The sequence below is a fragment of the Bifidobacterium sp. LH_413 genome, assembly GCF_056357015.1.
Map to the genome: position 1 here is coordinate 115,343 of NZ_JBKEVK010000001.1, position 57,671 is coordinate 173,013.

At 66.9% G+C, this 57,671-nt stretch carries 42 protein-coding genes and 2 tRNA genes (2 of these 44 running past the window's edge); 38 read left to right on the top strand and 6 right to left on the bottom strand.

All coding sequences use genetic code 11. From position 1 onward, the window contains the following. Nucleotides 1-890, top strand: partial view of a galactokinase gene (gene galK / locus AC1AYN_RS00385; RefSeq protein ID WP_476531396.1) — the 3' portion only. It extends 361 nt beyond the left edge of the window; only the last 890 of its 1,251 coding nucleotides appear in the window; its start codon lies off the left edge, out of view; it ends in the stop codon at nt 888-890. Between the two features lie 222 nt (nt 891-1,112). Here galK and AC1AYN_RS00390 read toward each other — a convergent pair whose 3' ends face one another. Continuing rightward, complete coding sequence (locus tag AC1AYN_RS00390; RefSeq protein ID WP_476503125.1) at nt 1,113-2,015, bottom strand: acyl-CoA thioesterase; 903 nt, start codon at nt 2,013-2,015, stop codon at nt 1,113-1,115. Between the two features lie 305 nt (nt 2,016-2,320). Continuing rightward, nucleotides 2,321-4,000, bottom strand: a complete 1,680-nt coding sequence (ettA, locus tag AC1AYN_RS00395) for an energy-dependent translational throttle protein EttA (protein WP_476531398.1) — start codon at nt 3,998-4,000, stop codon at nt 2,321-2,323. A gap of 271 nt (nt 4,001-4,271) precedes the next feature. On the opposite strand from ettA, the gene AC1AYN_RS00400 reads away from it, so the two are divergent. The 5 genes from AC1AYN_RS00400 (at nt 4,272) to AC1AYN_RS00420 (ending at nt 9,341) form a co-directional block, all read left to right on the top strand. After that, nucleotides 4,272-5,120, top strand: a complete 849-nt coding sequence (locus tag AC1AYN_RS00400) for an HAD family hydrolase (protein WP_476502534.1) — start codon at nt 4,272-4,274, stop codon at nt 5,118-5,120. Beyond that, nucleotides 5,117-6,406: an MFS transporter gene (locus AC1AYN_RS00405; RefSeq protein ID WP_476531400.1), complete on the top strand. Its 1,290-nt coding sequence runs from the start codon at nt 5,117-5,119 to the stop codon at nt 6,404-6,406. The genes AC1AYN_RS00400 and AC1AYN_RS00405 overlap by 4 nt, the downstream gene beginning before the upstream one ends. A gap of 71 nt (nt 6,407-6,477) precedes the next feature. Then, entirely contained in the window at nt 6,478-7,995 is a 1,518-nt protein-coding gene (locus tag AC1AYN_RS00410) for a DHA2 family efflux MFS transporter permease subunit (RefSeq protein ID WP_476531402.1), read from the top strand. Nucleotides 7,996-8,113: 118 nt separating this feature from the next. After that, nucleotides 8,114-9,094, top strand: a complete 981-nt coding sequence (locus AC1AYN_RS00415) for a hypothetical protein (RefSeq protein ID WP_476531404.1) — start codon at nt 8,114-8,116, stop codon at nt 9,092-9,094. Nucleotides 9,095-9,264: 170 nt separating this feature from the next. After that, a tRNA-Asp gene (locus tag AC1AYN_RS00420) sits at nt 9,265-9,341 on the top strand. Between the two features lie 156 nt (nt 9,342-9,497). On the opposite strand, the gene AC1AYN_RS00425 is transcribed toward AC1AYN_RS00420, so the two are convergent. Beyond that, nucleotides 9,498-10,448, bottom strand: a complete 951-nt coding sequence (locus AC1AYN_RS00425; RefSeq protein WP_476531406.1) for an ROK family glucokinase — start codon at nt 10,446-10,448, stop codon at nt 9,498-9,500. Between the two features lie 511 nt (nt 10,449-10,959). Between AC1AYN_RS00425 and AC1AYN_RS00430 the strand changes: the two genes are divergently transcribed. The 19 genes from AC1AYN_RS00430 to AC1AYN_RS00520 all read left to right on the top strand — a co-directional run bounded on the left by AC1AYN_RS00430 (nt 10,960) and on the right by AC1AYN_RS00520 (nt 41,194). Continuing rightward, on the top strand, nt 10,960-11,970 hold the full coding sequence (locus AC1AYN_RS00430) for a sugar kinase (RefSeq protein WP_476531407.1): 1,011 nt from the start codon (nt 10,960-10,962) through the stop codon (nt 11,968-11,970). A gap of 101 nt (nt 11,971-12,071) precedes the next feature. Further along, nucleotides 12,072-12,755 carry a bifunctional 4-hydroxy-2-oxoglutarate aldolase/2-dehydro-3-deoxy-phosphogluconate aldolase gene (eda, locus tag AC1AYN_RS00435; RefSeq protein ID WP_476531409.1) on the top strand — a complete coding sequence of 228 codons (684 nt, stop codon included), beginning with the start codon at nt 12,072-12,074 and terminating at the stop codon, nt 12,753-12,755. A 20-nt stretch (nt 12,756-12,775) separates the two neighbouring features. Continuing rightward, complete coding sequence (locus AC1AYN_RS00440) at nt 12,776-13,615, top strand: sugar phosphate isomerase/epimerase family protein (RefSeq protein ID WP_476531411.1); 840 nt, start codon at nt 12,776-12,778, stop codon at nt 13,613-13,615. A gap of 157 nt (nt 13,616-13,772) precedes the next feature. Next, on the top strand, nt 13,773-14,876 hold the full coding sequence (bglB, locus tag AC1AYN_RS00445; protein WP_476531413.1) for a beta-galactosidase BglB: 1,104 nt from the start codon (nt 13,773-13,775) through the stop codon (nt 14,874-14,876). Between the two features lie 88 nt (nt 14,877-14,964). Beyond that, nucleotides 14,965-15,771 (top strand): gluconate 5-dehydrogenase, encoded by an 807-nt coding sequence (locus tag AC1AYN_RS00450; RefSeq protein ID WP_476531415.1) that lies wholly within the window; start codon nt 14,965-14,967, stop codon nt 15,769-15,771. Nucleotides 15,772-15,786: 15 nt separating this feature from the next. Beyond that, nucleotides 15,787-16,425, top strand: a complete 639-nt coding sequence (locus AC1AYN_RS00455) for an RpiB/LacA/LacB family sugar-phosphate isomerase (RefSeq protein WP_476531417.1) — start codon at nt 15,787-15,789, stop codon at nt 16,423-16,425. Nucleotides 16,426-16,667: 242 nt separating this feature from the next. After that, a complete protein-coding gene (locus AC1AYN_RS00460; protein ID WP_476502523.1) occupies nt 16,668-17,741 on the top strand; it encodes a LacI family DNA-binding transcriptional regulator in 1,074 nt (357 codons plus the stop codon). 358 nt (nt 17,742-18,099) lie between these two features. After that, nucleotides 18,100-19,404 carry an ABC transporter substrate-binding protein gene (locus tag AC1AYN_RS00465; protein WP_476531419.1) on the top strand — a complete coding sequence of 435 codons (1,305 nt, stop codon included), beginning with the start codon at nt 18,100-18,102 and terminating at the stop codon, nt 19,402-19,404. Between the two features lie 193 nt (nt 19,405-19,597). Then, entirely contained in the window at nt 19,598-20,578 is a 981-nt protein-coding gene (locus AC1AYN_RS00470) for a carbohydrate ABC transporter permease (RefSeq protein WP_476502521.1), read from the top strand. Nucleotides 20,579-20,584: 6 nt separating this feature from the next. Then, complete coding sequence (locus AC1AYN_RS00475) at nt 20,585-21,490, top strand: carbohydrate ABC transporter permease (RefSeq protein ID WP_476531421.1); 906 nt, start codon at nt 20,585-20,587, stop codon at nt 21,488-21,490. A 155-nt stretch (nt 21,491-21,645) separates the two neighbouring features. Further along, a complete protein-coding gene (locus tag AC1AYN_RS00480; RefSeq protein ID WP_476532287.1) occupies nt 21,646-22,389 on the top strand; it encodes a DUF624 domain-containing protein in 744 nt (247 codons plus the stop codon). Beyond that, nucleotides 22,386-23,375, top strand: a complete 990-nt coding sequence (locus AC1AYN_RS00485) for a LacI family DNA-binding transcriptional regulator (RefSeq protein ID WP_476502519.1) — start codon at nt 22,386-22,388, stop codon at nt 23,373-23,375. The genes AC1AYN_RS00480 and AC1AYN_RS00485 overlap by 4 nt, the downstream gene beginning before the upstream one ends. A 200-nt stretch (nt 23,376-23,575) precedes the next feature. Further along, nucleotides 23,576-24,448, top strand: coding sequence for a rhamnogalacturonan lyase family protein (locus tag AC1AYN_RS00490; RefSeq protein WP_476531423.1), 873 nt, complete (start codon nt 23,576-23,578; stop codon nt 24,446-24,448). Nucleotides 24,449-24,892: 444 nt separating this feature from the next. Next, complete coding sequence (locus AC1AYN_RS00495) at nt 24,893-29,572, top strand: carboxypeptidase regulatory-like domain-containing protein (RefSeq protein WP_476531424.1); 4,680 nt, start codon at nt 24,893-24,895, stop codon at nt 29,570-29,572. 102 nt (nt 29,573-29,674) lie between these two features. Beyond that, nucleotides 29,675-33,082 (top strand): rhamnogalacturonan lyase family protein, encoded by a 3,408-nt coding sequence (locus tag AC1AYN_RS00500; protein WP_476531425.1) that lies wholly within the window; start codon nt 29,675-29,677, stop codon nt 33,080-33,082. A 102-nt stretch (nt 33,083-33,184) separates the two neighbouring features. Next, the gene (locus AC1AYN_RS00505; protein ID WP_476531427.1) at nt 33,185-34,867 is read left to right on the top strand and encodes an InlB B-repeat-containing protein; all 1,683 of its coding nucleotides are present in this window, start codon (nt 33,185-33,187) and stop codon (nt 34,865-34,867) included. 30 nt (nt 34,868-34,897) lie between these two features. Then, nucleotides 34,898-39,853 carry an Ig-like domain-containing protein gene (locus AC1AYN_RS00510; protein WP_476531429.1) on the top strand — a complete coding sequence of 1,652 codons (4,956 nt, stop codon included), beginning with the start codon at nt 34,898-34,900 and terminating at the stop codon, nt 39,851-39,853. Between the two features lie 79 nt (nt 39,854-39,932). Then, nucleotides 39,933-40,313, top strand: coding sequence for a glycerophosphodiester phosphodiesterase (locus AC1AYN_RS00515; protein WP_476502512.1), 381 nt, complete (start codon nt 39,933-39,935; stop codon nt 40,311-40,313). 161 nt (nt 40,314-40,474) lie between these two features. Continuing rightward, the gene (locus tag AC1AYN_RS00520; protein WP_476502511.1) at nt 40,475-41,194 is read left to right on the top strand and encodes a hypothetical protein; all 720 of its coding nucleotides are present in this window, start codon (nt 40,475-40,477) and stop codon (nt 41,192-41,194) included. 126 nt (nt 41,195-41,320) lie between these two features. Here AC1AYN_RS00520 and AC1AYN_RS00525 read toward each other — a convergent pair whose 3' ends face one another. After that, nucleotides 41,321-41,743 (bottom strand): glycerophosphodiester phosphodiesterase, encoded by a 423-nt coding sequence (locus AC1AYN_RS00525; protein WP_476502510.1) that lies wholly within the window; start codon nt 41,741-41,743, stop codon nt 41,321-41,323. Between the two features lie 373 nt (nt 41,744-42,116). Here AC1AYN_RS00525 and AC1AYN_RS00530 point away from each other — a divergent pair. From AC1AYN_RS00530 to AC1AYN_RS00570, 9 genes are all read left to right on the top strand, one after another. Next, nucleotides 42,117-42,190, top strand: a tRNA-Ile gene (locus tag AC1AYN_RS00530). Between the two features lie 148 nt (nt 42,191-42,338). After that, nucleotides 42,339-42,551: a 50S ribosomal protein L31 gene (rpmE, locus tag AC1AYN_RS00535; protein WP_151917191.1), complete on the top strand. Its 213-nt coding sequence runs from the start codon at nt 42,339-42,341 to the stop codon at nt 42,549-42,551. A gap of 138 nt (nt 42,552-42,689) precedes the next feature. Next, nucleotides 42,690-43,778 carry a peptide chain release factor 1 gene (gene prfA, locus AC1AYN_RS00540; protein WP_476531431.1) on the top strand — a complete coding sequence of 363 codons (1,089 nt, stop codon included), beginning with the start codon at nt 42,690-42,692 and terminating at the stop codon, nt 43,776-43,778. A 2-nt stretch (nt 43,779-43,780) separates the two neighbouring features. Then, nucleotides 43,781-44,698, top strand: coding sequence for a peptide chain release factor N(5)-glutamine methyltransferase (gene prmC, locus AC1AYN_RS00545; protein ID WP_476532288.1), 918 nt, complete (start codon nt 43,781-43,783; stop codon nt 44,696-44,698). A 430-nt stretch (nt 44,699-45,128) separates the two neighbouring features. Further along, nucleotides 45,129-46,307, top strand: a complete 1,179-nt coding sequence (locus tag AC1AYN_RS00550; protein ID WP_476502508.1) for an ABC transporter substrate-binding protein — start codon at nt 45,129-45,131, stop codon at nt 46,305-46,307. A 236-nt stretch (nt 46,308-46,543) separates the two neighbouring features. Continuing rightward, nucleotides 46,544-47,470 carry a branched-chain amino acid ABC transporter permease gene (locus tag AC1AYN_RS00555; RefSeq protein ID WP_476502507.1) on the top strand — a complete coding sequence of 309 codons (927 nt, stop codon included), beginning with the start codon at nt 46,544-46,546 and terminating at the stop codon, nt 47,468-47,470. Nucleotide 47,471: 1 nt separating this feature from the next. After that, nucleotides 47,472-48,572, top strand: coding sequence for a branched-chain amino acid ABC transporter permease (locus AC1AYN_RS00560; protein WP_476502506.1), 1,101 nt, complete (start codon nt 47,472-47,474; stop codon nt 48,570-48,572). 1 nt (nt 48,573) lies between these two features. Next, nucleotides 48,574-49,443: an ABC transporter ATP-binding protein gene (locus AC1AYN_RS00565; RefSeq protein ID WP_476531433.1), complete on the top strand. Its 870-nt coding sequence runs from the start codon at nt 48,574-48,576 to the stop codon at nt 49,441-49,443. Continuing rightward, nucleotides 49,443-50,147: an ABC transporter ATP-binding protein gene (locus tag AC1AYN_RS00570; protein ID WP_476502504.1), complete on the top strand. Its 705-nt coding sequence runs from the start codon at nt 49,443-49,445 to the stop codon at nt 50,145-50,147. Before AC1AYN_RS00565 ends, AC1AYN_RS00570 begins: the two co-directional genes overlap by 1 nt. 216 nt (nt 50,148-50,363) lie before the next feature. On the opposite strand, the gene AC1AYN_RS00575 is transcribed toward AC1AYN_RS00570, so the two are convergent. Further along, complete coding sequence (locus AC1AYN_RS00575) at nt 50,364-50,966, bottom strand: sugar O-acetyltransferase (RefSeq protein WP_476502538.1); 603 nt, start codon at nt 50,964-50,966, stop codon at nt 50,364-50,366. 264 nt (nt 50,967-51,230) lie between these two features. Between AC1AYN_RS00575 and AC1AYN_RS00580 the strand changes: the two genes are divergently transcribed. The 3 genes from AC1AYN_RS00580 to guaB all read left to right on the top strand — a co-directional run bounded on the left by AC1AYN_RS00580 (nt 51,231) and on the right by guaB (nt 54,726). Beyond that, nucleotides 51,231-51,878 carry an L-threonylcarbamoyladenylate synthase gene (locus AC1AYN_RS00580; RefSeq protein WP_476502503.1) on the top strand — a complete coding sequence of 216 codons (648 nt, stop codon included), beginning with the start codon at nt 51,231-51,233 and terminating at the stop codon, nt 51,876-51,878. Continuing rightward, nucleotides 51,875-53,065 (top strand): MraY family glycosyltransferase, encoded by a 1,191-nt coding sequence (locus AC1AYN_RS00585; protein ID WP_476531434.1) that lies wholly within the window; start codon nt 51,875-51,877, stop codon nt 53,063-53,065. Before AC1AYN_RS00580 ends, AC1AYN_RS00585 begins: the two co-directional genes overlap by 4 nt. A 110-nt stretch (nt 53,066-53,175) precedes the next feature. After that, a complete protein-coding gene (guaB, locus tag AC1AYN_RS00590; RefSeq protein ID WP_476502501.1) occupies nt 53,176-54,726 on the top strand; it encodes an IMP dehydrogenase in 1,551 nt (516 codons plus the stop codon). Between the two features lie 140 nt (nt 54,727-54,866). Here guaB and AC1AYN_RS00595 read toward each other — a convergent pair whose 3' ends face one another. Continuing rightward, a complete protein-coding gene (locus tag AC1AYN_RS00595; protein ID WP_476531435.1) occupies nt 54,867-55,949 on the bottom strand; it encodes a LacI family DNA-binding transcriptional regulator in 1,083 nt (360 codons plus the stop codon). Nucleotides 55,950-56,326: 377 nt separating this feature from the next. On the opposite strand from AC1AYN_RS00595, the gene AC1AYN_RS00600 reads away from it, so the two are divergent. After that, a protein-coding gene (locus AC1AYN_RS00600) for a glycoside hydrolase family 13 protein (RefSeq protein ID WP_476502499.1) crosses the window boundary here: on the top strand, nt 56,327-57,671 show its 5' portion. The gene runs 386 nt beyond the window's last position; only the first 1,345 of its 1,731 coding nucleotides appear in the window; it begins with the start codon at nt 56,327-56,329; its stop codon lies beyond the right edge, outside the window.

The window sequence follows — 57,671 nt, forward strand, 5'->3', positions numbered from 1 at the left end:
AGGTGAAGGGCTTTGACGCCGCGTTCGTCTCCTGCGTGCCGCTGGGCTCCGGTCTGAGCTCCTCCGCCGCGATGACCTGCTCGACTGCGCTCGCCCTCGACGACGTGTACGGTCTCGGCTACGGCGACTCCGACGCCGGCCGCGTCACCCTCATCAACGCCGCCATCAAGTCCGAGAACGAGATGGCCGGCGCCTCCACCGGCGGCCTCGACCAGAACGCCTCGATGCGCTGCACGCCCGGCCATGCGTTGCTGCTCGACTGCCGCCCGGAGCTCACCCCGCTGGAGAACGTCTCCCAGCAGGAGTTCGATCTCGACAAGTACGGCCTCGAGCTGCTCGTCGTCGACACCCAGGCCCCGCACCAGCTCAACGACGGCCAGTACGCCCAGCGCCGCGCCACCTGCGAGGAGGCCGCGAAGATCCTCGGCGTCGCCAACCTGCGCGTCGCCGCCGACGGCATCTCCAAGGCCGACGACCAGCTCCAGGCTCTCAAGGAAACGCTCGACGCGCTGCCCGACGAGACGATGAAGAAGCGCGTGCGCCACGTCGTCACCGAGATCGAACGCGTGCGCTCCTTCGTGCGCGCCTTCGCCCAGGGCGACATCGAATCCGCCGGACGCCTGTTCAACGCGTCCCACGATTCGCTCGCCGCGGACTACGAGGTCACCGTGCCGGAGCTCGACGTGGCCGTGGACGTGGCCCGCCACAACGGCGCCTACGGCGCCCGCATGACCGGCGGCGGCTTCGGCGGCTCCATCATCGCGCTCGTCGACAAGGGCCGCTCCCAGGAGGTCGCCCAGAAGATCGCCGACGAGTTCGAGAAGCAGGGCTTCCACGCCCCGCGCGCCCTCGCCGCCTACGCCGCGGCGAGCGCCTCTCGCGAAGCGTAAGCCTCACTTCAGCTCCCTCTGACGAGGGAGCTGTCGCGGCATAGCCGCGACTGAGGGAGAGACAGGAGCGGCCGCAGGCCGCGGGAGATACGGCATCGGCCGAAAGCCGATTCGATTTCCCCGCGGCCTACGGCCGCTCTTCTTCTCTCTTCTCTCCCTCCGTCATCGCTTCGCGATGACACCTCCCTCGTCAGAGGGAGGCAACGCCACGGCACCGAGTCATCACCCGCGCGGCACGCGAATCATCGCCTCCTGGGCGATGGCGGCGACCAGCTCGCCGTCCTGCGAATACACCTTCGCCGTGCCGAGTCCGCGGCCGTGCGCGGCGGTCGGCGTGTCCTGCACGTACAGGTGCCACTGGCAGATGTCCACGTCGCGGTACCACCACATCGAATGGTCGATCGACGCATAGGCGATGCCCGGCGTGGAGATCGACAGTCCGGCGCGACGCAGCACCGGCTCCATCATCACCTGGTCGCAGCCGAGCGCCAGCATCGCACGATGCATGAGCTGCGGCGCCTCGACCTCGCCGTCGGCCCTCATCCACACCATCTGCCTGCCGGAGTCGGCGGCCGCGGACTCCTTGTCCGGTCCGAGCATGATCGTCGGCGTGATATGGCGGATGTCGAACGGCGACTTCTCCGCGTAGTAGTTCGCGAACGGCGACCTGCCGGCGTACGGCGCCATCAGCTCCTTCGCGCTGGTGAGCGATTCCGGGTCGGGCAGGTCGGCCGGCATCGGGTCGGCGAACTCCACGCCCTCCTGTCCGGTCACCTGGAACGAGGCGATCGCGGTGAGGATCGATCCCTCGGCCTGCGTGACGTTCACGCGCCGCGCCGAGAACGAACGTCCGTCGCGCAGCTTCTCCACGTCGAACAGCAGATCCTGGCGGATGTCGCCGGGCGCGATGAAATAGCCGTGAATCGAATGCGGCAGACGGTTCGGCGCCACGGTCTTCGCGGCCGCCATCAGCGACTGGGCGATTACCTGGCCGCCGTACACGCGGCCGGTGGGGAAGTAGAGGCTTTCGCCGTTCACGTACGTGTGGTTGCGGTAGTCGGAGGGCTTGCCCAGTTTGAGCACCTTCACCAGATGTTCCAGCGGTGTGATGGTGTCGTCGGTCATGCTCGTCTCCCTAGATTGTCGTGTTCGATGTTCGATTATGTGATGCCTCGACTGTAACGGTCGGTCGTTACTGGCACCAGAGACGATTGTAACGAGCATGTGAGCCGTGTGAACGGCGGGTTATGGCCCGCATACGAATAAGGCACCCTCGCCCGCTACGACTTGGCCCCCTCTGACGAGGGGGCTGTCCGCGGTAGCGGACTGGGGGAGAGATAGCGGGAACCGTTACGTTCCAGCTATCTCTCCCCCAGTCTCACTGCGTTCGACAGCCCCCTCGTCAGAGGGGGCCGAATGAGGACTGATGCTCAGACGCGCGTCAGCTTGCGGTGCAGGCGGTGCGGGCGGGCCGCGTCCTCGCCGAGGCGGGCGACGCGGTTCTCCTGGTAGGCCTGGAAGTTGCCTTCGAACCAGTACCACTTGGCCGGGTTCTCGTCATCGCCCTCCCACGCGAGGATGTGCGTGGCGACGCGGTCGAGGAACCAACGGTCGTGGGAGATCACGACGGCGCAGCCCGGGAAGCCGAGCAGCGCGTTCTCGAGCGATTCCAGCGTCTCGACGTCGAGGTCGTTCGTGGGCTCGTCGAGCAGCAGCAGGTTGCCGCCCTGCTTCAGGGTCAGCGCCAGGTTGAGTCGGTTGCGCTCGCCGCCGGAGAGCACGCCGGTCAGCTTCTGCTGGTCGGAGCCCTTGAAGCCGAAGCTCGCCACGTAGGCGCGGGTCGGCACCTCGACGCCCGCCACCTCGATGAAGTCGAGGCCGCCGGAGACCGCCTCCCACAGGTTCTTGTTCGGATCGAGGCCGGCGCGGTTCTGGTCGACGTAGCTGATCTTCACCGTGTCGCCGATCTTGAGCTCGCCGCTGGTCAGCGGCTCGAGGCCGACGATCGTCTTGAACAGCGTGGACTTGCCGACGCCGTTCGGGCCGATCACGCCGACGATGCCGTTGCGCGGCAGCGTGAAGGACAGGTCGTCGATGAGCACGCGGTCGCCGAACGCCTTGTGGATGTGCTTCGCCTCGAGCACCGTGGAGCCCAGGCGCGGGCCGGCCGGGATCTGGATCTCGGAGAAGTCGAGCTTCTTGTTGTTGCGCGCCTCCTGCTCCATCTGGTCGTAACGCTCCAGACGGGCCTTGTTCTTGGCCTGACGGGCCTTCGGCGAGGAGCGCACCCAGTCGAGCTCGTTCTTCAGGCGCTTGGCGAGCTTCGCGTCCTTCGCGCCCTGGATCTCCATACGCTTCGCCTTGGTCTCAAGGTACGTGGAGTAGTTGCCCTTGTACGGGTACAGGTGGCCGCGGTCCACCTCGCAGATCCACTCGGCCACGTTGTCCATGAAGTAACGGTCGTGGGTGACGGCGATGACGGCGCCCTTGTACTGGTGCAGGAACTGCTCCAGCCACAGGATCGACTCGGCGTCGAGGTGGTTGGTGGGCTCGTCGAGCAGCAGCAGGTCGGGGGCTTCGAGCAGAAGCTTGCACAGGGCCACGCGGCGGCGCTCGCCACCGGAGCACACGTTCACCGGGGTGTCCGGGTCGGGGCACTGCAGGGCGTCCATCGCCTGGTCGAGCTGCGAGTCGAGGTCCCAGCCGTTCGCGGCGTCGATCTCGGTCTGGAGCTTGCCCATCTCCTCCATGAGGGCGTCGAAGTCGGCGTCCGGATCGGCCATCTCCTCGCCGATCTTGTTGAAACGGTCGACCTTCTGCGCGATGTCGCCGAACGCCATCTTGATGTTCTCGCCCACGGTCTTCGTGTCGTCCAGCGGCGGCTCCTGCTGCAGGATGCCGACCGTGAAGCCGGGGGTGAGCGTGGCCTCGCCGTTGGACACGGTCTCAAGGCCGGCCATGATCTTGAGCAGCGTGGACTTGCCCATGCCGTTCGGGCCCACCACGCCGATCTTCGCGCCCGGCAGGAAGCTCAGGGTCACGTCGTCGAGGATGACGCGGTCGCCGAACGCCTTGCGCGCCTTGATCATCTGATACACGAATTCTGCCATTGGTTGCAGCTTCTCCTTAAGTAAGGTCGAATTCCAGCCGTTTCCAGTCTGTCTGGCCCGCCCGCATGATATCCGCGTATGATGCGGACGCAGGATGTCCGCATGCTGGTCGGATACGGGCCGAACCACCGCCCACCATGCTATCGGAAGGGCTGGAATGCCGGCGTTTATCATGGCCGCCCTGCGCTACAGTGGTGCGGGTCGAAACACGGACGTCCGCTCGCGGAACGTCCGGGACGAGCGAGAGACGAGAGACGAAGGAGTGGCGCACATGCCGCAGAATCCGCAGAACCTGCCCGATTTCACCGAAGACGCCGGGCTGAAGGACATCAGGGTCGTCGCCAGCGACATGGACTGCACGCTGCTCGCCGACGACGGCACGATGCCGCCGCGCATGGCCGAGCGCATCCTCGCGCTGGACGCCGCCGGACTCACGTTCTGCGCGGCGAGCGGCCGCCCGAACTACACGCTGGCCGAGATGTTCCCCGATCTCGCGGACCACATGGCGTTGATGTCCGACAACGGCGCCGCGATCTACTGCCGCGGCGAACTCGTCTACGAGAGCCTCATCCCCGTCGAGGAGTACCGCCGGCTGATCGACTTCACGCTCGCCGACGGCCGCGGATGCCCCACCGTCTGCGGTCTCGAGGCGTGCTTCATCCGTTCGTGCGACAGGAAGTACGACGACTACTTCCGCACGTTCTACAAGAAGATCGTGTACATGGACGACATCACGACGCTCGACGCCGACGTCAACAAGTACACGGTGTTCTTCCCCGGCAACGACTCCGAGGAGGTGTACCGCGAGACCTACCGCGACGCCTGGTCCGACCGCTACACGGTGACGAACGCCGGCAAGATGTGGATCGACATGATGAATCCCGGCGTCGACAAGGGCACCGGCCTCGCCCGCCTGTGCGAACACCTCGGCGTGCGGCTCGAGGACGCCTGCGCGCTCGGCGACACCTACAACGACATCCAGATGCTCGAAGCCGCCGGCCACGGCTACGTGGTGGCGAACGCCGAGGAGCACATGCGCGCCCACGCCGGCTGGATCGCCCCGAGCAACAACGACCGCGGCGTCGCCACCGTGATCGACGCCGTGCTCGCCGCCCGATGAGCACCGCGAATCCCGCGCCACCGGCAATCCGCCCGACGGACGCCGCGAAGGCGACCCCCGCCCTGCTGGCGGCCCTCATCTTCCTGGTGGCGCTGAACCTGCGTCCCGCGATCGCCGGCGTCGGGCCGGTGTTGACGCGCATCGGCGACGATCTCGGCTGGGGCGAGAGCGTGCTCGGCGTGCTCGGCGCGATGCCGCTGTGGGCGTTCGCCGCCATCAGCCCGCTGGTCCGGTTCGTGGAACGACGTCTCGGCGCGGATGGCACCGTCCTCGCCGCGCTGCTCGTCCTCGCCGCCGGCGACCTCGTCCGGTCGTTCGGCGGTCCCGCCGGCGTGTGGCTGGGCACGTTCGCCGTCGGCGCGGGCATCGCCGCCGGCAACGTGCTCGTGCCGGTCATCGCGAAACGCGACTACGCCCGTCATATCGCCGTCGCCACGGGCGTGTACTCCGGCTGCATCACCGCCGGCTCCGCCATCGCCGGTCTCACCGCCGCGCCGCTCGCCGCCGCGCTCGGCGGCTGGCGGCCGGCGCTCGCCGTCTGGGCCGTGCCGCCGCTCGTCGTCGCCGCATTGTGGTCGATCCGCGTGGCGCGCGGGTCGCGGGGAAGCGGGAACGGCGGCACCGCCGGTTCCGCCGCGACCGTCACCGCCGGTATCGCCGGTATCGCCGGTACCGCCGGTACCGTCACGGACGCCGCCGTCGCCGTCGCCACGGACGCACGTCCGCTGTGGCGACGCCCGATGACGTGGTGGGTGACGCTGTTCATGGGATTGCAGTCGGCAGCGTTCTACACGATGTCGAACTGGCTGCCCTCGCTCGCCGCGGCCGCCGGATTCTCCGAATCGCAGGCCGGCGTCCAACTGTTCGTCTTCCAATCGCTCGGCATCCTCTCCGGCCTCCTGATCCCCGCGCTGATGCACGTGCGCGGCAACCAGGTATGCGCGGCGCTCGTCGCCAGCGTGCCGATGGTCGTCGCCGGATGCGGCTGGCTGCTGGCACCCGCGGCGTCGATGCTGTGGAGCGTGATCGGCGGCATGGGGCAGGGCGCGTCGCTGGTCGTCGCGCTCACGCTGATCGCCCTGCGCGGCCGCACCCCGGCCGACACGGTCGCATTGTCCGGCATGGCGCAGTCACTCGGCTATCTGGTCGCCTCCGTCGGCCCGCTCGCCTTCGGCACGCTGGCCGAACTATCCGGCGCATGGGTCGCGCCGCTCGTCCTGTTCACCGCGCTCGCCGCCGCGCAGTGCGTGGTCGCGGTGCTGGCCGGCAAGGTGCGTTTCGCGTAACATTCGCCCGTACGATGACATTGTTTGATATGCAACAATCATGGTCATGACGGGAACGGAGGCACGGTCGCATGAACGGACACGACACCCAGAACGCACGGGCGGCACGCGCGGGGGAGTCGGTGGAATCCGCGCGAACCGGCCGTGACGGCGGCGGCGCTACGGACGCCGCCAAACGGCCCGTCGCGCCGAAGCTCGTCGTCACCGTCGTCGCGCTCGCCATCCTCACGTTCCTCGGCATCCTGTCCGAAACGTCGCTCAACATCGCCTATTCGACGCTGATGGCCGAGTTCGCGATCGACGCGTCCACCGTGCAATGGCTCACCACCGGTTACCTGCTGCTGTTGTCCGTCGCGATTCCGAGCTCGCCGTTCATGGTGCGCCGGTTCGCCACGAAGACGCTGTTCGTCGTCGCCGTCGCGATCTTCACGCTCGGCACGCTGATCGGCGCGCTCGCCGCGAGCTTCCCGATGCTGCTCGCCGCGCGTCTCGTCATGGCGCTCGGCACCGGCATCTCCCTGCCGCTCATCACCACCATCATCCTGGAGAAGGCGCCGCTCGAACAGCGTGGCGCGATGCTCGGCATCGTGAGCCTCGTCACCTGCGCCGCGCCCGCCATCGGCCCGGTGTTCGGCGGCGTCGTGATGGAATGGCTCGACTGGCATTGGATCTTCTACGCGATGCTGCCGTTCCTCGTGGTCTCCTTCGCGCTCGGCGTCGCCACCGTGCCGGAGATCCGGCATCCGGGCGACGCGGAGCAGGCGCGCATCAGCGTGCCGTCGCTGCTGCTGGTCGCGCTCGGACTCGCGGGCCTGATTGTCGCGGTCAGCTTCTTCGCCGCATGGAACGGCGACTGGCGGTTCTGGGCGACGCTCGCCGGTGCCGTCGCCGTGCTCGCCGTGTTCGCCGCCGCGCAGCTGAGGATGGGCCGTCCGCTCGTCGAGGTGCGCGTGTTCGGCTACCCCGGGTTCACGCTCGGCATGCTCATCCTGCTCATGGCCTCGGGCGGCGTGCTCGGCCTCAACTTCATGCTGCCGATCCTGCTGCAGCGCGGCTTCGGATTCGGCTCGCTCGTCGCCGCGCTGATCCTCCTGCCCGGCGCGGTGGTCGGCGCGATCGCCGCGCCGATGATCGGCGGCGCGCTGAAGGGCCATTTCCCGCCGAAATTCATCCTGTGCGGGTTCCTCGGCGTCACCGTGATGGACGCGGCGATCATCGTCGCCTACCGCAACGTGGTCGCGGTGGCCGTCGCCTACGCGCTGTTCATGGCATGCTCCGGATTCGTGCTCGTGCCCGACCAGACGCACGCGCTCAACCAGCTGCCCGCGCGGCTCAACGCGGACGGTTCCGCCGTGATGAACACGGTCCAGCAGCTCGCCGGCGCGATCGGCACCGCCGTCGCGAGCGCGCTGATCACCGAGTTCTCGGCCGCCGCCGCACGCTCCGGCGCCCCGGCCGCCGCATCGTATCTGCTCGGCTTCGCGTCGAGCATGTGGCCGCTCGCCGGCATGGCCGTGTGCGGGGCCGTGCTCGCCGCGCTCATGTTCCGTTTCTCCACGCGCCGCCCGCCGGAGCTGGTCGAGGCGTGAGTTTCGCGCGTTTCGTGTGGTCTGGTGCGTGGCGTTTCGTGCGTGGCGTTTCGCGCGTTCATCGACTGTTCATGTCGCGTGACGTCGGGCCCGGCGGAGCCGATGCGATGATGAAGGCATGGATGAAGGATTCGGCGGCGATGGCGCGCGGAACGATGGCGGTGCGGTGACGCCCGCCGACCGTGCGGCGCTGCGACGCATCCGTGTCAAGGCGTCAATCTGGTCGGCGGCGTTCCTCGCGCTGCTGGCGTGCGCGGTCGCGGCGGGCGTGGACCGCGCCGGCTCGGGCGTGACCGTGTTCGGCCGCGTCTATCCATGGCTCGCGTTCGGTGCGTTCGTCGCCGGCGTGGGCGCGTTGACGTATGTGGTCGGTTGGCGGCGTGCGGCCGCCCTGATCCGCGACGCGGAGGACGGCGACCGCGTGGCCGCCGCGTACCTGCGTCGCGGCCCGCGGTTGGGGACGGTCGACTTGTGGTGGACGCAGCCGCCGGTGCGCCCGTCGTTGGAACGTCGGCGCGTGCTCGCGATCGGTGTGATCCAGCTTGTCGCGGCCATGCTGTTCCTTGGCGTCGACGTGGCGTTGAGCGTATCGGGCGTGTTCGCGGACGCCGGCATGGACGGTTTTCCGCTCGCCGTCGCGTTGGCGTGCGTGCCGTTGGTCGCCGTCGGCGCGTGGTGCGTGATGTTCCGGTTTCATCCGACCGAGCGGTGCATCCGCACGCTGCGACGCATGCAATGGGTGTTGTTCGCGTACGGATTGGCCGGGTTGGCGGTCGTGGGGTTGCTTTCGCGCGGCGTCGCGGCCTGTGCGGCGTATACGTCGGTGGTCGTGCTCGCGGGGAGTCTGTCGCGCGCGGTGACGCCGATCGCGCGGATGGCGCTGCCGGACCATGTGGTCGTCGCCGACGCGCGCGCCGCCATCGACGAGGACGTCGCGCGCCGCGCCCGCGCCGAAGCGCAGATCCCTTCCGAAGGATGGGGATTGGATATGGTCCGGGCGAAGCGCGAACGCCGCCTGATGCTGTGGTACACGCTGGTGGTCGTCGGATTCCTGGTGATGTTGGGTGTTGCGGTCGCGGTGAAGATGGTGCTGGGGTAGGGGAGCTCCGGAATGTTTTGGACTGTTTGAAACCGCTTGGAATCACTGGGTTTTTCGGTGATGGGCGCGGGGTGCCGCTGAGGAATCGCAAGCGCGACACGCCGAGAGTTGCATGGGTCGCGGATATCGGTAATATATCTACTCGTGCTTGCACAGCGCAAGTGCGAAACGGCCGCGTAGCTCAGTTGGTTAGAGCGCCGCCCTGTCACGGCGGAGGTCGCCGGTTCAAGTCCGGTCGTGGTCGCCAAAGAAAGCCCCGTCATTGCGACGGGGCTTTCGCGTTTCGTGCGTTTTCGCACGTCCAAACTCCCATGGTGCGGTAAATCCGCCATGGTGCGGTGGCGGAAAATGGCCATTTTCCGCCGATATGGAGATTATGTGTTACCGCACCATGGGAATCTGCTTACCGCAGGGCGAGGTTGGCGGCGCCGATGAGGCCGGCGTCCTGGCCGGCGGTGGCGGCGACGATCTTCGCGTGGCTGCGGTAGGCGCTGCCTTCGAGGAAACGCGCGTAGTTGTAACGGGCCGGTTCAAGCAGGATGTCGCCGACGGCCACCACGCCGCCGCCGATCACGAAGATGTCCGGGTCGAGCACGGCGGCGACGGCGGCCATCGTGCGGCCCAGCCATTCGCCGATCTTGCCGAACGCGTACAGACCGAGCTCGTCGCCCTCCTGCGCGGCCTGGGAGACCATCGGGCCCTCCAGCTTCGTGATGTCGCCGCCGCACAGTTCCATCAGGCGCTTGCCGTCCTGCGGACGGCGGCGCACGGCCGACTTGGCGAAGTTCTCGAGCGAGGTACCGGAGGTGTAGCGCTCGGCGCAGCCGCGCAGGCCGCAGCCGCAGTGGTCGCCGTCCGGGACCATCGGCAGGTGGCCGAGCTCGGCGGCCATGCCGAACGAGCCGCGGTACAGGTCGCCGTTGATGACGATCGCGCCGCCGAGGCCGGTGCCGACGGTGAGCGCCACCATGTTGCGGTGCCCCTGGCCGGCACCGTGCACGTATTCGCCCCAGCCGGCGCAGTTCGCGTCGTTCTCGACGACGACCGGCACGGCGTGGTCGATGAGCGCGCCGACATGCTCGGACAGGTTGTAGTCGATCCACGCGGGGATGTTGGCCGCGAAGGTCAGGGTCTTGCGGTCCGCGGCGACGTTGCCGGCCGCGGAGATGCCGATCGCCTGGATATCGGTGTGTCCGGCGGCGACGGCCTCGTGGTAGATCTCGGCGATGTGCTGGTTGATGGCGTCGGCGTCCATTGGTGTGGGCACGCGCCAACGCTGGATGATGCTATCGTTTTCATCGCAAACGGCACCCGCGATCTTGGTTCCTCCGATATCGATGGCCAGCGTGGTCATGTGCTCTCCTTTGACTGGGTACTAACGTTGTAGACACTGGAAATCATAGCGTTTGTGGGTGACGTTACGGGGATGGGAAACGCATGTTCTGTCCGCATGGTGGCATGTTTTGTTGCCTTGTGATGACTGGGAGCGCTCACACAAAATATGTCCGCACAAGAAAAAATCCGCAAACGATTGCATGCGTGAGCCGCTCCATCGGAGAGAGCGGAGAGCGGAGCGGTTTGCAGGATTTGCGGTGGGGATTGCAGGGCGGGTTGCATCGGGGCGCAATCGTCCTTGATCCCTCGGGAGGCGTTGCGATTGCTGGGCTGGGGCGGGTCGCACGCTCGCGACCTGATGGAACCGACGGCGTGCCGGGTGAAACGGATGGCAACTTATTCCGCGGATCGGCCGAGCGCTCATACCCTGAAACCACAACGACGACGAAGGTCCCGGACGAAGCGGTCGGGACCCGCCAACGACGACGACCATAACCATAACGACGACCAATCAGGAAACGAGGTGTGCGATGGAGAACGGCAATGATTTCCGTGTTCCGGGCATACGACCAGGCGGCGTGCTCCTCGCCGGCGAGGCGATGGGACTGTTCACCGCAGGGCAGGAGGGCCCATGCAGCAGCGTCGGCATGTTCCAGGCCTCCGTGGCCGGTGCCGAGCTCAACGTGGCCATCGGCCTCAAGCGGCTCGGCCAGAACCCGCGCTATCTGACCCGCGTGGGCGACGATCCGCTCGGCACCCGCATCCGTCTGCTCATGGAGGCAGAGAAACTCGACACCTCCCTGCTGGGCGTCGATCCCGACCGTCACACCGGCTTCATGATGAAGACGCGCGAACATGCGGGCGACCCGAAGACCTATTACTACCGCAAGGGATCCGCCGCATCCACGCTCAGCGGCGGCGACGTCAACAAGATCGATCCGACAGGACTCTCCGTGGTCCACCTGACCGGCATCCTGCCGCCGCTCTCCCCGTCGACGATGGACGCCGCCGAAGCGCTCGTCGTCTACGCCAGGCGCCACAACCTGTTCCTGTCCTTCGACCCGAACCTGCGCCCCGCATTGTGGATGAGCGAGACCGTGATGAAGTCCACGCTGCGCCGGCTCGCCGCGCAATCCGACCTCGTCCTGCCCGGCATCGGCGAAGGACGCGAACTGTTCGGCGTCGACGACGTCGAATCGATCGGCAAGGCGTTCATCGACAACGGCGCGCGCTGCGTCGTCGTCAAGGACGGCCCGCGCGGCGCCTACGCGACCGACGGCACGGACGGCGTCTACGTGCCCGGCTTCGTCGTCGACCACGTGGTCGACACGGTCGGCGCAGGCGACGGCTTCGCCGCGGGACTCCTCTCCGCCCTGCTCGAAGGCCACACCATCGCCACCGCGATGGAACGCGCCTGCGCGGTCGGCGCGATGCAGACGCAGGTCGTCTCCGACAACGAGGGGCTGCCCACCATCACCGAGCTCGACGAATTCATGATGCTGCACGACCGCGCGCCGCTGCGCGAGACCGTCCTCGCGTGACGGGCGCGCACGCGCCCGCCCGCCGTCCATCATCCACCCATACGAACCGCAATCATCGAAAACCGATCACCATCCCGCATCTTCCAGCAAAGGAGCCAACCATGAGCACCGCGATCCTCGAACCCACCCTCACCACCCTGTCCGACAAGCAGGCCACCATCGGCACGATGGAACGCCTCGGCGTCGTCCCGCTCGTCACCCTGAACGACGCGGACGAGGCCATCCCGCTCGCCCACGCCCTCGCCGACGGCGGCGTGCCGATCGCCGAGGTCACGTTCCGTTCCGAAGCCGCCCTCGCAGGCATGGCCCGCATCCACGACTACGTGCCCGAAGTCATGCTCATCGCCGGCACCGTGCACAGCGTCGAGCAGGCGCGCCAGGCCGTCGCCGCCGGCTGCATCGGCATCGTCACCCCGTCCTTCGACGAGCGCGTCGTCGACTGGTGCCTCGACAGCGACGTGCTCGTCCTGCCCGGCACCGCCGTCCCCTCCGACATCGAGAAGGTGTACGACCGCGGCCTGCGTTATGCGAAGTTCTTCCCGGCCGAGGCGTACGGCGGCGTGAAGACGCTCAAGGCGCTCGCCGGCCCGTTCGCCGAGATGAAGTTCCTGCCCACCGGCGGCGTGAACCTCACGAACGTGGCCGACTACGCGGCATTGAAGAACGTGTTCGCCGTCGGCGGCAGCTTCCCGGTGCCGTCCGCCGCGCAGAAGGTCGGCGACTGGGCGGCCGTCGCGCAGGCGTGCCGCGCCGCGCGCGAGGCCGTCGCCGCCGCCCGCGCCTAGCAGTGAGAGGAGACGATACGATGATCGATTTCGGAGTCCGCGGCCATGACGTGCCGTTCGACGGCACACCCGAGGACCTGGCGCGCGGCATCGCGGCCACAGGCGCGCACAACGTGCAGTTCGCGCTCAACGCGCTCTTCCCGGACCTGAAGTCCGGGGCGAAGGAGATCAATCCGGGCATGGGCACGTACTTCCGCCGCGTGCTCGCCGGGCAGGGCGTGCAGATCGCCGTGCTCAGCTGCTACATCAACATGATTCACCCGGATCCCGCCACGCGCGAGGCGCTGCTCGAGAAGTTCGAGGCGTACCTGCGCCACGCGAAGTACTTCGGCGCGCCGATGGTCGCCAGCGAAACCGGATCCGTGCTCAAGACGCTCGGCGTATACACCGAACGCAACTTCACCGAGGATGTCTACCTCGACACGGTCGGCGTGATCCGCCGGCTCGTCGCGGCGGGCGAGCGGTACTCGACGCTCGTCGGCATCGAACCGGGACGCAACCACCCGATCCACGACCTCGCCACGATCGAACGGCTGATCCGCGACATCGACTCGCCATGGATGGGCATCGTGCTCGACCCGTCCGTGCTCATCGACGGCGAGACGTACGACAGCCAGATCGACGTGATCGAGGAGGCGTTCTCCCGTTTCGGCGACCACATCGTCGCCATGCACCTCAAGGATTTCCGCCCGGTGCCCGGACGGCTGGAACTCGACATGGTGAACATCGGCGAGGGCGTGATGCGCATCGCCGACGCGCTCGCCGTCGTCGAGCGGTACCGGCCGTATCTGCCGGTCATCACCGAGGAGACCAAGGGCGAGGCGATCACGCGCGCCATCACACGGTATCAGGGCGTGTGATGGAAATTATGCAACACGCTGGAAACTGATTTCCATGTTTGCTGGAAATGTTGTACAGTATTCCATGAAAGCGAAAACCTCCAATCTCCATCGCTTTCCCGCCGGACGGTCACCGCAGATCGGTCCCGGCGCAACCATCCACCAGAAACGAGGATCCATGGAACCACCACAGATGCCGGTCACCAGGGAACGGCTGCTGCGATCGATCGACGCCATGACGGACAACCTCGTCTCCATCGCGTCCGACGATGGCGAGGGGCTGTGGAAGGTCGGCGACGTCGTCATCGACGACAAAAGCTGGAACGTATGGAACTGGCCGCAGGGCATCGGACTGTACGGGCTGTACCGCAACTACGAGGTGACCGGCAGCGCCAAGGCGCTCAAGGCCGTCACCGCATGGTTCGACGACCGGCTCGCCGAAGACAGCCCGGACAAGAACGTCAACACGATGTGCCCGCTGCTCACCATGGCCTACCTGTACGAACGCACCGGCGACAGCCGATTCCGCCCCTACCTCGAGCAATGGGCGCGTTGGGCGTACGAGAGCATGCCCCGCACCGACCTGGACGGCATGCAGCACATCACGCTCGGAGAACCCCACCACAATCAGCTGTGGGCCGACACGCTCGTCATGACCGTGCTCCCGCTCGCCAAGATCGGCCGGCTGCTCGGCGTCGCCCGCTACGTCGAAGAGGCGAAATACCAGTTCCAGATCCACATCAAGTACCTGATGGACGGCGCCACCGGACTGTGGTTCCACGGCTGGACCTTCGACGGGCGGCACAACTTCGTCGGCGCCCACTGGGCGCGCGGCAACTGCTGGGCCACCATCGCGATCCCCGAGATCATCGGCATCCTCGGACTCAAGGAAGGCGACGCGCTCTACCGCTGGCTCGTCGCCGTGCTCCGGGCGCAGGTCGACGCGCTCGCCGCGCACCAGAGCGACGGCGGCCTGTGGCACACGCTCATCGACGACGAGACCTCCTACCTCGAATCCTCCGGCACCGCGGGCATCGCCTACGGCATCCTCAAGGCCGTGCACCAGGGACATCTCGACGAGCGATACCTCGACGTCGCGTACCGCGCCGTCGCGGGCCTGCTCGACCGGATCGACGAACACGGATCGGTCGCCGGCGTCTCCGTCGGTACCGGCATGGGAACGGACCTCGACTACTACCGCGGCATCGACATCTCGCCGATGCCCTACGGGCAGTCGCTCACCATCCTCGCGTTCACCGAGATGCTCGTCTCCTACTGCTGACGGGCGTCGACCACCGACCATACAACCAACCACACATCAACCAACCACACCACCCATCGGGAAGAGGGGAACCTCGGAAAGGACCATCATGGGTTACGACATGAGCAAGTTCTCGCTCGAAGGCAAGGTCGCGCTCGTCACCGGCGCCAGCTACGGCATCGGCTTCGCCATCGCCACCGCATTCGCCGCCGCCGGCGCGAAGATCGCCTTCAACGACCGCAACCAGGAGGCCGTCGACCGTGGCCTCGCCTCCTACAAGGAGGCCGGCATCGACGCCCACGGCTACGTCGCCGACGTCACCGACGAACAGGCCGTCGCCGGCCTCGTCGAGAACATCGAGAAGGACCTCGGCACCATCGACATCCTCGTCAACAACGCCGGCATCATCAAGCGCATCCCCATGCTCGAGATGTCCGCCGCCGACTTCCGCCAGGTCATCGACGTCGACCTCAACGGCCCGTTCATCGTCTCCAAAGCCGTCATCCCCGGCATGATCAGGAAGGGCCACGGCAAGATTATCAACATCTGCTCGATGATGAGCGAACTCGGCCGCGAGACCGTCTCCGCCTACGCCGCCGCCAAGGGCGGACTGAAGATGCTCACCCGCAACATCTGCTCCGAATACGGCGAAGCCAACATCCAGTGCAACGCCATCGGCCCCGGCTACATCGCCACCCCGCAGACCGCCCCGCTGCGCGAACGCCAGCCCGACGGCTCCCGCCACCCCTTCGACGCGTTCATCGTCGCCAAGACGCCCGCCGCCCGCTGGGGCACCCCCGAGGATCTCCAGGGCCCCGCCATCTTCCTCGCCTCCGACGCCTCCGACTTCGTCAACGGCCACGTCCTCTACGTCGACGGCGGCATCCTGGCCTACATCGGCAAGCAACCTCAGTGAAAGGAGTCCATGCATATGAAGATCGCACTGATCAACGAGAATTCGCAGGCGGCCAAGAACGGCGTCATCGAACAGGCGCTCGCGAAGGTCGCCGCCACGCACGGGCACGAGGTGTTCAACTACGGCATGTACGCGGCCGACGACGCCGCGCAGCTCACCTACGTGCAGAACGGCATCCTCGCCGCCGCCCTCCTCAACACGAAGGCCGCCGACTACGTCGTCACCGGCTGCGGCACCGGCGAAGGCGCGATGCTCGCCCTCAACAGCTTCCCCGGCGTGATCTGCGGACACGTCGAGGACCCGCTCGACGCGTACACGTTCTCCCAGATCAACGACGGCAACGCCATCGCCATCCCGTTCGCGCTCAAGAACGGCTGGGGACAGGAGCTCAACCTCGAATACATCTTCGAGAAGCTGTGGATCGAGGAGCCGGGGACCGGCTACCCGAAGGAGCGCGTCGTGCCCGAACAGCGCAACAAGAGGATCCTCGACGGCGTGCGCGCCGCCGCCTACCGCCCGCTCGTCGACATCTACAGGGACCTCGACCCGGAGCTCGTCAAGGGCGCGTTCGCGGGGGAGCGGTTCAAGGAGTACTTCACCGCCAACGCCGAAGACGGCGACGTGAAGGACTACGTGCTCTCGCTCATCGGCTGAGCCGGGCGGCCCCCCTCAGTCGGCTTCGCCGACAGCTCCCCCTGAAAGGGGGCGCAAAGAATAGCTCGTTATCCCTTTGCACCCCCTTCAAGGGGAGCTGGCCGGCCAAGGGCCGGACTGAGGGGGGGGCGGGTTAGGCGATGCGGCCGTCTCATGTTGCGCAAAACGATGCAATTCTTTTGGCAAACAACGTGTAGCATGGAAACCACGACGAAGTGTTTCCATGCAGGAGGTCAATCATCATGGCGGAAGCGACCATCACCGATGTGGCGAAGGCCGCTGGCGTCGCGGCATCGACGGTGTCCCGCGCGCTGAACGGCGGCAATGTCAAGGCGGAGACGCGTGAGCGCATCATGCGGATCGCACGCCAGATGGGCTACCGCGGCACGTCGGCGGCGTCCGTCGCGCCCGCGCGCGAACCCGCCGACGGCGGCGCGCGCGGCAACCTCGGCGTCATCGTCTCCGGCATCGGCAACTTCTACTTCACCGACATCTTCAAGGGGCTGTTCTCCGTCGCGCAGAACGCGAAATACCGCCTGTTCGTCGCCGACCTGGACGCCTCCGGCGACCGCGTCGACACGCTGCAGAGCGTGATCGGCGCCTCCGAAGGCCAGATCCTCGTCTCCCCGCGGCTGAGCGACGCCGAACTGAAACGCTACTGCGATCCGACCACCACCGTGTTCACCAACCGTCAGGTCGAGGGCTTCTCCACCGTCGGCATCGACGACGCGTCCGGCATCCTCCAGGCCGTGCGCCACCTCGCCTCCCTCGGGCACAGACACATCGCCTACATCTCCGGCACGGGCAGCTCCTACGCCAACCAGGTGCGCTGCCGGACCTGCATCGACGCCGCCAAGTCCTACGGGATGGACTGCATCGTCATCGGACCGTTCGAACCGACCTACGCTGGCGGCGTCAACGCGGGCGACGCCCTACTGCTCGAACCCGGCGTCACCGGCGTCGTCGCGTTCAACGATCTCGTCGCCACCGGGCTCATCGGACGCCTTGCCGAGCGTGGCGTCGACATCCCCGGCGAGGTGAGCGTGATCGGCGTCGACGATTCCGTGCTCTCGCGCGTCGTGCGCCCGCAGCTCACGACGATCGACGTGCGCCAGGAACGCATGGGCGCGCTCGCCATGCAGATGCTCATCAACAAGATCGAATCCGCCGCGTTCCCCGAGGATGCGGCAGCGGCCGGGGAGCCGCAGGTGGAACTCGTGCCCGAGATTCTCGTCACGAGGGAGTCCACCGGCGTCGCGCCCAAGTCCGCGGAGGACGATGAGGAGGACGATACGGAGGTCTATGCGGCGGAGTGAACCCCCTCAGTCGCGCTTCGCACGACGGCTTCCCCTGAAGGGGAGCGGAGGGCTTGTTTCCCCCACGTCCCCTTCAGGGGAAGCAAGGGAACTGGCCGGCCGCGGCCGGACCGAGGGGGACCGCCCACAACGCCCGAAAGGCCCCGTTCCTTATGGAACGGGGGCTTTCCTATGTTCCGGCAACCGTTATGGAAACTATTTGCGGAAACAAGTGGAAACTGTTGCGTGTCTTTGGAAATATTTGCTATAGTGATTCATGTCACGGAAGACATCGGTGATGATGGTTTCCAATCACATACATACTCGGGCCGGTGGTCGAGGACGATCAACCTACGGCACATCAAGAAAGGTTGCAGTAATGAAGTTCGGCAAGACAATCATCGCAGCGGTCGCGGCCGGCGCGGCGATGCTCTCCATGGCTGCGTGCGGCAGCGGTTCCAACTCCTCCGATGGCAAGGACGCCAACACCCTGACGGTCGCATGGTGGGGCAACCAGCAGCGCAACGAGCGTCAGGCCAAGGTCAACAAGCTGTTCGAGCAGGCCAACAAGGGCGTCACCGTCAACGGACAGTTCTCCGAATGGGACGACTACTGGAAGAAGCTGTCCACCAATGCGGCCGGCAAGCAGATGCCCGACGTGATCGCCATGGACTACTCCTACCTCCAGCAGTACGTCGACAACGGCCTGCTGCTCGACCTCGACGACTACCTCGGCACGACCATCAAGACCGACGACATCGACAAGAACGTGCTCGAGGCCGGCAAGATCGACGGCAAGACCTACGCGCTGAGTCTCGGCAACACCGCCCCGGCGCTCATCTACAACAAGACGCTGCTCGACAAGGCCGGCATCGAGGTCCCGGACAACATGACCATCGACGACTTCATCGACATCTCCAAGCAGGTGTACGAGAAGACCGGCGTCAAGACCAACTACCGCTACTACGAGGCCTCCGAGCTGCTCGAGTACCAGCTGCGCGGCGAGGGCAAGACCCTGTTCGCCGACGGCAAGCTCGGCGTCGGCGCCAAGGACGTGCAGAAGTACCTCGACGTCTACCAGACCGGCATCGAGGACGGCTGGCACATCTCCCCGGAGATCTTCGCGCAGATCAAGGCCGGCTCCGTCGAGCAGGACCCGCTGGTCTACGGCTCCGACCCCGCCGCCCGCTCCTGGTGCTCCTTCAAGTTCACCTCCCACTTCACCTCGATGCAGTCCGTGCTCACCGACGGCACCCAGCTGGCCATGGCCACCTGGCCCGCCAAGAACGTGAAGAAGGCCGACTACGTCAAGCCCGCCATGTTCTTCGCGATCTCCAAGACCGCCAAGAACCCGGAGCTGGCCGCCAAGTACATCGACTTCTACACGAACAACGAGAAGGCCGTGAAGGCCATGTCCACCGACCGCGGCCTGCCGATCAACTCCAAGATGATGGACGCCCTCGAGCCGAGCCTCGCCGACACCGACAAGCAGTCCGTCGCGTTCCTCAACGAGAAGGTCATCCCGAACAGCTCGAAGATCAACCCGCCGGCCCCGAAGGAGGCCACCGAGTTCAACTCCACGATGCTGCCGACCGCCGAGGAGAACGTCCTGTACAAGAAGAACACCGCCGCCGAAGCCGCCAAGACGCTGGTCGACGAGGCCAACGACGCCCTGGCGAAGTAAGGAGGCCCCATCGACACCAGACCATGACGCCGCCGGTCCTTCCACTCAACCGACAATCGACGACCGGCGGTGACGGAATCTCCTTTCCTTCCAACTACTCCTCCTCCTTCAGACGAAAGCCGGGCATGGCTTGACGCGCAAGCGACGTCCGGCTTTCGTCGTCCCCACACTTCATATCCCGAAAGGCATGGCAATGTCCCAAGCAACCGCAGCGGCGCCCGTCTCGGCACGCAACGCGAACAAGGCAAGGAAGACCGCCGGGGTGACGTTCCACAAGGAAGGCGCGCTACGCCGGTTCCTCAACAAGGAGAGCGTCGCCGGATACGTCTGCGCCTCACCGTTCATCTTCGGCTTCCTGATGTTCATGATCGTCCCGATGGTGCTGTCGCTCTACTACTCGTTCACCGACTACAGCATCATCGGCGAGGCCTCCTGGATCGGCTTCGACAACTACATCGAGATGTTCACCCAGGACGACCTGTTCTGGAAGTCCCTCGGCGTGACCTTCCTGTTCGCCCTCATCTCCGTGCCGCTCAAGCTGATCTTCGCCCTGTTCGTGGCCATGCTGCTGCTCAGGAACTCCAAGGCCTCCGGCTTCTACCGCGCCGCCTACTACCTGCCGTCCATCCTCGGCGGCTCCGTCGCCATCGCCGTCCTGTGGAAGCAGATGTTCGCCTCCGACGGCACCATCAACCAGGTGCTCGGCCTGTTCGGCGTCAAGTCCGACTTCGCGTGGCTCGGCAACACGAAGACCGCCATCTGGACGCTCATCATCCTGGCCGTCTGGCAGTTCGGCTCCTCGATGCTGATCTTCCTCGCCTCCCTCAAGCAGATCCCCGCCGAACTCTACGAGGCCGCCAGCGTCGACGGCGCCTCCAAGTGGACGCAGTTCTGGAAGATCACCCTGCCCCTGCTCACCCCGACCATCTTCTTCAACCTGGTCATGCAGATGATCAACGGCTTCCTGGCCTTCACCCAGTGCTACATCATCACGCAGGGCAAGCCGATGAACTCCACCCTGTTCTACATGGTCCACATGTACGACGAATCCTTCACCAACTACCACGCGGGATACGGCGCCGCGATGGCCTGGGTCATGCTGATCCTGGTCGGCGCATTCACCCTGTTCCTGTTCGCCACCAAGCGTTTCTGGGTCTACGACGAGGAGGCCTGATCCATCATGACCACAGCGATTCCCACCACCCCGGGCCGCAAGTCCGCCGCGGTCCCCGTCCACAAGGCACCGCGCGTCAAGCCGGGCCGCATCGTCTACCACGTGCTCGTCTTCGCGTTCGCGCTGCTCATGCTCTACCCGATCGCATGGATGGTGTTCAGCTCCTTCAAGCCCACGAAGACCGTGTTCACCACCGCCGGCCAGCTGTTCCCGACCACGTGGACGCTCGACAACTACGTCAACGGCTTCCGCGGATTCGAGCCCGGCATCCCGTTCTTCCGCTACATCGGCAACTCGCTGTTCATCGCCGTGACCGCCACGATCGGCACCGTGTTCTCCTCCGCGATCGTCGCCTACGCGCTGAGCCGCCTCAAGTTCAAGGGAAACAAGACGCTGTTCGTCGCGATGATGATCTCGATGATGCTGCCCGCCCAGGTGCTCATGGTCCCGCAGTACCTGTGGTACCAGAAGCTCCATTGGACGAATTCCTACCTGCCGCTCATCGTGCCCTACTGCTTCGCCATCCAGGGATTCTTCATCTACCTGATGATGAACTTCATCGACGGCATCCCGAAGAGCCTCGATGAGGCCGCGAAGATCGACGGCTGCTCCTTCTACGGCATCTTCGCCCGCGTGATTTTCCCGCTGCTCACCCCGGCGCTCGTCACCGGCTGCATCTTCTCCTTCATGTGGCGCTGGGACGACTTCCTCGGAGCCCTGCTGTACGTGTCCGACACCGAGAAGTACCCGGTGGCCCTCGCGCTCAAGCTCTTCTCCGACCCCGGCTCCTCCTCCGACTACGGCGCCCTGTTCGCCATGGCGTCCGTCTCCATCCTTCCCTCGGTGCTCATCTTCCTCTTCTTCCAGAAGTATCTGGTCGAAGGCGTGAGCACCTCGGGACTCAAGGGCTGAGCGCTTCCTCCTCCTTCGGCTCCAGCCCGCATCGCCGCCGCGCACCCGCCGCCATGGACTTGCTACCTCCTTCCTTCCCCATGGCGGCGGAGGCCGGCACTTCGCGTATCCACCACCATCCACACCATCCACCACCAGAAAGCCGGTTGACCACCATGAGCCTGTTCTCGCTGTTCTACAACGGTCGGAGCCATGAATCCGAGCGCGAGGCCAACCCGCAGGGCATCCACCTGTTCTTCGCCGTCATCAAGTGGCATTGGGGCCGCCTGATCGGTCTCAACGTCATGTTCATCCTCTCCTGCGTGCCGATCGTCACCATCCCCTGCGCGATGACCGCGATGAGCGACGTCCTCGGGCGCATGGTCCAGCGTCGCGTCTGCTATCCGTTCCACGACTACTGGCGCGGGTTCGCATGCGAATGGAAACGTTCCACGGCGTGCGGCGCGGTCGTGTTCGGCGTGCTCGCCGCCGCGCTGTTCGGCATGCTCTTCTACCCGCGTTCCGGCATGCCCGGCGGCTTCGCGCTCGCCGGCCTGTGCCTCGTCGCCGCGCTCGTCGACGTCATGGTGATGATGATCGTCTTCCCGCTCGTCGCGTTCACCGACCTGCCCGTCTCCGCCGTGCTGAGGAACGCGGTCCTGCTCACCCAGATGCGGTTCGGCCAGATGGCCGGCACGCTCGCCGCGCTCGCCGGCCTCGTGGCCGTCACCTACCTCGGCATGCCGTTCACCGTGCTCGTCCCGCCGCTGTTCGGGTGTTCACTCGCCGGCCTGATCGGCGTGTTCGTCGCGTGGGAGGGGATACGACGCTACGTGATCGTCGACATGGCCGATCACGTCACGGCGGGACGCGACGTCGCGTCCGCCGCCGTGACGGACGGCAGGGAGGTCTCGCGATGAGCGACAAGGTCACGATATACGACGTCGCGAAGGTCGCCGGCGTCTCGCCGTCCACCGTCTCGCGCACGTTCGCCGCGCCCGGCCGCGTGAGCGCCGAGACGGCGAGGAAGGTCCAGGACGCCGCCGACGCGATCGGCTACCATTCCGATCCGATCGCGTCCGGCCGTCGCCGCGTCAACGGCAAGGGACTGGTCGCGGTGATCGTGCCCGACCTCGCCAACCCGTTCTTCGCCGCGATCTGCCGCAGCGTGCAGGACGAATGCTCGTCGCGCGGATTCGGCATGGTCGTCAGCGAATCGCGCGAGGTCGTCGCCCGCGAACGCATCATCTTCGACGAGGTGCTGCCGTACGTGCGCGGCGTGCTGCTCGTCTCGCCGCGCATGCCCGACGTGATGATCCGCAAATGCGCGCAATTGTGCCCGACCGTCGTCGTCAACCGCAACGTGCGCGGCGTGCCCAACGTGGTCATCGACATCGCCGACGCGGTCAAGCAGGCGGTACGGTACTTCGCGCTCATGGGCTACCATCGGCTCACCTACATCGACGGGCCGTCGACCTCGTGGGTGGGCGGCGTCAAATGGCGCACGATCTCCGACGAATGCAACGCGCGCAACATCTCGCTCAAACGCTCCCATCCGTGCGCGCCCACCGTGGACGGCGGCAACGTGTTCGTCGACGAATACCTGCTCAATCCCACCGGCGCGGTCATCGCCTACAACGACCTGATGGCGCTCGGCTTCGTCGCTGGTATGCGCAAACGCGGCTACGACTGCCCGGAGCGGTTCTCGGTGATCGGCTTCGACAACGACAAGCTCGCCGCGCTGTCCAATCCGTCGCTCACCACGATCCACATGCCGGCCGCGGCGCTCGGATCGGATGCGGCGGCCGCGCTGCTGAGCCGCATCTGCGGCGGCGACGTGCCGGGGACCGCCGTCACCGTCCCCGCCCGTCTCGTCATGCGCCACAGCGTAGGCAAAGCGGCGTGAATGGCTCGGACGTCCACCCCCTCAGTCGCGCTTCGCGCGCCAGCTCCCCCTCAAGGGGGAGCAAGGAAACGGGGACGCGCTCTTGCTTCCCCTCAGTGGGGAGCAAGAAGCGGACGACATGCTCTTGCTCCCCCTTTCAGGGGGAGCTGGCCGGCCGTAGGCCGGACTGAGGGGCACAACGGAACGATGACGGAAAAGGAGTGGTCGATGAGGACTCACGAGGTCGCCGCGCGGATGCGGCGGATGGGTGCCGCACTGTGCGCGGCGGCGATGACGGCGACGCGCGGCAGGCCATCTCCGTGATCGACGGCGAGACCGGCGCGATGAGGGCCGTCGCACCCGTACCGGAGACGTATCTCGCCGACGGACCCATGTATGCCCGCTTCGGCGTCGGCCATCTCGACGGGCGCACGCCCAGCCTCATCGCCGCGTTGAAGAACCGGCAGGACGGCGCGAACGGCAAGCCCAACGCCGGCGACTGGGACGGCGTCACCGAGGACGTGGGGCGCGGCATGGTCGGCGACATCGACCCCGACGCGCCCGGCGCGGAGGTCTGGTCGAGCAGCACCGGACTCAAGAACGCGGCCACCGGCGAGACCATCGCGCCACGGCAGGACGGCGTCAACGGCGCGATCTGGCCCGACATGGGCGTGCTGTGGGACGGCGACCTCGGTCGCGAACTGCTCAACTCGATGACCTTCAACGAGTGGGACCCGGCCACGCGCAGGCTCAGGCGCATCACGACGGCCTCCGGTACCGGGCTCAACGCGAAATCGTTCGGGGCCCTCGCCTCGCGCGGCGGGTACGAGTCCTCCGGCACGCGCACGTTCCGGCCGCTGTTCTACGGCGACCTGTTCGGCGACTGGCGCGAGGAAGTCGTCTACACGAACGCCGCGTTCGACGAGCTGACGATATTCACCACCGATCAGCCGACCGATTACCGGGTGACGACGCTCGCGCAGAACCCCGCCTACCGCGATGACATGACGGTGAAGGGCTACATGCAGGACCACGAGCTCGACTACTACCTCGGATTCGGCATCGCGCTGGCGGTCAGCCGCAGACGGCGGTAGCGTATTGCCTCCCTCTGACGAGGGAGGTGGCCGCCGGAGGCGGTCGGAGGGAGAGACAGCGGCCGCAGGCCGCAGGAAACGGCATCGGCAGAAGGCCGATTCGATATTCCCGCGGCCTGCGGCCGCTCTTCTATTGGCTCGCCTGTCGGCGAGCACATCGCCTACAAACGCCTCTGGCGTTTGCTTTACGGCGATGTCCCATCAGAGGGAGGCGATGTGCCATCAGAGGGGGCCGAGTCGGAGAGCAACAATCGGGGGTGGTTGCCAAATGGAAGGCGATCGGCCGTGATTTTTTTGTATTTCCGTGTTATGGTAATCGAAAGCAAATTTTATGGAAAGTTTGCAGAAGATATGCAAGAGCATGGCAGCTCTTGTGGAAACGGCCGGAATCCGCATGGCGACGACGTCATCGCGCACGGTCCATCTCCAGATGAAAGGAAACGCATGGGTGCCTTGAGAACATGGGGCGCACGCGCGGCGGCCATATCGGCCACGGCCGCGATGGTCGCCGCGTTCATGCCCGCCACCTCGGCCATGGCGGCCGACGCCTCGGCGACATTCTCCGGTTACACCGACAAGACGGCGCTGAAGGCCGCCGGACGCGACGTCGTCAAGACCAAGAGCCTGGCCGTCGCCGACGACTCCGCCCCCGCCGCGAGCGGCACCACGTACTACGTCGACTCCGCGGGCGGCGACGACGCCGCGGCCGGCACCAGCGAGGCGACCGCGTGGAAGACGTTCGCGAACGTGAACGCCAAGGAGTTCCAGCCCGGCGACCGCATCCTGCTCAAGGCGGGAAGCACGTGGGCCGCCGAAGGCGACGCCGTGGCCAAGGAGGCCTACGACTACACCACGTGGAAGAACGGCGTCGGCACCGACGTGGACGGCCAGGCCCCGACCGCCCTGCTCGCGCCCAAGGGCTCCGGCACCGCCGAGCAGCCGATCGTGCTGTCCAGCTACGGCGACGGCGACGCGGAGGCGGACGCCGCCCCGAAGCTCGAAGGCCGCGGCGTCGTCAACGACGTGCTGCAGCTGACCAACCAGCAGCACTGGGACATCTCCAACCTCGACATCTCCAACTTCACCGACGGCTTCGACCCTTCCAAGTTCACCAAGGACGACGAGCCGAAGGCCGGCGACCTGAGGGGCGTGCACATCCAGGGCGAGAACGCGGGCACCCTCGCCGGCTACGACATCCACGGCCTGTACGTGCATGACGTGTCCGGCCAGAAGTGGGCCATCGGCGGATGGGGCCTCGACCGTTCCAAGCGCACCGGCGGCATCATGTTCGAAGGCCTCAAGGGCGACGCGAAGACCGCCTCCACGTTCACCGACGTGACCGTGCGCGACAACGTGATCGCCAACACCTCGTTCGGCAACCTCGTGTTCAAGCAGTTCTCCGGCATGGGCACCGACAAGTACAAGGACCACGCCCCCGGCTGGGGCGACCGAGCGGTCGGCAAGGCCGCCGTGAACGGCACCGTCACCGAGGACCCGGACTGGGCGCCGCACACCGGCGTCACCATCTCCGGCAACTACATGACCAACCGCGACACGCAGTTCGGCTGGGACTCCATGTACCTGACGTCCGTCAAAGGCGCGACCGTCGAGAACAACGTGGTCGACGGCGCCGGCGTCTCCGGCATCGAGATGTACTACGCGGCCGACATCGTCGTGCAGAACAACGAGGTCGCCGAACTCGCCGCCCGCCCGAACGCCGCCGACTCCAACGGCATCGACCCGGACCGCGGCACCTCCGACATCATCATCCAGGGCAACTACGTGCACGACTCCGGCGAAGGCATCCTGCTGTGCGGCTTCGGCTTCGGCACCTCGGTCGTGCGCTACAACATCATCCAGGACGTCGAACGCTACTACGTGAACGGCCATGGCTCCACCGGCGTGAACGCCATCACCAACAACCTGATGGTCAACACGATCGAACCGTGGAGCAAGTCCAACGGCAACGTCGGCTTCTTCGGCTCCTCCGGCTCCAGCTACTTCAACAAGAAGAACCTCCACTACGTGTTCAACAACACGTTCGTCAACCTCAACGCCAAGGACACGAAGGGCGTCACCTTCTCCGACTCCAAGACCGGCGTGACCTTCTCCAACAACGCCTACTGGGGCGAGCACATGACCCCGGCCGCCACCGACCAGGCCGCCGTAACCGCCGACCCGAAGATCGGCAACCCGGCCGACGGCCTCGACGGCGCGAAGCCCGGCGAAGGCTCGCCGCTCATCGGCGCCGGCAAGACCGTCGACCTCGACGCGATCATGCCCGGATTCGACGCCGCCGGCGCCGACGGCGTGAACGACGACGCAATCGGCGTCGACTTCTTCGGCAACCCGATCGCCGTGCCGCCCGCCATCGGCGCGGCCGGCGCACAGGTCGCCGCCGACTCCGGCACCGTGACCGGCGTCGTGAGAACCGCGGACGGCGCGCCGGTCGAAGGCGCGACCGTCACCGCCGACGGCGACGCCGGCGCGGCCGTCTCCACCGACGAGGCCGGCGCGTACACGCTGAGCCTCAAGGCCGGCGACCACACGCTCATCGCCGCCGCCCCCGGCTACAAGGACTCCGCCGCCGCGACCGTCACCGTCGCCGAGGGACAGGTCGCCACCGTCGACCTCGCGCTCGGCGAGGCCACCGCCACCACCGGCACCATCGCCGGCACGACCAAGGTGAACGGCACCGCCGTCGGCGGCATCACCGTGACGCTCACCGACAAGGACGGCAAGCAGGTCGCCTCCACGACCTCCGTCCTCGGTTCCGTCGACGCCGACCGCGCCGGCGCGTACGCCTTCGACGTCGCGCCCGGCGCCGGCTACACCGTCACCGCCTCCCGCAAGAACTACGCGACCCGCGTCACACGCGACGTGACCGTGAAGCTCGCGCAGACCACCACCGTCGACTTCGATCTCGTCAAGACCGCCGACGACGCCACGCTCGGCTCGCTCACCGCCACCTCCGCCTACGGCGACCTCACGTTCGCCCGATCCGAGGACGGCACGCTCACGGCGAACGTCGGCCCGTACACGGACAAGGCGACGCTCACCGCCAAGGCGAACAGCGCCGGCGCGAAGGCCTCCATCAACGGCGGCGACGCGGCGGCCACCGCCGTGGCCGACGTCGCGCTCGCCGTCGGACCGAACAACGTCACGATCGACGTCACGTCGAAGAGCGGCAGGAAGGCGACCGTCACGGCCGTCATCACCCGCGACGACCCGCAGCAGACGGCCGCATTGAAGTCGCTCGCCGTGGACGGCTTCGAACTCACGCCCACCTTCGACTACACGCGCGTCGGCACCGACAACCCGTACGCCGTCGCCGTGCCCGCCTCCGCGACCCACGTCACGCTCGCCTTCACGCGCGGCTGGGACAAGCAGACCGTGCTCGTCAACGGCGCCAAGACGACCGGCGACACCGCCGACGTGGCGCTCGCGGACGGCGAGACCACCATCGACGTGAACGTCGACGAGTTCGCCGGCGGCGTCGAGGACTACATCATCAAGGTCACGCGCTCCGGCTCCGGCGAAGTCGCGCCGAACCCGCCGACCACCGACCTGAACCCGCTGCTCTCCACTGACTTCACGCAGCAGACCGACCCGGAGAACCTCGGATTCACCGGCAACGCCGCCGTGACGGACGGCACGCTGACCGTCGGCACGGACCTCGCCGCCGGCAAGGCCGTCAAGGCCACGCTGCCGATCGCCGTGCGCGCCCAGAAGACGGCCGAAGCCCGGTTCACCTGGAAGGCCGACGCCACCGCCAAATCCGGCATCGAACTGCGCGACGCCTACGGGCGTCTCCTGTTCGCCATCGCCGCCGGCAACGACGGGTCCAAGCGGACCGTGAGGTACGCGACCGCCGCGCCGCGCGACATCGAATGGACCGCCTCCACCGTCGGCGCCAAGCAGTTCCGGAACGGCGAGCCCACGTGGACCGCCACCGAAGCCGACGCCACCGCCGTCTGGCAGGTCAGGGTGCGCGCCGACTTCGCGAACGGCAAGGTGACGTACTCGATCACGCCGCTCGCGGGCGGCGACCCGATCGCCTCCGGCGAGACGGCCACGCGCGCCACGTCGATGGCCGCCCTGTTCGCCGTCAACTACGAGGGCACCGCCGTCCACACGATCGACGACGTGCTGTTCGCCGGCGCGACGAAGGCCGCCGACCTCGACCTGCCGCTCAGCGGCAGGACCGCCTACGCGTTCGGCGACTCGATCATCGCCGGACACAAGTACCCGGACGCGAGCTTCGCCACCTTCGCCGGCGACGAGGAGGGCGTGACCGTCCACCGCTACGCGCAGAACGGCGCGACCGTCATCAAGGGCGCGGCCATGTGGTCCACCCGCTACCTCGCCACGCAGATCGACAAGGCTCCGGCCGAATCCCCGGACATGGTGATCTTCGACGGCGGCACCAACGACATCGCGTCCATCGCCAAGGACGGGACGAAGTGGACCACCGCCATGTACGAGGAGCAGCTGGGCGGCGTCATCGACCAGATGAAGACCAAGTGGCCGGACGCGAAGATCGTGTTCGTCCAGGTCGCCAAGCTCAACGGCCGCGACTCCGCCCTGCAGGACGAGGTCCACGCGATCCAGGACAAGGTGTGCGCCGCCAAGGGCGTGACCGTGGCCGACGTGTACGACGCCTTCGAGGTGACCGACGCCAACCAGGACCAGTACTCGTTCACCGCGCTCGGCTCCACCGGCCTGCCGCAGACCAGCGGCTCGACCTCCGGCACGCACCCGAACTTCCCGGCCGTCGAGCGGTACTACGTGCCCGTCGTCCGCGCCGCCATGCGCGCCGCGTTCGCCGGCGACGCCCCGGTCACGCCGGATCCCGATCCGGACCCGACGCCCGATCCGGACCCGGACCAGCCGGGCACCGACCAGCCGGGCCGGCCGGGCGACGGCGACGGACAGCAGAACGGCGACGGCGACCAGAACGGCCAGAACGTCGCGACTGGGAAAGACACGCAGCAGACGCGGCACGCCGGTTCCGGCGGTCTCGTCGCCACCGGCTCGCCGGTCGCCGCCATCGCGATCATCGCGGCGGCCATACTGATCGCCGGAATCACGGTGCTCGCCCTCGGCCACCGCAGGCGCGACTGAGGCCATCCGCTCCCGCCGTCGCGGCATCGTCGCGCGCCGGCGGGACGGAACCCGCAACCGTCACAACAACCAACCACCGAACATCCGAAGGATGGTCATGCAATGAGGAACAACACCATCGGCAAGGACGCCGGGCGCAAAACGCCATGGCTCAAGCGCGCCGTCGCCGCGTTCGTCGGCGCCGCGACGCTCGGCACCGTCGCGCTCACCGGCGTCCCCGCCGCATACGCCTACGACGGCTCGCTCGACACGGCAGACAACGGCACGTCGTGGGCCGCCGAGAAGTACGCGGACCGCGCGCTCACCGTCGTGCCCACCGACCAGGGCGTGCTCGCCACGTGGCGCCTCTACGCGAACGACGCGGACGGCACCACGTTCACGCTCAAGCGCAACGGCGCAATCGTGTACACCGGCACCACCACCAACTACACCGACAAGGACGGCAAACCCGGCGACACCTACACGCTGAGCGCCTCCGCCGGCCAATACGGCGAGGAGACCGCCACCGCCTGGGCCTCGAAGTCACTCACCCTGAAGCTTGACCCGCCGGCCGATCAGAAGATGCCCGCCGGCCAGACCACCGGCGTCGACCAGATCGCCACGTACACCGCCAACGACATGAGTCCCGCCGACCTCGACGGCGACGGCGTACTCGACCTCGTCGTCAAATGGGATCCGAGCAACTGGCAGGACAACTACTACGCGGGCTTCACCGGCACCACGTTCCTCGACGGCTACACCTTCGACCGTTCCACCGGTGCCACCAAGCGCCTGTGGCGCATCAACCTGGGCGTGAACATCCGCTCCGGCGCGCACTACACGCAGTTCCAGGTGTGGGACTACGACGGCGACGGCAAGGCCGAGGTGCTCGTCAAGACCGCCGACGGCACGTCCACCTACAAGGACGAGGCGGGCAAGCTCGTCGAGACCGGGCACGTGGGCGCCGCCAGCGCCGAGGACCTGCCCACCGACACGGTCAGCGGCTCCGCCAAACACGACTACCGCATGACCGGCAAGGCGTCCGACCCGAAGGACAAGAAGAACGGCAAGATCAACTCCGGCCCGGAGTACCTCACCGCCTTCGCCGGCGACGACGGCCACATCATCGACACCACCGACTTCGAACCGAGCCGCGACGATGGCCTGTGGCACTGGGGCCCCTCCGACGCGAACATCGTCGACCGCTTCCTCGCCGGCACCGCCTATCTGGACGGCGAGAACGGCAAGCCGTACGCCGTGTTCTCGCGCGGCTACTACTTCCGCACCGAGATCGCCACATACTCGCTCCAAGGCGGCAAGCTCAAGCTCAACTGGCACTTCCGCGCCAACAAGGACACCTCGTCCGGCAAGGATCCGAGCTGGGTGGAGAACCCCGACTTCGCGCAGCAGGGCTTCCACAACCTGTCCATCAACGACGTGGACGGCGACGGCAAGGACGACATCGTCTTCGGCTCCATGACCGTCAAAAGCGACGGCACCGGCCTGGCCAGCTCCAAGCTCGGCCACGGCGACGCCCAGCACATCGGCGACTGGAACGACGACGGCGTGCTCGACACGTGGAACGTGCACGAGGGCAAGCGCGACGCGACGCTCACCAACCCGGCCACCGGCCAGGTGATGTTCCGCCAGTCCGTCAGCGGCGACAACGGCCGCGGCATGGCCGCCGACATCGACGCCCGCTACCAGGGCGCCGAACTGTGGAGCGCGATGGACGCCAACACCTACAACGCCGTCACCCCGGCCCCCGCGGACAAGACCGCCTGCACCGCCAAGAGCCCTACGCCGTGCGTCAAGAAGATCTACGACAAGACCAAGCCGGCCAGCGCCAACTTCTCTCTCCACTGGGACGGCGATCTGCTCGACGAGCTGTTCGAATACAGCGGCACGCAGGATCCGTCCATCACCACCGCGCACCAGGACCGCGTGGCCCCGCAGGTCCAGAAGTGGAACCCCGAGACCATGACCACCGACGTGATCTGGGAGGACGCGGCCGCGTCCACCAACAACGGCTCCAAGGGCAACGCGGGCCTGATCGGCGACATCATGGGCGACTGGCGCGACGAGATCATCGTGCGCGACGCCAAGAATCCGTCCGTGGTGCGCCTGTACTCGACGGACATCGCCACGCCGTACAGCATCGCCACGTCCCTCCAGTCACGCTCCTACCGCGAGGGCCTCGCCTGGCAGAACACCGCCTACAACCAGCCGGCCCATCGCCAGACCATGCTCTCCGCCGGCGTGACCGCGCCGACCGTCACCGCCACGAAGCACGGCGCCGACGCCGCCGTCACCTGGACCGCCGCCACCGACGGCCGCGTCTGGGGCGTCGGCGTGGGCGGCTACCGCGTCTACCGCGCCGTCAAGGGTTCCACCGAGTTCACGGCCGTCGCCGACGTGGCCGCCGACAAGCTCGCCTACACGGACACCGGACTCGACAAGGCCAAGGACTACACGTACCGCGTGGCCGCGCTCATCGCCGGCCAGCCCTACTATGCCAGCTTCGACACGGACACCGTCGCCTCCACCGACCCGGTCGAGCCGTCCGCCGACAAGACCAAGCTCGACGCGGCGATCGCCGCCTACTCCGACCCGGCCAACCTCAAGGAGAGCGACTACACGCCCGAAAGCTGGAAGCCGTTCGCCGCCAAGCTCGAGGAGGCGAAGGCCGTCTCCGCCGACGCGAACGCCACGCAGGAGCAGGTCGACGCCGTCCTCGCCGAACTGTTCGCCGCGAAGAAGGCCCTCGTCAAGACGGCCGTCACGCCGCCCGCGCCCGAGAACAAGGCCCCGGTCGTCACGCTCAACACGGGCGTGGACGCGGCCGTGACCCTCGACTACGGCTCCGATCTCACGCAGCCGTCCGCCGACGACGTCACCGTCACCGACGACACGGACACCGGCCTCAAGGCCGCCGTGACAATCGCCCTCGACGGCAAGGCCGTCGACAAAGTCGACACCACCGTGCCCGGCACCTACACGATCACCTACACGGCCACCGATTCCGGCAACCTCACCGGCAGCGCGACCCGCACCGTGACCGTCGGCGAGAAGCCCACGCCCGAAATCGACACCGCCAAGCTGGAACTCGCCATCGACGAGGCCAAAGCCAAGGCCGCGGCCGGCGAGACCGCCTACACGGCCGAGACGTGGAAGCCGTTCGCCACGGCGCTCGCCGAAGCCGAGAAGGTGCTCGCCGCGCCGACCGACCAAGAGGCCGTGGACGCGGCCGCCGAGGAACTCGCCGCGAGAACCGCCGCGCTCAAGGCCAAGCCGGCCATCGAACCGGCCCCGGAGCCGGGAGACGGTGACGGCACCGGCGACGGCGGCTCGGCCGGCGACGATGCCGGTGATGCCGGCGATGCCGCGGACGACGCTGCCGGCGACGGCGACGGCGACGCCGCAGCGGGCAAGCTGTCCGCCACCGGCGCGGGCGTGGCCGGACTCGCCGCCGTCGTCACGCTGATGCTGGCCGCCGCCGGCATCACCCTCACCCTACGCAGGCGCGGCTGACACCGCCCGCTCCCGCTCCCGCCGACGCGAATCGGCGGGAGCGGATCGCCCCATCTCCATTCCCGTTCCCATCCCATCAACGACGATCAAGGAAACCCCACCATGCATACCCGCAACCACTGGCGTCCCATCGCCGCGGCCGCATTGTCGCTGACGACCGCCCTCGCCTGCGCCGTCCCCGCCGCCTTCGCAGCCGACACGACTGCACCCGCTCCAGCCGCCACCGCTCCGACCGCACAGACCGCGGCGGCCGCCGACTACGACCCCGCGTATCCGGACGACCATCAGGGGGAGAACACGACCGACTATCTGATGGCGTACTTCGTGACGGCGGCCGACTACAACCTGTGGGAGGAGCAGGTCTACTTCGCGACCAGCCATGACAGCCGCGAATGGACCGACCTGCACAAGGCCACGCTGCCCGTGCTCACCTCCACCGTGGGCTGCGGCGGCATCCGGGATCCGTTCCTGCTGCGCTCGCCCGACGGCTCGAAGTTCTACATCCTCGCCACTGACCAGAACCAGGTGAACAAGGACACCGTCCCCGGGTGCGGATGGAACGTGGACGGCAGTCGGAAGATCATCATCTGGGAGTCCACCGACCTGGTGGACTGGAGCCAGCCGCGCGCCGTGGACGTCGGCTCCAAGATCCCCTCCAGCGAGAAGAAGGAGGGCATGGTCTGGGCCCCCGAAGCCGTGTGGGACGAGGAGAACCAGCAGTACTTCGTGTACTGGTCCACCAACTCCGGACCCGACGACCAGTACGGCCGCTCCGACTCGCCGAACCAGTACTACGCCACCACGAAGGACTTCGTGACCTTCTCCGATCCGGTCAAGTGGATCGACCGCCGCGGCTACACGCTCGACTCCACGATGATGAAGGCCGACGACGGCTACTGGTACCGCGTGCACAACGCCGGCATCATCGAACGCACGAAGAACCTGTACGCCACATCCTTCAAGGAGAAGACCCGCAACGCCGACGACGCCAAGGAATGGAAGTACCTCACGCAGGTGCAGTCCGCGCTCTCCGTGAACAACAAGGCCGTGGAAGGCAACGAGTTCCTCGTCACCAACAAGGACGACATCGACGAGCTCGGCTACAGGTACGCGATCGTGGCCGACCAGTTCAAGGAGGAGAAGGGCTTCGGCATCGTGAGGACCAACGACCTCGCCGCCACGACCCCGGCCGCATGGCATCGCGACGACCTCGTCGACTTCCACCAGGACCCGGCCAAGGGCGAGACCATCAAGAAGCACGGCAGCTTCCTCAACATCACCAGCGAGGAGTACGACCGCATCCACGCCGCCTTCGACGGCGACAAGTGGCCGGTCACATTCGACTCCGCCGGCGGCTCCGCCGTGGCGATGGAGACGTTCGGCAAGGGGGAGAAGGTCACCAGGCCCGCCGATCCGACCCGCGAGGGCTACACGTTCAAGGGATGGACGCTCGACGCCGCCGGCACGCAGGCCTTCGACTTCGACCAGGCCATCGAGAACCCGACCGGCCCGATTCACCTCGTCGCCCAATGGGAGAAGAGCGAGCAGCCGGTCGAACCGACGCCCGACCAGGACCCGGCTCCGAATCCGGAACCGACGCCCGATCCGGACAAGCCCGGCACGACCGACGGCGACAAGCCCGGCGCGACCGATCAAGCCGGGAACGCCGACGCCAAGCATCCGCGGGCACTGTCCCGCACCGGTGCCGACGTGACCGGAATCACGACAGTCGCCATGCTGACGGCTCTCGCCGGTATCGCTCTCACCCTGCGCAAACGCTGCTGACCGCCGGTCATGGAAAGAAGGGAACAATCGATGGGAATCAGGAACAGGGCAATCGCGTTCGGCGTCGCCGCGGCGATGGCCGGAACGCTGTTCGCCGGCGTGCCGGCCGCGACCGCCGCCGAAACGCCGGCACCGTCGGAAACGCCGGCATCGTCCGGAACGGCGTCGCCCGCGGCAGGAACCGCGGACGCGACCGGACGTACCGTCGACTTCGACGCCGGCTGGAAGTTCGTCACAGGCAATCCGTCCGGCGCGCAGAACGCCGATTTCGACGATTCCGGCTGGCGGAACGTCGATCTGCCGCACGACTGGCGCATCTATGAGGACTTCACCGGGGTCGGCTCGTCGAAGGCGGCCGCGAAGGCCGCGCGCGGCTACCTGCCGTACGGCACGGTCTGGTACCGCAAGACCTTCAGCCTCACCGACGCGATGAAGGGGCGGCGCATCGTCATCAACTTCGACGGCGTGCAGTCGAGCTCCACGCTGTACGTCAACGGCAAGGCCGTCGGCGTCAAATCCACCGACGGGTACACGCAGCTCGTCGGCTACGGCCCGTTCAGCGAGGACATCAGCGACTATCTGGACCAGGACGGCGCGAACGTCGTCGCCGTCAAGGCGGTCGTCAACGAGCCCACCTCACGCTGGTACGAGGGCGGCGGCATCTACCGCGACGTGACGCTCAGCGTCACCGACGACGTGCACGTCGGCCTCTACGGCACCGACATCACGACGCCGATCCCCACCGCCGCGACGTACGGCGACGGCGACATCACCAACGATTTCAGCTACGACAAGGACACGGTCCTCGCCTATATCGCCGGCGGCAAGGCGCGACTCGACATCGCCACCGACGTGGACAACGACGGCGGCGAGGACGCCGAGGCCACCGTGACGACGACGATCCTCGACGGCGGCACGCCCGTCGCATCCGTCACCGCCGACCCGGTCACCGTGAAGGCCGGCACGAGCGCCACCGTCAAACAGGCCGCCGACATCGCGAACCCGAAACTGTGGAGCACCGACGCGCCGAACCTGTACACGGCGAAGACCATCGTCGCCGTCGGAGGCAGGACCGTCGACGAGACCGAGACGACGGTGGGCGTGCGCTACCTGACGTTCACCGCGAACGACGGCTTCTCCCTCAACGGCCGGTACATGAAGATCAAAGGCATGTGCCTGCACTCCGACCTGGGCGCGCTCGGCATGGCGTTCAACGAACGCGCCGCCGCACGCCAGCTCGAGATCCTCAAGGCGGCGGGCGTCAACGCGATCCGCACCGCGCACAACCCGGCCGCGCGCAAGTTCATCGAACTCGCGAACCGCATGGGCATGATGGTGCTCGAGGAGGTCGGCGAGGAATGGACCGGCCCGAAGATGGGCGGCAAGGGCCTCGGCACCGCCGCGCAGAAGACCGTGACCGGCGACGGCGAATGGGCGGGGAGGATCTGGCTCGAGAAGGAGCTCAAGACCATGGTGGACCGTGACAAGAACGATCCGGCCGTGATCATGTGGTCCATCGGCAACGAGATCACCGCCTCCCAGCTTGGCGAGGTCGCCTCCGCCACCGGCCAGTACAAGGACCTTGACGAGCACCTCAACACATGGGTCAAGGAGGTCGATGCCACGCGCCCCACCACGATGAACAACTACCGTGAGATGGGCGCCGCGCAGACCGTGCTCGACAACGTGGACGTGGCCGGCTACAGCTACCTCGGCGGCCGCGTGATGAGCGAATGGCACAAGGCGCACCCCGACTGGATCAACCTCGCCTCCGAATCCGGCTCCCACCTGGAGTCGCGCGGCAAGTACTACGACCTCGACGACCCGATCATGGGCGACATCAAGTCCGTGCGAGACGACTCCGCGCTGCAGCTGTCCGCCTACGACGCCTACCAGAACGGCAAGGAGGTGGACCTCACCTGGAACCAGGAGCTGACCGCCGACTACTCGCTCGGCGAGTTCAACTGGACCGGATTCGACTACATCGGCGAGCCCACCCCGTACGCCGGCGACTCCGGTACGAACGCGAAAGGCGAGACCATCGCCTCGAAATCCTCGTACTTCGGCATCGTCGACACCGCCGGCCTGCCCAAGGATTCGTACTACCTGTACAAGAGCTTGTGGACCGACCGCGCCACCGATCCGATGGTGCATCTCGTGCCCTCCAGCTGGAACTGGAAGAAGGGGCAGAAGATCGACGTGCAGGCGTACTCCAACGCCAAAAGCGTCGAACTGTTCCTCAACGGCAAGTCGCTCGGCGTGCGCAACTTCGACGAACAGACCACCCGGCTCGGTCTCATCTACCGCACCGCCGCCGACCGCAACACGATCGATGTGGACGACAGCAAGGACCGCAACGATTTCTACCTCACGTGGGACGACGTCGCCTACGAGCCCGGCGAGCTCAAGGCCGTCGCCTACGCGGGGAATGACGCCACGGGCGGCGTGATCGCCGAGGACACGCTCAAGACCGCCGGCAAGGCCGCCGCGTTGAAGCTCACCCCGGACCGCCGCCTCATCGACAACTCCGGATATTCGGGCGACGACCTGTCGTTCATCACCGTCGAAGCCACCGACCTCGACGGCACGCCCGTGCCCGACGCCGACGACACCGTCACCTTCGACGTGAGGAACGGCTATATCGCCGGCGTCGACAACGGCGACGGCGCCAGCCTCGAGAAATGGCAGACCGCCACCGGCGACTACACGACCAGCCATCGCAGCCTGTTCTCCGGCAAGGCGATGCTCATCGTCCGTTCCGACGGCAGCGGCAAGCCGATCGAGGTGAACGCGCAGTCGGACGGCCTCGCCGACGGCACCACCACCGTACGCACCGTGAAGGGCGACGCGAATACCGTCGTCGAAGTGCTCGGCGAACGCCGCGCCACCGACGTCGGCGTCGATCCGGGCGCGAAACTGCCCACCACCGTCACCGCCGTATACGGCGATGGCCATACCGCCCAGCTGCCGGTCACCTGGAACGCAATCGCACCCGCCGACTACGCGAAGACGGGCGTCGTGACCGTGGAAGGCATGGTCGACGGCACCACGATCAAGGCGACACTCACCCTCTCCGTCGGCGACGTCAAACCGGGCGAACCGTCGACGCTCGCCGGCCTCACGGCAGGCCTCGATGGTCTGAAGGCCGACGGTTCCGGCGCATACACGCTCAAGGACGGCGACGACGCCCGCATCACCGTCACCGCGACCGGCAAGAACGGCGAGAAGATCGGCTTCGGCGTGGACTACACCTATGCATGCGACGACGAGACCGTCGTCGACGTGAAGGCGGACGGGGCGAGCGGGACCCTGACCGCGATCGGCAAGGGCACGGCCACCGTCACCGTGACCGGCTCCTATCGTGGGAAGACCGCGACCACCGTCATCACCGTGAACGTCGTCGATTCCGGCCGCGACGTCACCGCCGTCGAACCGGTGAGGACGACGGTCATGGTCGGCGCGGCCAAGGTCACGCTGCCGGACTCGGTCAAGGTGACGTATGCGACCGGACCGGAAGGCACGCGCGCCGTCAGGTGGGATCCGGCCGCCGTGGCCGGACTCGACCTGACGCGCGTCGGCGTCGCCAAGGTGACCGGCGCGGTGGACGGCACGCCGTTGCCCGCCGAGGCCGTCGTGACCGTGCGCGACGTGGCAGCCGTCGAGAACATCGCCGTCGCCACGCCGGTCGGCGCCGTGCCGACGCTGCCCGAAACCGCCGTCGTCTACTACACGGATGGCACGGACGCCGAACAACCGGTCGCCTGGAATCCGATCGACCCCGCATCCGTCGCGAAGCTCGGCTTCGCCGACGCCACCGGCGCCGTCTCCTTCGAGGAGGACGGCGTGACGGTGACGCGCAAGGTGAGGGCGCGCATCCGCGCCGGCGAGGAGAAGACCGGCGAGAACCGCATCCTCTACCAGACCAACGCGTTCCCGCAGGTGAGCTCCACGCCCGCCTCGCCGGCCGAATCGGTGGGGCAGGTCAACGACGGCATCGTCAGCTTCAAACGCAGCAGCGGCAAGAACCGCTGGACCACGTACAAGCTGGACGACGGCGCGACCCCCAAGGACGCGAAGCTGGACTTCATCCTCGGACTCGCCAACGAGACCGCGTACGACTTCAACAGGCTGCGCGTGTACTGGTACAAGTCCGGCATCGACGGCCCCGCAGACACGATCGCCATCAAGTACAGGAACGCCGCCGGCGACATGGTGCCCGTCGCGAACCAGCAGGCCACGGCCGTCGACTACGACACCGAAGGTCGCGGGCAGGTCGTCGACTACACGTTCGACAACGTGAACACCTCGCGCTTCGAACTCGACATGCACAAGGACTCCGGCGCGATCGCCATCACCGAGATCGAGGCGTATGAACGTGATGTGGCCGCCGGCACCTCGACGGCGCTCACCGGGCTCAAGGTCGGGGGAGCGGCGCTCGACGGATTCTCCGCCGACAAGACCGACTACACGGTCAAGATCGAAGGAACGGCGATGGACGGGACCGTGGCGGACGGGACCGTGGCGGACGGGGATTATCCGGCCGTCGAACCCGAGTACGACGAGGCCGCCAACCCCGGCGTCACCGTCGTGCCCGCCTCGACGACCTATCCGACCGCGCGCGTCGTCGTGCGCAGCGAGGACCGGGAGAGTTCCGCCACGTACACGGTCGTGTTCGTCGGGGATGGACAGCCGGACCCGGAGCCGACACCCGACCCGGACAAGCCGGGCAGCGGAGGCAGCGGCGGTTCCGGCGACAACGGGAGCGTCGGCGACAACGGGAGCGTCGGCGACAACGGTGGTTCCGGTGACTCCGGCGGCGCAGGCGGCAAGACCGAGGCCTCCGGCAAGACGGACGCCTCTGGCAAGACCGGCGGTCTGAGCGCCACCGGTTCGGCGGTCGCGATAGCCGTGCTGACGGCGGCCGTATGCGGCGCGGCCGGCGCGGCGCTGACGGCCGGATGCCGGCGCAGGGGACGCCGCAGCTGAGGAATCCGGTCCATGGCCGCCGAATCATGGCGGCCATGGACCTGTCAAGACCATGGACCCGTCAATCAAGGAGGACATCATGTCATTGCCCGTTCCGCCGCGAGACTGCGGCTATGACCACGACCACGCCGTCGCACTGGCGCGCCGCGCAGGCGTGACCGACGCCGAGTTCGCCGAAGCCGCCGATTACGCGCGGCGACTCGACGCGCACCGGGCGTGGGGACTGCCGTTCAACGGCTACTGCAACGCCGCCGGATACGGCTACGTGCAGGAACCGACGTTCGCCGTGGCCCAGGACGGGTGGAACGCCTACGCGGCGTTCGCCGGCCTCTCCCGCGGCGCGCAGACCGCCGTCGTCTACGAGAGCCTCACCGACGCGCACGACGTCGACCATGAGTCCGCCCGCCAGTTCCTCAAACACGAACGTGGCATCATCATCCACGCCAACCAGCCGTACTGACCGGCGGCGGCGATGCGGACGCCGGGCCGCTCGTCCACCGGGTTTTCCACCGTCCCGCACCGCGGGGCGGCCGGGGTTGCCCGGGCCGTGACGCGGGCCTTATGGTGGGCCGCACATGGAGGGCGACGGCGCCTTCCGCAGGACCCTGAAGGGGGAGGACCATGACGATGTGCGATGTAGTGACGGTGGACGGGTGCGAGCGCGGCGATCCGGGATTCTCGACGATTCCGACCGACAAGGTGGTGTCCCTGTTCCGGGAGAACGACCTGGTGACGTACGGGGACGCGCGACGCGAGTTCTTCATCCAGCTGAATCTGAACCCGTTCCGTACGCGTTCGCGCTCCTTCCACGAGCATGTGGAGGACGCGTTCGCCCAATGGTTCGCGTTCGACTACCATCTCGACGTCTCCGGGCTGACGCCGTTCGTCGTGGCCGCCGCGCGCGAAAGCGAGGACGGCGGCGACGTGAAGGAGCGCGGTTACCAGGACCTGTGCGAGACGGCGGTCTCGAACTTCGCCTCGTGGTTCTGGGTGCACGCCGCCAACGCCGCCGACGGCGTCGTGACGGTGGAGGACCTGGCGCGCGGCGGCATGATCGAGATCCATGACCGTGCGGCGGCCGGCCGGTTCGACGGCGCGGCCGGCGGTTCGATCATCGGGCGCGTCGCCCAGGTGCGCGGCGTGTGGCGCATGCCGTGGACGCCGTTGTATGAGGCGCATACGCCGAACGACGACACGTTCCGCGTGCATGTGGCGGCCTCGCTACATGAGTGGGAGCCGGGGTACGTCGACTACGCGCGCATGCTGTTCGGCCGGGACCGTCGACTCAAGATCGATTGGGAGGAGATGGCGCGTGCGGGCGCGCCGCGGGTGCGTCGTTAGCCGGCGGATGCCGGTGCTGGCTCGCCGGAACGCACAGGGCCGTGGGGCGGACGACGTCCGGCCCACGGCCCTTCGGTGTTGTCTGTGCGGACGCCCCGTTGCGTCGCATCGGTGAAGCGGTGCGGATCAGTACTTGTTGGCGCCGGTGCCGACGAAGTTCACCTTGAAGCCGCGCTGGTAGTGCAGGAACATGCTGGCACCGTAGCGGTCGACCGGACGGTGGGTGAACAGCATGCGGATCGCGAACGCGGTCTGCACATCCTCCGGCAGCGCGAGGAACGCCTTGTGGGCGTCCCAGTAGGGCTCACGCACGATGGCGGCATCCGGCACGTAGGCGTAGCCGTAGCCGTCGTCGTTCACGTAGCCCATGAACGGCAGGTCCCACGCGTTGTAGCGGGTGAGCTTGGCCTTGTACTCCTCGACCTCGGCGATGGCCTCGTCGCTGACGCCGAACGACTTGGCGACCTTGTTGGCCTCGGCGGTCTTCTCCTCCGGGGTCTTGTCGAACATGTCGAAGTTGACGGTGATTTCCTTGGCTTGCTCTGCCATGTCTGCTCCCTTCCACCGTGAATCGAACAATATTGATGTTCGATTCAGTGGTGAGAAAATGTACGGTTTTACTGTAACGTTTGTCTGTTGTTGGGGATGCCCTTGCGAACATCTGCGATATAGGTTAGCACGTTGTGAGCGCTAAACATATTGAAAATGCGTGATTTTTGACCTTGTTAACGCGAGCTTTACCTGAGTGCGCGGTATTGTGCGGCTCCTTCGCTTTGTGTGCGAATGACTACGTAATCTATCATCTACAATGGTAGATTTTTCATTGAAACGAACATTGATGTTCGTTTTGGCTGGGTGCTCCGGCGTGTTGCGCGACGGTGCGCCGCGCGCCGTCCTCGCCGCCGGTACAATCGTGTGGGTCGCCCCCGTAGCTCAGTCGGTTAGAGCAGCACCCTTATAAGGTGTTTGTCCTGGGTTCAAGTCCCAGCGGGGGCACTGTCCGTTCGTCGGCCCCCTCGTCAGAGGGGACCGGGCTCAGCGTGTCCTGGGTGTCGGCGGTGGGGACTATCATCCACTAGGTTCCGGTTCACGCCAGCCATAGGGGCATGGCGACCCGGGTCACCTGAATTCCTTAGGAGACATCATGAAGCAGGGTATCCATCCCGATTACCATGCCGTCGAGGTCCTGTGCTCGTGCGGCAACACCTTCGTCACCCGTTCCACCTACAAGGGCGACCACATGACGGTCGACGTGTGCTCGAAGTGCCACCCCTTCTACACCGGCAAGCAGAAGATCCTCGACACCGGTGGCCGCGTCGCCCGCTTCGAGCGTCGCTACGGCAAGAAGACCAAGTAGCATACTTGACGCCAGTCCCGCGAGACGGGTCGGCGCGCTTCGGCGTACCGTCCCGTCGTCCATCGCAGGACTGGCGTTTTTGTATGCCCGCGCACCGCGAAACCGAACACCATACCAATCCCAAGGAAGACAGCGACCATGGCAGACGAACAGTTCCCCGCGGCGGCGACCGCGCTGGAGGAATACCAGAACATCGAACAGGAGATGGCCAGCCCCGAGGTGGTGACGAACCCGGACAAGATGCGCAAGCTGGGCCGTCGTCACGCCGAACTCGGCGCGATCGTCTCCGCATACAAGACCTACCTCTCCCTGCGCGATGACCTCGAGGCCGCCCGCGAGATGGCCGGCGAGGACCCCGACTTCGCGGCCGAGGCGAAGCGGCTCGAAGCCGAGCTGCCCGCCGCCGAGGAGAAGCTCCGCACCGCGCTCATCCCGCGCGACCCGGACGACGCGCGCGACGTGATCATGGAGATCAAGGCCGGCACCGGCGGCGAGGAGGCCGCGCTGTTCGCCGGCGACCTGCTGCGCATGTACACCCGATACGCGGAGAAGCGCGGCTGGACCGTCACCATCCAGTCGGAGAACGGCACCGAGCTCGGCGGCGTCAAGGACGTGCAGGTCGCGATCCGCGCCAAGGGCACGCCTGCTCCGGAGGAGGGCGTGTGGGCGTCCCTCAAGTACGAGGGCGGCGTGCACCGCGTGCAGCGCATCCCCGTCACCGAATCGCAGGGCCGCATCCAGACGTCCGCGGCCGGCGTGCTCGTCTTCCCGGAGGCCGACGAGGACGACGACGAGATCGAGATCGATCCGAAGGACCTCAAGGTCGACATCTTCATGAGCTCCGGCCCCGGCGGCCAGTCCGTGAACACCACGTACTCCGCGGTGCGCATGACCCACCTGCCCACCGGCATCACCGTGAACATGCAGGACGAGAAGTCGCAGATCCAGAACCGCGCCGCCGCGCTGCGCGTGCTCAAGAGCCGCCTGCTCGCCATGAAGCACGAGCAGGAGGCCGCTGAGGCCGCCGACATGCGTCACTCTCAGGTGCGTTCCCTCGATCGTTCCGAGCGCATCCGCACGTACAACTTCCCGGAGAACCGCATCGTCGACCATCGCACCAACTACAAGGCGTACAACCTCGACGCCGTGCTCGACGGCGACCTGCAGGCCGTGATCGACTCCGACATCCAGGCCGACGAGGCCGAGCGTCTCGCCAACCAGAAGTGATGATGGACATCGACGATATGATCCGCGCCGCGGCTGCGCGGCTGCGCGAGGCGGGCGTCGACACGCCCGAGCATGACGCGAAGCTCCTGCTCGCCGAGGCGGCGGGCGTTCAGCTGCGCGACGTCGACAAGGCGCTGCTCATGGGCGATCCGCTCGACGCCATCGGTGATGCCACCGACGATGCGGGCGGCTTCGACGCCGTCGCCTCCCGCTTCGACGCGATGGTCGCGCGCCGCGCCAAGCGTGAGCCGCTGCAGCATATCACCGGCCATGCGCCGTTCCGCTATCTCGATCTGAAGGTCGGCCCGGGCGTGTTCATCCCGCGGCCGGAGACCGAGACCGTCGTGCAGGCGGGACTCGACTGGATCACGCGCAACGGGCTGTACCATCCGATCGTCGTCGACCTGTGCGCCGGCTCGGGCGCGATCGGCCTCGCCGTCGCGACCGAGGTGCCCGGCGCCGAGGTGTGGGCCGTCGAGAAGTCGCCGGAAGCCTACGCGTGGACGGAACGCAACCGCGACCTCGTCGCGCGCGCGAACCCGACCGCCGGCTACAACTACCATCTCGAACTGGGCGACGCGACCAGCGCGCTCACCCTCCCGCAGCTCGACGGGCGCGTCGACGCCGTCATCACGAACCCGCCGTACGTGCCGCTCGACCAGATCCCCGAACAGCCCGAGGTGCGCGACCATGATCCCGCGCTCGCGCTGTACGGCGGCTCGGCGGACGGCGCGCTCATCCCCGAGCGGATCGTGCTGCGCGCCTCGCACCTGCTGCGTGCCGGCGGCGTGCTCGTCATGGAGCATGACGTGACGCAGGGGGAGCGGCTCGTCGCCTACGCGCGCGCGAACGGCTTCGTCTCCGCGCGCACCGAGAACGACTGGACCGGCCGCCCCCGCTTCCTCTTCGCCGAGAGATAGGATTTCGGCCCCCTCTGCTGAGGGGGCTCCCGGCGTAGCCGGGTGGGGGAGAGACAGCCGGCGCGTAACGATTCCGGTATCTCTCCCTCCGTCAGCCTGACGGCTGACACCTCCCTCGTCAGAGGGAGGCTGATATGTCCGGGATGCGGAAGATGACCGCATCCCGGACGTGAATGTGACTCGTCTCACAATAAGAAACGGCACTGCGGCCGGTACGGGCGTACCTGTATAACAGTCGGCGGCAAGCATCGTGAGAGAAGAGACACGGGTGCCGTACGCATGGCCACAAGCCGTGCGGGCCGCACACCGCCAGGATGTCCCGCGCGCACATCATGCGCGTCACCGCACGAGCCGGCGATCCCGGAAGGACCGGGTGGAGGCTTGTGGCCGCGATGCGTAATTCACGAAGAAGAAAGAAGGCAGAACAGTCATGTTCTCCAAGAAGATGATCGCGGCCGGCGCGGCCGCCGTCATGGCCATGTCCCTCGCCGGATGCTCCGGCGGCAGCATGGACGACTCCTCCAGCTCCAGCTCCGCGGCTTCGGGCGACACCATCACCATCGGCTCCGTGACCACCAACTCCGGCACCGCCGCCGCGTACGGCGAGGCCGAGCTCAAGGGCTTCGAGCTGGCCGTCTCCGAGATCAACGCCAAGGGCGGCATCAACGGCAAGAAGGTCAAGCTGGAGTCCCTCGACGACAAGGGCGACGCCACCGAGGCGTCCAACGCCTACAACAAGCTCGCCGCCGACGGCAACGTGCTCGCCGTGGCCGGCCCGACCATCTCCTCCACCACCGCCGCCGTCGCGCCGCTGGCCGACCAGACCAAGCTGGTCACCATCGCCCCGGCCGCCACCGCCGACTCCATCGAGACCGGCAACTACCTGTTCCGCACCTGCTTCAAGGACTCCTACCAGGGTGAGGTGGCCGCCCGCTTCGCCGCCGAGAACCTGAAGGTCAAGAAGGTCGCCGTGCTCTACGGCACCGGCGATCCGTACTCCTCCGGCGTGGGCGAGGCCTTCGCCAAGGCCGCCGAGAAGCTCGGCATGCAGGTGGTCGACAAGGAGAGCTCCTCCTCCGCCGACGACACCGAGTACTCCGCCCAGCTGCAGAAGATCCAGGCTTCCGGCGCCGAGCTGCTGTACGCCCCGTACTACTACTCCGTGGCCGGCCCGTACATCATCCCGCAGGCCCGCTCCGTCGGCTTCGAGGGCTACGTGATGGGCCCCGACGGCTACGACGGCCTCAAGCTCACCGGCGACAAGTCCCAGTACGACAAGACCTTCTACACCACCCACTACTCGGCCGACGACACCTCCAACACCAAGGTGCAGGACTTCATCAAGTCCTACAAGGCCAAGAACAACGCCGATCCGAACACCTTCGCCGCCCTCGGCTACGACACGATCTACATGATCAAGCAGGCCGTCGAGAAGGCCGGCAAGAACGCCACCCGCGAGGACGTGCGCAACGCCGTCGCCGGCATGAGCTTCGAAGGCGTCACCGGCAAGTTCACGATGGACAAGTCCGGCTCGCCGACCAAGTCCGTGATCGTGCTCGAGCTCAAGGACGGCAAGCCCGTCTACAACACCACCGTCCAGCCCAAGTGAGCCACGCTCCAGTGAGTTCCGCCCACCAGGGTCGCGGCGTGTGACGCGACGCAAACGAGGAGAGCGGCCGGTTTCGCCGGCCCTCTCCGTTTTTGCGTTTTTCCGATCGATTTCTTTGTCGATTACCCGTTACCTGTTTCCGTTTTCGATTTTCGATTCATCCATCCATAACCATCCGTTCATGACGTCCCTGATTCGTGGGGACGTCCACGACTACCAGAAAGAAAGGGGGAGCGATGACCGATCAGATCATCATGTTCATCAGCCAGCTGTTCAGCGGTCTCAAGATCGGCAGCGTCTACGCGCTCGTGGCGCTCGGCTACACCATGGTCTACGGCATCATCCGACTGATCAACTTCGCCCACGGCGATTTCATCATGGTCGGCGCCTACGTGCTGATGCTCACCATTCCCGCCATCGTCGCCATGGGCCTGCCCGCCTGGGTGGCGATCGTCCCGGCCGTCCTCGTGTGCGTGGCCGTCGGCATCATCGTCGAGAAGGCCGCCTACAAGCCGGTGCGTGAGAAGGGCAATTCGATGACCGCCCTCATCACCGCCATCGCCATGTCGCTGCTGCTGGAGAACGGCGCCCAGGCCATCTTCGGCGCCGACTTCCAGACCGTCCCGACGATCTTCCACCTGCCGTCCATCGCATTCGGCAAGCTCAAGCTGCCCGGCGACACGCTCCTGACGATCGTGCTCGGCCTGGTCATCATGGTCGGCCTGCAGCTGTTCGTCAAGTTCACCAAGCAGGGCAAGGCCATGCGCGCCGTCTCCGAGGACAAGGAGGCCGCCGTGCTCATGGGCATCAACGTGAACTCCACGATCGCCCTCACCTTCGCGATCGGCTCCGGCCTCGCCGCCGTCGCCTCGCTCATGTACTGCGCCGCCTACCCGCAGGTCTCCCCGATGATGGGCGCCATGCTCGGCCTCAAGGCGTTCGTCGCCGCCGTGCTCGGCGGCATCGGCTCGATCCCGGGCGCCATGATCGGCGGCATCGCCATCGGCCTCGTCGAGAGCCTCACCAAGGCGTACATCGGCACGATCACCGGCGGCGTCATCACCTCGGCGTTCTCCGACGCCATCGTGTTCGCCATCCTGATCGTCGTGCTGCTGGTCAAGCCGTCCGGCATCATGGGCAAGAACGAGGGAGAGAAGGTCTGATATGAAGAAGTCCATGCTTTCCACGAGGCAGTCGTACCTCGTCTGCTTCCTCGGCATCCTCGCCTCGTTCGGCGTCGTCATGGCGCTGTGCGAGTCCGGCATCGCCAACTCCTACATCAAGGGCATCATGATGACCGCCTGCATCGCCATCATCATGACCACCTCGCTGAACCTCACGATCGGCGTGCTCGGCCAGCTGACGCTCGGCTGCTGTGGCTTCGAGGCGATCGGCGCGTACGTGGCGGCCCTCGCCTCCAAGTACATGGTCGCCAACGGCATGCTCGCCGACCCGACGCTGCGCTTCCTCGTCACCACGCTGCTCGGCGGCATCGTGGCCTGCGTGTTCGGCATCCTCATCGGCATCCCGGCGCTGCGCCTGCATGGCGACTACCTCGCCATCATCACGCTCGGCTTCGGCGAGATCATCCGCGTGGTCATCCAGAACCTCAAGGTGGCCGGCGGCATGGGCCTCGACAAGGGCGCGGCCGGCCAGGCGCTCATCGGCATCGAGCGCACCGCCAACCTGTACATCGTGTTCTGGATCATGATCATCACCGTCGTGGTGCTGTTCATGTTCGGCCGCTCCCGTTACGGCCGCGCCGTCAAGGCCATCCGCGACGACGAGATCGCCGCCGGCGCCTCCGGCCTCAACACCACGTACCTCAAGGTGCTCGTCTTCGCGATCTCCGCGTTCTTCGCCGGCATCGCGGGCGGCATCTTCGCCCAGTACATCGGCTCGCTCAACCCGACGATGGCCGGCTGGCTCAACTCCATCAACTACGTGATCATGGTCGTCTTCGGCGGCATGGGCTCGATCACCGGCTCGATTGTCTCCGCGGTCGGTCTGACGATCCTGCCGGAGCTGCTGCGCGCGTTCGCCGACTACCGCATGCTCGCGTACTCGGTGGTGCTCGTGCTCGTCATGATCTTCCGCCCGCAGGGCATCTTCGGCTCCTGGGAGTTCTCGCTGCCGCGCCTCGTGAACCGCCTGCTGTTCCGCAACCCGAAGGCCGAGGCCGAGGAGAAGGCGGAAGCCGCCGGGAAGGCCGCGACCGGAACCGCCGCGACCGCCGCAACCGCCACGGACACGAAGGAGGCGTGAGATGACCGACGCGAAGAACAGCGAACAGCCCATCCTCAAGGCCGAGCATCTCGGCATCACCTTCGGCGGCCTCAAGGCCGTCTCCGACTTCAACATGACGATCCGCAAGGGCGAGCTCATCGGCCTGATCGGCCCGAACGGCGCCGGCAAGACCACCGTGTTCAACCTGCTGACCGGCGTGTACAAGCCAACGGAAGGCGACTTCTGGCTCGACGGGCAGCACATGAACGGCAAGAAGACCTATCAGGTCGTGCGCGCCGGCATCGCCCGCACCTTCCAGAACATCCGCCTGTTCAAGCAGCTCACGGTCGAACAGAACGTGCTCGTCGCCTTCGACGAATCGTTCAGCTACCGTCTGGGCGGCGCCATCTTCCGCACCCCGCGCTTCTGGAAGCAGGAGAACGAGATGCACGCCAAGGCGATGGACCTGCTGAAGATCTTCGACCTCGACGGCCTCGCCTCCACGCAGGCCGCGAACCTGCCGTACGGCCAGCAGCGCAAGCTCGAGATCGCGCGCGCCCTCGCCACCGGCATGAAGCTGCTGCTCCTCGACGAGCCGGCCGCCGGCATGAACCCGACCGAGACCGAGGACCTGCTGCGCTGCATCAACACGATCCGCGACCGCTTCGGCATCGCGATCCTGCTCATCGAGCACGACATGAGCCTCGTGATGAGCGTGTGCCAGCGCATCCAGGTGCTCGACTACGGCCGCACGATCGCCTCCGGCACCCCGGAGGAGATCGCGAACAACCCGCAGGTCATCTCCGCCTACCTGGGCGCCGACGACTCCGACGACGCCGAAGGCGACTCCACCGACCACGCGACGCCCGAACCGAGCATCGCCAAGACCATGCAGGAAGGGGCACGCTGATGCTGGAAATCAAGGATCTGTGCGTCTCCTACGGCGCGATCGAGGCGGTCAAGGGCATCAGCCTGACCGTGAACGACGGCGAGATCGTCTCGCTGATCGGCGCGAACGGCGCCGGCAAGACCACGACGCTGCACACGATCACCGGCCTCGTGCCGGCGAAGTCCGGCTCGATCGTCTACGACGGCCACGACCTGCTCAAGACGCATGCGAACAAGATCGTGACCCTCGGCATGGCGCACGTGCCGGAAGGCCGCCACGTGTTCACCCGCATGACCGTGCAGGAGAACCTGGAGATGGGCGCGTTCAGCCTCAAGGACCAGTCCGGCATGGCCAAGGACCTCGAGATGGTGTTCGACTACTTCCCGCGCCTGAAGGAGCGTCGCCGCCAGCTGGCCGGCACGCTCTCCGGCGGCGAGCAGCAGATGGTCGCCATGGGCCGCGCCCTGATGAGCCATCCGAAGACCATCCTCATGGACGAACCGTCGATGGGTCTGTCGCCGCTGCTCGTCAAGGAGATCTTCAACATCATCGTGGCGCTGCGCGAGAAGGGCATCACCGTGCTCCTCGTCGAGCAGAACGCGAAGATGGCCCTGTCCATCGCCGACCGCGCCTACGTGCTCGAGACGGGCCGCATCACGATGGAGGGCAAGGCCTCCGACCTCCTCCACGACGAAAAGGTCCGCAAGGCCTACCTCGGCGCGTGAGCCGATTGTGGTTCGGCTCCCTCTGATGAGGGAGCTGTCGCGGCGTAGCCGCGACTGAGGGAGATACGGGAGCGGCCGTAGGCCGCGGGAGATACGGCATCGGCCGAAGGCCGATTCGATTTTCCCGCGGCCTACGGCCGCTCTTCTTCTCTCCCTCCGTCATCGCTTCGCGATGACACCTCCCTCCTCAGAGGGAGGCAAGGCCCCCACGTCGTCTCACGCCCGGCAGTAGTCCTGGTACACGCTGGCGTCCTTGTCGGTGATCGTCTTGATCACGCGGGCCGGGTTGCCGACGGCGACCGAGTTCGCGGGGATGTCCTTGGTGACGACCGCACCGGCGCCGATCACGCAGCCGTCGCCGATCGTCACGCCGCCGAGCACGGTCACGTTGCCGCCGAACCAGCAGTTCGAGCCGATCCGAATCGGCTCGCCGTATTCGTAGTCGTAGCTGGAGCCGTCCTCGCGCGTGCGCACGTTGCGGTCCTGCCAGCGAAGCGGGTGCATCGGCGGCAGCAGGGAGACGTTCGGGCCGAACAGCACGTCGTCGCCGATCGTGACCGGCGCGCAGTCGAGCACGGTGAAGTTGAAGTTCGCGAACACGCGGTCGCCGATTCGTGTGTGGCAACCGTAGTCGAAGAAGACGGGGCCCATCACGTCGAGGTTCGCGCCGTGGCCGGGCAGCAGTTCGTCGAGGATCGCGGCGCGCGTCGCGTCGTCGTGGCGGGAGGTCGCGTTGAAGCGGGTGCACAGGTCGCCGGCCTTGCGGCGCAGTTCGTCGAGTTCCGGGTCGGAGGCATCGTACAGTCTGCCGTCGAGCATCTCCTCGCGTTCGGAGCGGCGCGGCGTCGGCAGTTCGACGGGCGGGACCGCGAAGACGGGGGAGTCGGATGCGGCGGATGTCGCGGAATCGTTGGAAACGTTGTCATCGGTGGTGACGTCGGTCATGATGCTCCTTTGCGTTACGGATGTCGCGTGGTTGCGATTCAGCTTAGATGTACGACCGTACATAACGGGTCATATGTGGCGGTCGAGGTGCGATGGTGCAATGATGGATTGTGTCAGACAGGTTTCAGGAGGCGTTCGATGAGTGAGATTCGTGCGATCGACGACGATGCGCTGCGCGAGGCGGCGGCCATCGTGAAGGACGGCGGACTGGTGGTCATCCCCACGGACACGGTGTACGGGATCGCCGGCGATCCGCGTTCGACCCGTGCCATCGACCGCATCTACGAGCTCAAGCGCCGTCCGCGCTTCAAGGCCCTGCAGGTGCTGCTCGCCGGCACCGACCAGCTCGACGAGATCGGCCTCGACCTGCCCGCCCCGCTCAACCGTCTGTCCGCTCGTTTCCTGCCCGGCGCGTTCTCGCCGATCGCCGTCGCGCGCGAAGGCTGCACGCTGAAGACCGTCGCCAAGGACGGCACGCAGGGCATCCGCGTGCCGAACTCGGCGCTCACGCTGCGCATCCTCAAGGCCACCGGCCCGCTCGCCGCGTCCAGCGCGAACCTGTCCGGCGACGAAAGCGCGCAGAGCGTGCACGAGGCCGTCGAGGCGTTCGGCGACGCCGTCGCCCTGTATCTCGACGGCGGTTCGACGCCCGGCCACGTCTCCAGCACCGTCGTCGCCGCCGATCCGCACGAGCGCGACGGCATCGCCATCCTGCGCGAGGGCGTGATCGGCCAGTCCGAGATCCGCGCCGCGCTGCACGTCAACGGGGGAGGACTCGGCGCATGAGGATCTACCTGTTCATCGCCGCCATCGCCGGCGGCGCCACGTACCTGCTCACCCCGCTGATCCGCCATGTGGCGATCGAGATCGGCGCGGTCGGCGAGGTGCGCGCCCGCGATGTCCACACGATCCCGACGCCGCGCATGGGCGGCCTCGGCATGATGCTCGGCTTCGCCGTCGCCATGCTGTTCGCCAGCCACATCAGCTTCATCCAGGGCCTGTTCCAGGGCAGCCACCTGCCGTGGGTCGTGCTCGCCGGCGCGGTCATGATCTGCCTGCTCGGCATGGCCGACGACCTGTGGGACCTCGACTGGATGCTCAAACTCGCCGGTCAGCTGCTCATCTCCGTGTTCGTCGCGTGGGGCGGCCTGCAGATCATCTCCCTGCCGCTCGGCTCGCTCGTCACCGCCTCGCCGAGCCTGTCGATGGCGATCACCGCGTTCCTCATCGTCGCGTCGATCAACGCGGTCAACTTCGTCGACGGCCTCGACGGTCTCGCCTCCGGCATCGTCGCGATCGGCGGCATCGCGTTCGCGATCTACTCGTACATCCTCGCGCGCACGTCGCCCTCCTACGCCTCGATGGCGACGCTCATCGACGTGGCGCTCGTCGGCATCTGCGTCGGATTCATCCTGCACAACTGGCATCCGGCGAAACTGTTCATGGGCGATTCCGGCTCGATGCTGCTCGGCTATCTCATTACCTGCGCGTCGATCGTGATGACCGGCCGCATCGACCCGGCCTCCGTGCACACGAGCATGTACCTGCCGGTGTTCATGCCGATCCTGCTGCCGATCCTCGTGCTGTTCCTGCCCGTGCTCGACATGTGCCTGGCGATCGTGCGCAGGCTCGCGAAGGGCCAGTCGCCGATGCACCCCGACCGCATGCACCTGCACCACCGCATGCTGCGCATCGGCCACAGCGTGCGCGGCGCCGTCGCGATCCTGTGGTCGTGGGCCGCGCTCATCTCGTTCGGCTCGCTGATGATCCTGTTCTTCAAGGCGTGGCATGTCGCCGTCGGCATGGCCGTCGTGGGCGCGGTGCTCGCCGTCGCCACGATGTACCCGTACCTGAAGCGCCGGCTACCGGAGATCATGGAGGAGAACGCGCGCGACGCGGTCGCCAGGGCCGAGCACGCCTCCGGCCGCATCGCCATCGGCGACCCGGACGAGGACGGGGAATCCGGCAAGTGAGGCGTCCCCACGCCTCGCCGGGCCTCCGCCCACTTTGCCTACGGCGTGGCGGAACGCCCGCATAACGCAGGATTGTGTATTACGTCACCCCACGTTCTTATAGTGGACGCATGGCTACAAACCCCGATATGAACGCGCAGTCCGCGTACGCTCCGCTCCCTCCGATCTTCGCCAAGCTCGGCCTCGCCTATGACGATGTCCTGCTGCTGCCGAACGAGACGGACGTCATTCCCTCCGAGGTGGACACCACCACCCATCTGACCCGCAAGATCACGATGAAGGCCCCGGTCCTCTCCGCCGCCATGGACACCGTGACCGAGTCCGAGATGGCCATCGCCATGGCCCGCAACGGCGGCATCGGCGTGCTGCACCGCAACCTCTCCATCGACGACCAGGCCGCCCAGGTCGACGTCGTCAAGCGCTCCGAGTCCGGCATGATCACCGACCCGCTGACCGTGAACCCGGACGTCACCCTCGCCGACCTCGACAAGCTGTGCGGCAAGTTCCACATCTCCGGCCTGCCGGTCGTCGACAAGGACAACAAGCTCGTCGGCATCATCACCAACCGCGACATGCGCTTCATCGCGTCCGAGGACTACGACCACCTCAAGGTCAAGGACGTCATGACCCGCGAGAACCTCATCACCGGCCCGTCCAACATCTCCAAGGAGGACGCGCACGACCTGCTCGCCAAGCACAAGGTCGAGAAGCTGCCGCTCGTCGACGCCGAAGGCCACCTGACCGGCCTGATCACCGTGAAGGACTTCGTCAAGACCGAGCAGTACCCGGACGCCACCAAGGACGAGCAGGGCCGCCTGCGCGTCGCCGCCGGCGTCGGCTTCCTCGGCGACGCCTGGCAGCGCGCCTCCGCCCTGATGGAGGCCGGCGTCGACGTGCTCGTCGTCGACACCGCGAACGGCGAGGCCCGTCTCGCCCTCGACATGATCTCCCGCCTCAAGCATGATTCCGCCTTCGACGGCGTGCAGATCATCGGCGGCAACGTCGGCACCCGTTCCGGCGCGCAGGCGATGATCGACGCCGGCGCCGACGCCGTCAAGGTCGGCATCGGACCGGGCTCCATCTGCACCACGCGCGTGGTCGCCGGCGTCGGCGTCCCGCAGCTCACCGCCGTGTACGAGGCCGCCCAGGCCTGCCGCGCGGCCGGCGTGCCCTGCATCGCCGACGGCGGCATCCACTACTCCGGCGACATCGCCAAGGCCCTCGTGGCCGGCGCGTCCTCCGTGATGCTCGGCGGCACCCTCGCCGGCTGCGAGGAGGCCCCGGGCGAGAAGGTGCTCCTGCACGGCAAGCAGTACAAGCTGTACCGCGGCATGGGCTCCCTCGGCGCGATGGCCCCGCGCGGCAAGAAGTCCTACTCCAAGGACCGCTACTTCCAGGCCGACGTCACCTCCAACGACAAGGTCGTGCCGGAGGGCGTCGAGGGCGAGGTCCCGTACCGCGGACCGCTCAACGCCGTGCTCTACCAGATGCTCGGCGGCCTGCACCAGTCGATGTTCTACATCGGCGCCCACAACATCGGCGAGATGGCCGAGAAGGGCCGCTTCATCCGCATCACCGACGCCGGTCTGCGCGAGTCGCACCCGCACGACATCGTGATGACCGCCGAGGCGCCGAACTACTCCGGCTTCCACGCCAACTGATCGGCGCGTTCAGTCGGGTAGCGTGTGACGCATGACGTGGGGTCCCACCGTTTCGGGTGGGACCCCACGTCGCGTTTCGGGGGAGCGGCGTCGTCGCGCCGTCCATGCGTCGTCGCGTCACGCGCGACGGCCACGCGCGCTCACGCCGTGAGCCGCGCCGTGGTCGCGCGCATGAGCAGCGACGTCGGCGCCACCGTGTGCGCCTCGTCCGGCTCGTCGCCGCGCATGAGCGCGAGCGCCTTGCCGGCGGCGGCGCGTCCCAGCTGCACCGGGTTCTGACGCACGGTGGTCAGGTCGACGACGTCGCCGACGTTGTCGCCGTCGAAGCCGACGAGCGACACCTCCTCGGGGATGCGCCAGCCGAGCCGTCGCAGCTCCTTGAGCAGCAGGACCGCGCACCGGTCGTTCTCGACGCAGATGCCGGTGGGACGGCTCATCGCGCCGACGAGCTGCGCGGCGATGCCGGAGATCGCGGCCGTCTCGCCGCCGACCGACTCCTGCGCCTCCTCGTCGCCGTCGTCGCCGAGACGGGAGAGCGAGGGGATCGTGAGGATGTGCTCCTCGTCGTAGCCCTGCTGTTCGGCGGCGTCGAGGAATCCGTCCATGCGCACCGAGTCGCTGCACGTGAACGGCGAGGGCTGCACCGGCTGCTCGACGTAGGCGATGGATTCGTGGCCGAGGGAGCGCAGCAGCCGCACGACGGCGTGCATGGCCGCGTCGTCGTCGATGCGGATGGACGCGTCGAAGCCTTCGGTGGAGGGCACGTTGATGCCGACCATCGGGATGGTGAGCGTGTCGAGGAACTCGCGCTGGCGCTCGTCGAGGATGAACGAGGTGATGATGACCGCGTCGAAGTTCTGCGTGCCGGGCAGCGTGTGGAAGAAGCGGTTGAGGTCGGCCTCCTCCCACATCACGTAGGGGACCACGTCGTAGCCTTCGGTCGACAGCACCTCGTACACGCCTTCGAAGGTGTTCGAGTTGAACCAGCTGTTGATCTCGTTGGGCAGCAGCACGGCCACGCGCATCGACTTGCCGCTCGCCAGCGACGAGGCGGTCTTCGAGAAGGTGAAGCGAAGCTTCTCGGCGGCGGCCTCGACGCGGGCGCGCGTGTCCGGATTGACCTTGTCGAGGCCTCTGAGCGCGCGCGATACGGTGGATACGGAGACGCCCGCCTCCTTCGCCACGTCCGCGATCGTCGTCCTCGCCGTCTGTTGGCCGGGCATAGCCGTCCCTCCTTGTCGTGTGATCGTCCGTACCTTCGGGCGTCGTCGGCCATCCCGCGGTCCCACCGCATACCGTTGTTGATGTTCGACTGCGAATCCATCGACGGTGCGCCGGTACCGCGGCCACGCCGTCGTCCACCTTCGGATTGACGCCGTTACTACGATACTCCACGCGTTTCAAGCGCTTTTACCGGAATTATATAAAAGCGCTTGCAGTATTGCAAATCAGCCATTTCCCGTCAATGTCGAACCCGTTCGACACGCCGATTGCAGCCCGTTTTGCATTTCGTTGTGCAAGCGTTATCATGCAATAGTCACGAAAACGAAGAACATGTTGAAACGCTTGTATGCAAGCGTTTGTATTCAAGGAGGAACACATGGTCGAAGCCACCGATCCCGCCCTGTGGTGGAAGCAGGCGGTCGTATATCAGGTCTATCCGCGCTCCTTCAAGGACACCAAGGGCGAGGGCCTCGGTCAGATCGCCGGCGTGACCGAGAAGATCGATTATCTGGCCGACCTCGGCGTCGACGCCATCTGGCTCAGCCCGTTCTACCCCTCCCAGCTCGCCGACGGCGGCTATGACGTGGACGACTACCGCAACGTCGACCCGAAGCTCGGCACCATGGACGACTTCGACGCGCTCGCCAAGGCCGCACATGAACGGAACATCAAGGTCGTCGTCGACATCGTCCCCAACCACAGCTCCAACCTGCACCCGTGGTTCCAGGAGGCGCTCGCCGCAGCTCCCGGCTCCCCGGAGCGCGACCGCTACATCTTCCGCGACGGCAAGGGCCCGAACGGCGACATCCCTCCCAGCAACTGGGAGAACCACTTCGGCGGCCCGGCCTGGACCCGCGTGCCCGACGGCCAGTGGTACCTGCACATGTTCACCAAGGAGCAGCCCGACTGGAACTGGAACAACCGCGAGGTGCGCGAGGACTTCCTCAAGACCCTGCGCTTCTGGCTCGACCACGGCGCCGACGGCTTCCGCGTGGACGTCGCCCACGGCCTCGCCAAGGACCTCGACCGCGACGACCTCGACAACTACGTCGTGTGGTGCACCTCCGACCAGCCGGACGACGGCTCCCACCCGGTCATCGACCGCGACGAGGTCCACGAGATCTACCACGAGTGGCGCAAGGTCTTCAACGAGTACAACCCGCCGGCGTTCGCCGTCGCCGAGGCGTGGGTGCAGCCCAACCGCCAGTACCTGTACGCCAGCCCGGACGACCTCGGCCAGATTTTCAACTTCGAGTTCGCCAAGAAGGACTGGATCCGCGACAACATGCACCAGGCCATCGAGGAGGGCATCGAAAGCGCCGAACGCTCCGGCTCCTCCGCCACGTGGGTGATGAGCAACCACGACGTGGTGCGCCACGCCACCCGCTACGGACTGCCGCAGGTGCCGACCAGCGAATACCACCAGCTCGCCAAGGACTGGGTGCTGCGCGACGGCACCACCTATCCGCTTGACAAGGCGCTTGGCACCAAGCGCGCCCGCGCCGCGATCCTCATGGAGATGGCGCTGCCCGGCTCCGCCTACGTCTACCAGGGCGAGGAGCTCGGCCTGTTCGAAGTGGCCGACATCCCGTGGGACCGCGTCGAGGACCCGTCCGGCCACCGCACCTCGCAGGCCGCGTCCACCAAGGGCCGCGACGGCTGCCGCGTGCCGCTGCCGTGGACGGCCGATCCGGTGAACTCCTACGGCTTCACGCCGGCCA

What these genes read in the sequence shown, in the direction of transcription:
- AC1AYN_RS00520 (WP_476502511.1), top strand. Translation starts at nt 40,475, where the DNA reads ATGACGATGTGCGATGTAGTGACGGTGGACGGGTGCGAGCGCGGCGAT.
- AC1AYN_RS00415 (WP_476531404.1), top strand. Translation starts at nt 8,114, where the DNA reads ATGGATGAAGGATTCGGCGGCGATGGCGCGCGGAACGATGGCGGTGCG.
- AC1AYN_RS00580 (WP_476502503.1), top strand. Translation starts at nt 51,231, where the DNA reads ATGAGTGAGATTCGTGCGATCGACGACGATGCGCTGCGCGAGGCGGCG.
- AC1AYN_RS00575 (WP_476502538.1), bottom strand. Translation starts at nt 50,966, where the DNA reads ATGCTCGACGGCAGACTGTACGATGCCTCCGACCCGGAACTCGACGAA.
- prmC (WP_476532288.1), top strand. Translation starts at nt 43,781, where the DNA reads ATGGACATCGACGATATGATCCGCGCCGCGGCTGCGCGGCTGCGCGAG.
- AC1AYN_RS00555 (WP_476502507.1), top strand. Translation starts at nt 46,544, where the DNA reads ATGACCGATCAGATCATCATGTTCATCAGCCAGCTGTTCAGCGGTCTC.
- AC1AYN_RS00525 (WP_476502510.1), bottom strand. Translation starts at nt 41,743, where the DNA reads ATGGCAGAGCAAGCCAAGGAAATCACCGTCAACTTCGACATGTTCGAC.
- AC1AYN_RS00495 (WP_476531424.1), top strand. Translation starts at nt 24,893, where the DNA reads ATGGGTGCCTTGAGAACATGGGGCGCACGCGCGGCGGCCATATCGGCC.
- AC1AYN_RS00400 (WP_476502534.1), top strand. Translation starts at nt 4,272, where the DNA reads ATGCCGCAGAATCCGCAGAACCTGCCCGATTTCACCGAAGACGCCGGG.
- bglB (WP_476531413.1), top strand. Translation starts at nt 13,773, where the DNA reads ATGGAACCACCACAGATGCCGGTCACCAGGGAACGGCTGCTGCGATCG.
- AC1AYN_RS00560 (WP_476502506.1), top strand. Translation starts at nt 47,472, where the DNA reads ATGAAGAAGTCCATGCTTTCCACGAGGCAGTCGTACCTCGTCTGCTTC.
- rpmE (WP_151917191.1), top strand. Translation starts at nt 42,339, where the DNA reads ATGAAGCAGGGTATCCATCCCGATTACCATGCCGTCGAGGTCCTGTGC.
- AC1AYN_RS00485 (WP_476502519.1), top strand. Translation starts at nt 22,386, where the DNA reads ATGAGCGACAAGGTCACGATATACGACGTCGCGAAGGTCGCCGGCGTC.
- AC1AYN_RS00500 (WP_476531425.1), top strand. Translation starts at nt 29,675, where the DNA reads ATGAGGAACAACACCATCGGCAAGGACGCCGGGCGCAAAACGCCATGG.
- eda (WP_476531409.1), top strand. Translation starts at nt 12,072, where the DNA reads ATGAGCACCGCGATCCTCGAACCCACCCTCACCACCCTGTCCGACAAG.
- guaB (WP_476502501.1), top strand. Translation starts at nt 53,176, where the DNA reads ATGGCTACAAACCCCGATATGAACGCGCAGTCCGCGTACGCTCCGCTC.
- ettA (WP_476531398.1), bottom strand. Translation starts at nt 4,000, where the DNA reads ATGGCAGAATTCGTGTATCAGATGATCAAGGCGCGCAAGGCGTTCGGC.
- AC1AYN_RS00390 (WP_476503125.1), bottom strand. Translation starts at nt 2,015, where the DNA reads ATGACCGACGACACCATCACACCGCTGGAACATCTGGTGAAGGTGCTC.
- AC1AYN_RS00510 (WP_476531429.1), top strand. Translation starts at nt 34,898, where the DNA reads ATGGGAATCAGGAACAGGGCAATCGCGTTCGGCGTCGCCGCGGCGATG.
- AC1AYN_RS00505 (WP_476531427.1), top strand. Translation starts at nt 33,185, where the DNA reads ATGCATACCCGCAACCACTGGCGTCCCATCGCCGCGGCCGCATTGTCG.
- AC1AYN_RS00450 (WP_476531415.1), top strand. Translation starts at nt 14,965, where the DNA reads ATGGGTTACGACATGAGCAAGTTCTCGCTCGAAGGCAAGGTCGCGCTC.
- AC1AYN_RS00455 (WP_476531417.1), top strand. Translation starts at nt 15,787, where the DNA reads ATGAAGATCGCACTGATCAACGAGAATTCGCAGGCGGCCAAGAACGGC.
- AC1AYN_RS00410 (WP_476531402.1), top strand. Translation starts at nt 6,478, where the DNA reads ATGAACGGACACGACACCCAGAACGCACGGGCGGCACGCGCGGGGGAG.
- AC1AYN_RS00470 (WP_476502521.1), top strand. Translation starts at nt 19,598, where the DNA reads ATGTCCCAAGCAACCGCAGCGGCGCCCGTCTCGGCACGCAACGCGAAC.
- AC1AYN_RS00405 (WP_476531400.1), top strand. Translation starts at nt 5,117, where the DNA reads ATGAGCACCGCGAATCCCGCGCCACCGGCAATCCGCCCGACGGACGCC.
- AC1AYN_RS00595 (WP_476531435.1), bottom strand. Translation starts at nt 55,949, where the DNA reads ATGCCCGGCCAACAGACGGCGAGGACGACGATCGCGGACGTGGCGAAG.
- AC1AYN_RS00430 (WP_476531407.1), top strand. Translation starts at nt 10,960, where the DNA reads ATGGAGAACGGCAATGATTTCCGTGTTCCGGGCATACGACCAGGCGGC.
- AC1AYN_RS00570 (WP_476502504.1), top strand. Translation starts at nt 49,443, where the DNA reads ATGCTGGAAATCAAGGATCTGTGCGTCTCCTACGGCGCGATCGAGGCG.
- AC1AYN_RS00585 (WP_476531434.1), top strand. Translation starts at nt 51,875, where the DNA reads ATGAGGATCTACCTGTTCATCGCCGCCATCGCCGGCGGCGCCACGTAC.
- AC1AYN_RS00425 (WP_476531406.1), bottom strand. Translation starts at nt 10,448, where the DNA reads ATGACCACGCTGGCCATCGATATCGGAGGAACCAAGATCGCGGGTGCC.
- AC1AYN_RS00480 (WP_476532287.1), top strand. Translation starts at nt 21,646, where the DNA reads ATGAGCCTGTTCTCGCTGTTCTACAACGGTCGGAGCCATGAATCCGAG.
- AC1AYN_RS00440 (WP_476531411.1), top strand. Translation starts at nt 12,776, where the DNA reads ATGATCGATTTCGGAGTCCGCGGCCATGACGTGCCGTTCGACGGCACA.
- AC1AYN_RS00460 (WP_476502523.1), top strand. Translation starts at nt 16,668, where the DNA reads ATGGCGGAAGCGACCATCACCGATGTGGCGAAGGCCGCTGGCGTCGCG.
- prfA (WP_476531431.1), top strand. Translation starts at nt 42,690, where the DNA reads ATGGCAGACGAACAGTTCCCCGCGGCGGCGACCGCGCTGGAGGAATAC.
- AC1AYN_RS00550 (WP_476502508.1), top strand. Translation starts at nt 45,129, where the DNA reads ATGTTCTCCAAGAAGATGATCGCGGCCGGCGCGGCCGCCGTCATGGCC.
- AC1AYN_RS00475 (WP_476531421.1), top strand. Translation starts at nt 20,585, where the DNA reads ATGACCACAGCGATTCCCACCACCCCGGGCCGCAAGTCCGCCGCGGTC.
- AC1AYN_RS00565 (WP_476531433.1), top strand. Translation starts at nt 48,574, where the DNA reads ATGACCGACGCGAAGAACAGCGAACAGCCCATCCTCAAGGCCGAGCAT.
- AC1AYN_RS00515 (WP_476502512.1), top strand. Translation starts at nt 39,933, where the DNA reads ATGTCATTGCCCGTTCCGCCGCGAGACTGCGGCTATGACCACGACCAC.
- AC1AYN_RS00465 (WP_476531419.1), top strand. Translation starts at nt 18,100, where the DNA reads ATGAAGTTCGGCAAGACAATCATCGCAGCGGTCGCGGCCGGCGCGGCG.